Origin of the sequence: Rhizobium sp. BK098, assembly GCF_014193155.1 — a bacterium.
Classification (GTDB): domain Bacteria; phylum Pseudomonadota; class Alphaproteobacteria; order Rhizobiales; family Rhizobiaceae; genus Rhizobium.
In genome coordinates, this window is the sequence record NZ_JACHYY010000008.1 from 168,911 (window position 1) to 225,346 (window position 56,436).

Here is a 56,436-nt window from a genome sequence, read left to right on the forward strand (position 1 = left end):
GCCCGCCAGCAATACGACATCTTCCGGTGTCAAATGGAGCATTGAGCAATGACCGTTCTGAACATCGCCGGTCATCGTGTCACGGTAGACGATAGCTTTCAGCAGCTCTCGCCGGACCAGCAGAACGCGACTGTTGCGGAAATCGCGAAGACGCTCGGCAATCAGCCAACGCCCCAGCCGAACATTAGCGCCGCCGTGCCTAAGACCGACGCTGGCACCAGCCAGCCGGCCGATCCTCGTGACAGCATAGCTGGCCGCGTCGACGCTTTCGGACGTGGCGCTGCAGATACGCTCTCTTTCGGGCTCGCCGACGAAATTGCCGCTCAGGCAAAGAGCGGACCGTTGTCCGTTCAGCGGCCCCCGGATGAGTATTACAACAGCGGTATCTATGCTGGGGAATACAATCCGCTCGGTGCCGCCGCTCGGTTTCTGAACGCACCCTTCGCATCCGATACCAAGGACGCGGATTACAATCGTGCGCTTGCCGAAGAGCGCGCTACGAATGCTTCTGACGAGCAGAACCGCAGCGGCTATCGTCTTGCGGGCCAGCTTACCGGCGGTGTTGCCGGCGGCGCGGGCTTGGCAAAGAGCGGTCTCTCACTGACCGCAAACGCCGTCAATCGCGGTGCCAGTCTTGCACGCGTGGCGGCGGCTGGGGCAGGCGAGGGCGCGCTTCTCGGAGGAGCGCAAGGCTTTGGTAGCGGTGAAGGTGGATTTTTGAATCGCCTTCAAAGTGGCGTCGCGGGTGGCGCAGTCGGTCTAGCTGCTGGCGCCGTCGCTCCATATGTCACCGCTGGTGCTGGCTCTTTCCTCCGTTCGCTCCTGGCGCCGGTCACATCCCGCCTCAATCCAACGCCGGCCGCAAACCGCGCGCTTGGGACAGCAATGCAACGTGCCGGTGTCACGGCCGACGATGTTGCGAATTCGATCCAGTCGGCGATTGACGACGGACAGCAGGGTTATGCTGTGGCCGACGCTATCGGCAATGCTGGCCAACGAATGCTCTCGTCTGTCGCAAGGACTCCGAACGATGCCAGACAGGAAGTGGTCAACCAGCTTTTGACGCGTCAGGCAGGGCAGGGAGAGCGTCTTTCGAACGCCATTGCTGAGGGCTTCGCAGCTCCAGACACGGCTGCGCAGAGGGCTGCTACCCTGACTGGCGCCCGCGATGCTGGGGCTAACCAGCTTTATGGTGCGGCCCGTCGTGATGCAGGCGCGGTTAACGTCTCGCCTGTCCTCGATACGATAGATCAGACGCTTTCGCCCGGCGTCAATCAGGTCGTGAACCCTCGCGATAACATCGGCTACGACACCATTGAAGGTGCGCTCGCTCGGGTCAGGAACATGCTGTCGGACGGTAATTCACAGGTTACGGACTTCAATACCCTATTTCGTGCGAAGATGGACGTCGACGACATGATTCAGCGTGCCACGAACCAGGGCGCAAATTGGCGGGCAAATGCCCTCGGACAGGTTCAACGTCAAATCAACAATGCGCTTGCCGCTGCGTCTCCATCGTATCGCCAAGCCGCGGCAAACTATGCCGAGAGAAGCGGTGTAATCGATGCGGTCGATGCCGGCACTGCTGCGGCCTCAGGCCGCACGCGCGCCGGCGACAACATCGCAGGCTTCAATGCGATGACACCGGATCAGCAGCAGGCATTCCGCGCCGGCTATGCCGACCCTCTGATCACCCGCGTTGAAGCCGCTGCATCGTCCCCGACGACGAACAAGGCCCGCATGCTGATGACGCCGAAATACGCGAGCGAATTCCGGGAGTTTGCCGCGCCGGGGATGGGCGATCAGCTCGGCAATCGTGTAGTGCGAGAGCAGCGCATGTTCGAAACAATGAATCAGGCGATCGGCGGATCGCGCACTGCGGACAACATCGCCGATATGTCGGACATCGCCAATTTCGACCCGGCCGTGCTGTCAAACCTCTTCAGCGGAAACCTGAAGACGGCAGCTGTTCAGGCCGCAGTACGCGTTCTGAATGAAGGGAAGGGCATGCCGCCGCGCGTCATTGAGCGCATCGGCCGTGGATTGATGGAGACCGATCCAAAGGCTGCCCAAAATCTCCTCACTGTTGCGTCGAGCAAGGTTACATCGGATACCGCAAAACGCGGGCTAGCAACGGCTATCCTGAACAATCTGGCTTCTACCGCGCCGGGGAGGATCGCGGCTTCTAACTAGATGCCATCAGTAGGCTATTTCGTTTTCCATGACTCTGGAACCTTGTTGCCGGTGACTTCGATCGCCCATCCAGCAAGGGTGCAACCGAATCCGAGACCCAAGCACAGCGATATCCAATCGATCTGCCGCGTCAGCAGGTTCGCCAAGAATAAAACGGCGATGATCGGAAACACCCAGCGCCACGGGCCTGGCGTCCGGTCAATCTTCGGCTCATGCGGGTCGTGGTCGATGATCGGGCTTTTGTGCATCAATAAGACCTAAAAGTAGTTTAGTGAGCAAGTAGTACTGTAAAATTACCAGAAAAGACTCGCTATCAGACGCTTTCTGATCTTCTAATCTCATAGTGAGTAAGAGGGGAAAGAAGATGAACGTCAAGATTGGTATGAATGCAAGTCTATTTCTTATGCTTACCTCGTGTGCGGCGCTATCGCCACCGCCGCACGAGACTGAAATTACGCTTAAGGATGCCCTTGTCGATACCGTTGATAGCTTGGGAACGATGAAGGCGAGGCTAGCCCAAAAGCATCAGAAGTTGGACACATATGTCGATGAGATTCAAGCTGAATTCTATGTGAAGGGATCGCGAGACGCCACAGCGAAAATTGCAGGTGAGGTCGATCTGGCTCCCCCTGGTTTCGCAAAAACCCTAAGCATTAGCCCTAGCTACCAAAACGAAACAACCGGCGAGCGCCAAAGTAAGATCACCATCACCTTCAAGAGCATCTATGGCTTGAAGGGAGATGCGCTCAAGCGAGCGAAAGATTGTCAAGGCAATCCTAGCTGTTTGGGGACGCAGCGCAAATCCGATACTCTTAGCTGAAAACTATTGGCATCAAAATCATGAGAAGGCGGCTCCGGGAGCCGCCTTTTTCTATGGAGAATCGTATGGCCGGTTTTTGGAACCAATCTAACACCCAGATCCACGATGCGAACGGAAAACCGTTTATCGGGGCGCGGGCATATTTCTACAAGGGCGGTACGACGACGCCAGTCACCGTCTACAAGTCGTATTCCCTCGGCTCGATCAATGCGCATCCGAACCCGGTGCAGACGGACGGAAATGGGTATTTCCCGCCAGTTTTCTTCGATGAAGCTGACGGTTTCTACCGTGAACGCCTGACGAGCGCACAAGGCGTCATCATCTATGACGTGGATGGCCTACCGATCATTGGCCCTTCGACAGGCGGTGGTGGGGGCGGCGATACGCCAGTTGATCCGAGCTCGGTACTGATCACCGGCGACATGATCATGGGCTACGGCGCCGGGGCACGAACTGGTTTCGTGCGTGCCAATGCTAGGACAATCGGCAATGCCATCTCGGGAGCGTCGGAGCGCGCAAATTCTGATGCGCAAGCCCTGTTCTCTTGGCTCTGGAACGCAGATCCCAATCTAACTGTCGTCGGTGGCCGTGGCGCGAATGCGCTCGCGGACTGGAACGCGAACAAGCAAATGACGCTTCCAGATTGGAGAGGTCGCGCGATTGTCGGTACCGATGTTATGGGCAACATCGCAGCCAACATTATTCCAGGTGCCGGCTTGGGCTGGGCCGGAGGCGAGGCCGCGCATACCCTGTCCGTCGGTGAAATGCCGAACCATGCGCATCCACTCAGCGATCCGGGGCACGTCCATAACTGGGGAAATCGAGCACAGGGGTTCCAGCTTAGCTCTGGCAATGTGGGTGCTTTCGCCCAAGGCGGCCCAGATCCAAGCGCCCTGAATACCGCAAACTCCTATACCGGCATCACTATGAGCCCCGTTGGCGGCGGCCAAGCTCACAACAATATCCAGCCATCTCGGGCACTCACGATCTACATAAGGCTTTGACGATGTACGAAGCAAATTTTGCTCCGGTGTCGAACCGTGCGGATTGGTTCGGCACGATCGAGCTTGTCTATGACGATACCGGTGAAACCCTGACCGACTTGACCGATCTATCGGTTCTTTTGGAAATCAGAAGCCGCAACCCGCCCTGCCGCGTGCTGTCGGCTTCAACTGACGACGGCCATATCGAGCTGACTGCCACTGGCATCATCCAATGGCATTTCACAGCCGAAGAGATGCGCCGTCTTGCCCCAGGCGCCTACGAAATCGGCATCACCATCACGCGCGAAGACTTCACCGAACAGGAGCTTGTCGGCTCCGTTCCGGTCATTGACGGGATTGTCAGAACATGAGCCAAACATCTTTGCGTCTCCGCGTCGTTCCACGCTACCCGGCGAAAGTCACCGCAACCGATGGCCTCAAGGCTGTCCGGACTGGTGTCGATCTCGTTGTGAAGTCGGACTATAGCAACCTTGTTCAGGTTCCCAGCGTCAGCAACCCTGATCGGACGTTCATGCTCGCATGGGATGCTGACATCGACAATTATCAGTCGATGTCTTTCACGAACATCATCAACAACATCCAGGATGCTGTGATCGGCCCCCCGCTGGCTGCGATCGACGCCACCAACCCCGGCGCCAATCAGGTCGTATATTTCACTGATGTCGGTGTGGCGTCCACTTATACAGCGTCAGATTTTGTTCGAGGCATCTCGAACTCTGCCGACGGAGCGTCATTTTCTGCGGCAATTGGCGCTCTAAATTCATCGGATATCGGCAACACTGTTCCTGTCATTCAATCTCAATATGCGTACGTGTACGACAAAGATATTCTCCTTCAGAACATCCCCAATATCGATCTTTCCGGCGCGACAGACAGCTCAACTGCATTGCTGGCATTGCAAAACGCTCACGCGAGCACCGGTTTCAAGTTTCGTGTGCCTCGCGACGGGAAGATTCGCCTTGATCAGAGCTTCGTGGTCAACCAGGGCCAAATCCTGCGCGGTGACCTGACCCCGAATGACGCCAGCGGAATAGCTGGTTACGACTACTCGATGCTGCCATATGCCTTTGTTTTGGGAAGCGGTGCGCAATTCCGGCTCGACAATGGCGGAATTATCGAAAATCTGCTGATTTATCGGCGAGGCCTCGTTTTCAACGCGGATCAGGGAAATTTTTCAAGCTGGACCGGAAACGGTATCGTTCTTGGCTATGGCAACGATCAGAACGTCCGCAATACCATGGTCTTGGGCTTCCAGTACGGCGTTCGCTCCCTGAATGATCGAGGTCTGAACGGATCAGGCCGTGTTGTTCTCGACAAAGTCTATGTCGATTGCGTCAACGGCTTCTATCTTAACGGTTCATACGACACAGCCTATTTCGACAGGCTGAAAGCTTTTGGCTTTGTTACGCAAGGGTATGCGGGAACTCCGGCGCCAGGAGAAGGATACGACCCGAGAAAGGATCGCAGACCCGGTGTTGGTTTCCAGATGCTTGATCGATCTGATGGTACGACGCTCGCATCGCTGCATGTCTTCGGCTACAAGACAGGCTTTAGAGCAAATACTGCAAGTTGGCTCGCTGCAAACGTCTCGATCGATTATCCAACGACGCCCACTTATACCAGTGCGGGGTTGGGAGTTCTCGGCGTTGAACTTCTCGCGGATACCGATCCGACTGGGCCGCGCTTTACTGACTATGATCCCTCTCAGATCGCAAACTTACAGATTTGGTCAGTCGAAAATGGTCTAAAGATAACCGGATCCGCGGGCCGCATCACACAAATTGGCACGCTGGCGATCGTCAACCCCTACGGAGATGGCATCCAGATCAATGGGGGTGGACTCATCTGCCAAAACGTCAGGATGGCGAATGTTTCAGGTGCTCCGGTCAGGTTCCTTAAGGCTCCTGACACGCGCTCACTGATCCGGGGGTATGCATCTAACTTTGGTGCAGGGCGGAACAGCAGCGGTGTGCCGGTCGTGAAGGTTCCTGCCAATAGCAACGTCAATCTGGTCGACGTGCGACTGGATTCCGATCAATCGGTTGGAGCAAGCTATTTCGACAACCATCCGAAGGCTCAACAGGTCGCCTCTGCAGACCCCCTCTTGCTCCCTGCGTATCGAGGCGGGGACATGGAAGAATATCTTGTGACCGGTACTACAGGTTTCTCAGGGATGTACGGACTTCGACCTGCCCGCGTCCTCCTACGGTTTCAGTCGGCTTTGACGATCTTTGCTGGGCCTTTTACAGGTGGATTCACGTTGCCCGATGGGGTGTCGAATATGACTTTCGCTGCTGGTTCTTCTGTTATGCTGGAGTACGACGCTGACGTAGATAGATGGCGTCCTGTCTCTAGGGGCAATTCTGGCCTTCAGGCGCAAGATACTGCCGCAAACATTGCATCCGCTACCGCCACGATCAACATTGCTGGCAAATATCCCGGCAAAGTCGTTTGGGACACCACGAATGCCCGTGCTATGCGCGCTCGAGGATCGGCGGCGACAAGCCCATGGGATCTGGTAAGCGGCGGCACTACGGTAACGCCGGCCTAAATCGCAATTCTCTCAGGATATTTTATGAAACCGAAACTCGTCCCGAATGCGGGCCGGGTGCTTCGCCGTGCGTGGAGCATCCGCCTCATCATCGTGGCCGGCATGCTATCCGGCTGCGAAGTCGCCCTCCCGATCGTCGACAAATTCGTCTCCATCCCCCGCGGCACCTTTGCCGCTCTCACGGGCCTCGTCACCTGTGGTGCGCTGATCTCCCGCCTCGTCGCTCAAGAAAACCTGAAAGGACATGAAGATGGTGAGTAAACGCGCCAAAGCTGGGGTCGCCGCTGGCATTGCAATGGCCGTCACCACCTTAGCAGCGCCGGCCGAGGGCTATTACGGGTACGTCTATAAAGACCCGATCGGCGTCCTGACCTATTGCTACGGCGAAACTGAGAACGCCAAGGACATGAAGGGCAAGACCTTCAGCCAGCAGGAATGCCTCGATCTGCTCAGGAAGCGGATGGCGCACTACCAGCAGGGCAACGCGGCCTGCGTCAAGGGCTATGACGACCTCTCCCCCTACGTCCAGATGGCATTCAACGACTTCAGCTATAATCTGGGCAATGGGGCTTTCTGCGCATCTTCGGCGGCTGCCTACCTCCGCGCCGGGAACGTTCGTGCCGCCTGCGGCCGTATCACGCTCTACAACAAGGCCCTCAAGAATGGCGTGCTCGTCGAGCTTCCCCGCCTGACGAAGCGACGCGCTCTCGAGCAGATGTATTGCTTGAAGGGGGCGTAATGTTCGGCCTCCTCGATTACCTCAAGCTCGCCGCCGGCGCGGTCGTCGGCGGTTTCCTCGTCTATGTCTTCATGAGCTTGATCAGCATCCCGGCCGCCGAGCATCGAGCTCGTGTCGGATATGTCGAGCTCGCCGAGAAGGCGACTGCAGAAGCAAAGGCGGCCGAACTGGAACGCCAGCGCAATGCCTCTGCACAGGCCTTGGATGAGGCCCGAAAGCGCCAGGCGGCCGATGATGCCGCCCAACGCGTCAAAGATGCTCAAACCGATATCGAGATCGCCGACTATGAAAAGAATCTCGCTGCTGCAAGTCGCCAGTGTCTTACCGATCCTGCTGACGTTCAGTTCCTGCAGTCTCACTGATCGGCTGGAAAAGGCATCGGCGACAAAGGGCGTCATCGCCGCAGGCACCAATCTTCCGCCGCTGCCTGACGACTGCCGGAAGAAAGAGCCGCATGCCGCCGTCAGGGTGGGCGACGAGCTGAGATCTGTCGTTGTTCGGGAGCGTGGCGCACTGGATCGAGCAAACGCGCGTGGCGAGCGCTGTGCGGCCTTCTACGATGACACCAGGGCGAACTTTGAGAGGCATCCATAATGCCGGCGCGCGTGAGCCTCATTCTCTTCCTTCTCTCCGCCGGCGCTTTCCTCTGCGTGATCGCCGCCGGCCTGCTCTCCATTCCCCTTCCGCATTGAAAGAACTGAAATGTCCCCAACAGACAGCGATCCACGCCTTCATCAGCAGATGGGGGAAGTCTTGGCCGAAGTTCGAAATTTGCGGGATGCCTTTCGGCAGTCCGAAATAAAATCGGATAACAGCAGAGCGTCGATGCATCAACGCATGGATCAACTGGTCGATCGCGTCGGTAAGGTCGAGGGCAATCTGGCCGCGGTTCAAGAAGACGTTTCGGAAATGCGGCCGGTGACTGACGATGTGAAGAGATGGAAGCTCATGGGGCTTGGTGCGCTGGGCATGATCGGGATTGCCGGCATGGCGCTCGGGGTGTCGTTTGCCGATGCGCTGAAGCGGATAGCAATCGTGATTCTTGGAAAATAAGCGATCGCAAAAAAAGCCCGACGTTAAGTCGGGCTAAGCTTGGTGGGAAAGTATCAAGCTGCGACGCCCTATCGGGGGCTCTACCAGTCTGAATGAATGCCCTGCCCGGTGGGGCCAGGCAGGGCGGCTACGTAGCACTGTCGCGCGAGTCGGGGCCGAACTGGAGTTCAGTAACTTGCGCAGTATAAAAGTATCACTCGATATTGATCTTGTGAATAGGCTGAATAATCTCAGCATAAGCGCAGTATCGCTCACATGATTGTCACATTGAGCCGAATATGTCCGCCTATTAATAGGGGTATCCTTTGCCCGGCGCTCAGATCTGCGATTTCGCTGTGCCTCGCCAGCAGGAGCAATACCATGATGGGACCTGTTTTCTGATCTCACGCGATTTTGGAAATCGAAACCTTCAAGCCGTGGAGCGCTTCCTTCAGCAAGATTGGGATTGCAATCGAGACGACCAAACCGAACAGAATATAGAGGGGAACAGTCTCATCTTGCTGAAAGCGGTAGTAGGGGTCGGAAATATCCGAAAGGCTGATGCGGCCGAGCGCAACAAAAAGTAGGTTCAGCAGGAAGAACCCGAACATATGGTTGAGCAATATCGCATAGGAGTTTTGCCCAATGAAGGAGAGTATCCTGGCGGCCCGACTCCTGGTGAGTGCCTCTGAGATCGCGTAGAAGATGATGATCCCGAATATGCTTGTGATCATGGGCGTCACAAAATTGGGGAACGACATGATCTGCATCGAGAAAAAGACGTTGTAGTTCCTGAAAATGAAGCCCTCGATCACGAAGCAGATCGCTGCTACGGCCAACGGGAGCGCGGGGGATGAAGGCAAGCGATCCTGAAATCTCCCGAAAAGCGAACCGAGATAGTAGAAGCCGCATCCCAAGAGGAAGCGTAGCAAGACGATCTCGACTTTATGGCCGGCGACAATGATATGCCGATCTTGATCCTGGACGTCGCCATAGAGCAACGTAGCGACATAAATGCTTGCCGCCGCAGCGCCTACATAAAGCACGCCACATACCGATCTCGTAATTGCGGGGCCGATCAGCCGGCTTGCGATGCTGTGCGTCCACACGTGGATGATGTGGAAATAGAGGTAGATGAGGATATAGGCGCCGATGAACCAATACGCAGCCGTCAGATATCCGCCAAACAGAAAGGTCCTTAAGATTGCTGACGGGTTTGGAGCGCCGCCGCCAAACGGCAGTCCTAATTGATGAAATACGGACAGCGTCACGAAGTCGTAAAAAATAGCGGCCGCCAGAGCTGGAAAAATCATCCTTGAGAACAGTTTTGCCGTGATTTGAAAGATGCTTTCGATCTTGTCATCGCGGTAAAAGATGCCCGAGATAAAGAAAAACAAAGGCATATGGTAGGAATAGACTGGCAAAATTTTGATGCCGATATCGGTTCCCACATGTCCGGCCACCACTGCGATGATGCCCAGTCCCCTTAGAATGTCTATTGCTTCATCACGCTGCACTTCAAACCCGTAAAGCTATTCTGGCTCCTTTTATTCGATCTAGGGTAATGTCGCGCGCCGGCAAGAAACTAATAGAGACCCGCCTGAGATTGATTTTCTCAGCGGTAAAGATTTCCGAACGGTCATCCGGCCAACTTTCCTAGGATTTCCATGAAACCGAAACTCGTCCCGAATGCCGCGTGTTTACCCGAAGTCGATGGCTACGCGGCCGCCTGCACAGTCCCCCTACTAATTTTCAAGCGCCGGTTATTCTCGATATACCGATAGCTTAGATGCGCCGCGAAAAGTGCCGCGGCCAATGTCGCAGGGAATGCTATTGCGAAAGCCACAGACGACGGCAAGCTTACGGATTGCCTTCCTAAAAGTCGAAATGACACTTCGCGAGCTACGATGATGATTGGGAGATGGCAGAGATACAAAGAATAGGATCTGTTTCCGACCCATTGAAGAAGCGATCCAGCTCGTCCTTTGGAGATTCCTCCGTCAGGCAACGAAATGGAGACCGCTACGGCTGATGCAGCCGCCAATAGCGGGATTGACCAGTTGAGGTCCAACATTGTGGGGAGCGCGCAAATTAGCGCGATCGCCAGCACGCAAACCAAGATTCTTGTCCGATAGGAAAGCTGAGCGACGAGGGTGGCCACTCGGTCGTGGTGGATTGCCAGCAGTACTCCGACGATCAAGCCTTGGGGGCGTAGCACCCAAGGCAAAGAAAATGCTCCATTAATAAGAAAATAGTTGGCTACGACCGAGATAATAAGAATTGCCAGAAATGCCTTCGCGAGGCGCGAATATGTGAAGATAAAGGCAAGGATGGCGAATAGAAGATAAAACTGCTCTTCCAGAGATAAGCTCCAAAAGACGCCGTTGAAATCTGGATTCATGCAACTGATGCCGATCCTGTGCGTAACGACACAATGCGACCAATAAAAGTTGGATGTCGCCGTGAGGGCGGTTGCTGCGCTCATTAACGCTGTCCCGAGTGTGCCGGGATAGGAGACGCTTATCGTGCACAGTGACAGCACGGTCGAAAATGCAATCCAGAACCACGCGGCCGGCGCAAGCCTGTTAAAGCGCCGTATCCAAAAGTCCTTAAGCGCCGATCCACTTAACTTGTGGCCGATTCCCCAGTCGCCTCTACTGATGAGCGATCGAGCAATCACAAAGCCGGATATGACGAAAAACAAATCAACGCCGGACCAGAAGCCGGCATAATTAAAGATGCCGTGGTACCACTCGGGAGTCGGAAGTCGGCTTCGATAGTGCTGTAAAAATACCATCAGCACTGCAATGCCGCGCAGCGCTTGAATGTCCCTGTTCTTTTCCATCAGTCGGCTCCAGATCTTGATCGTTGAATACTCGATCATCTGATGGATGGGCAACCGATCAGCCGTCATCGGTTGCAATCTCGACTCCGACTGCTCGAAGCCGCTGGCGTTTCGGTCTGGATCGATTTCGAGCCCGCGATCGCGCATAACAAGATCATCGTGATCGACGGACGCCTGACGATAGGCGGGTCCTACAATTACACAGCCGCGGCGCAGAAGCGGAATGCGGAGAACGTGACCTTCACGGAGAGCCGAGAGCTCGCCCACGAATATCTGGGGAATTGGGATAGCCGGCTGAAGGTGTCGAGAGCTTTCGAAGGGCATGGCCTGGACAACTGAGCTCATGTAAAAAGCCGGAAGGCTCAGCCGAAAAGGTCAGGCAATGCAGGCGGCAATTGGGTTTATCAATCGCATTATCGCGTTTACGTTGGCTTTCGCGATTATGGCACTTCTAATCCTGATCGCGGCCTCCTTTTTGGCGCTGATTGTTGCCGCGCAGGTTGTTTGCCCTTTTGCTCAATGCACTGGCGAGCCACAGGATCTCTGGGGATATGCGGTGCTTTTCAGTATCGCTGGTATTCCGACAATTTTGCTTTTGGCCTTGATGTTTTACTTCTATCGCCGGCGTTGACAGAGCGCCTGCTGCCTTCGCGGCCCGGATGATGCGTTCGATATCGGTGCCGCGATTCCAATAATCACATTGTTGTCTCCGGCATTCCGCTATTGTGACATCTCATTCTCATGGTCAGGACGCTTCGCAATGCGCCAAAGCGCTTGAAGGACAGCCAAAACCGGTGCCGCAAAAGCCATCATCCCGAAGTATGCTGCGTAGTAGATGTTTGCAAAGGGCCCATGGACTCCCATTAAGACTTCACCATCCATGCACCTATGAACGTCTGTCGCTATGGTGAGATCCTCGCACCCCGTCCGGAGAAAAATAAGCGTTAAACCATTCCATAAAACCAGAGCCGGCAGAGCGTGCCGCAGCCACTGGCGGGCCGCTTCCAGGTTAAAGGTCAAAGGACGAATTTCCATGTGGCGTAGCGGATCCGTGCCAATTTGAAGCCTCCGTAAGATAAAAGCCAGCACGATGAAGATGATTGTCGCTACGACCTGCGAGACCAACAGCGTGAGAAAAAATGCTATCGGGGGCGCCAGCAAATATACCGCACCGGCAACGATGAAGGCCGCGAGAGCCATGCAACTGCCCGTAGATCCAAAGGTTAGCCCTTTGCGAGTAATCAACGACCAAAGGAAAGAGATCACGGCCACAATTGTCACAAGCCAAGCAATTGGACCGACTACCCAGGGAAAGTGAGCCCAAGGTCTAGGGATAAGGAATTCTATAGTCACGGGAATGGCAATGGCCGCGACGAAGTAGATCCACGGGGGTGGTGTTGGGCGAGAAGCGTTAGTTTTACGAGGCTTTCTTCGCGTCTTTATCGCCGGCCGCCGCGGCTTCGCCATTGTCAGCTCTCCATGCTTAATATCATTTGTAGGGGATTCGGCGGGAATGTCGATGGCGATAACTCGCCTTATGATTACAGATGCTCAACCCGCCGGGGCATTACCCTTCCAAGTTCTCCGACCCATCTGGCGCCAGCCGAGTCGCTCGTTCGACGCCGAGCCTTTCGGAATTTGGATCGATCGTCACGACCAGCATCCCCAGATCGAGCTGCACCACGGCGCCAGTAGCCTTCGCGGTCCGGATGACGCGGTCTATGTCGGCTTCGGAATCCGCTTTCGTCTCGTTTTTGGCATTGTCTTTGAAGGCGGTTTCTTTGGCTCGGGTCGCTTGGTAGCGGCTTGAATCGATCTTAGGATCGATTGATGCAGCTCTTCTGCTTTTTGGTCGGCAACATCATCCCAGAACTTTGTCGCATCCTGCCATTCTTCCCATAGTTTCAAAGGTGGGCCAGTTGGGTCGATTTCTCGCACGATGAGTGCCCAGCCAGAGAACCAAGCGCTTTCTCCAACAAAATATCGGCGTTGGATGGAATAGAAACTCGGTTTTCCAAGCATACCGTCCACGATAGTGTCGCCGACGTTGGGACAAGATCCGTAGTAGGAGAGAGGATAGCAGGACAGCTCCTCAAGTTTTCCTTCAGCATTAATTTTCAGAAGCCGGACTTCGACGCGAGGGCGTTCCCCAACCTCTGATTTCAGCAAAGAGCCTAAATCCGTATCGGCAATTATGTCAGGGCTTGCGCCTTGCTTCTTCTTTGGCGTCATTGCCGGCATTCCTGTTAAATCACAGCGTGACGTACTTTCGCCAATGAGCTTCCAAAGACTTCCAATCCGCCAAGCCTTTCGCCGTTAGGCTGATCTCATCATCTTTGAATTTTTCACCCGATTGATGGGAAACCTCTATGTAGCCCCGCTCCGACAGCTTCTTTTGCGTTAGCGGCCCGAACGAGCGCAACGTGCAGGAATAAACTTTAGAACCGACACCGGCCTCGATTAAGCGTCTCATTGCAAATTCCTCTCGATGATCCAGTGGCGGCTGGATTGGCTCGGGCGGCGTGCTCAATACGGTATCCCATGGATTCTCTTCGAGTGGCGCTTCTAAACCAGGCTGAGGCACGACCCGGACGATGATCCCATCAAACTCCTGTTCGATGGTAACGCCAAACTTTTTCGCGACTTTCGCCATACGATTGAGTTCAGCCTCTTTGATCAAAGCCTTGCGTGTCATATGTCCTACCTGCTGCCATCGAGGCAATTGAATGGATCTGGCGCCATCAAGCCGTCATTGTCCAGTCCTCGTCATCGATCGCAGTTTGATCGCCGTCCTGGGGCCATTCAAGCATTGCCACCTCGATCTCGCTCACAATCCAGATCTTGCGCGTGTGCCATTTGCGTGGAGGCGGCAGTGCCCCTTCCTCGACCATTTTGTCGACGGTGTTGACACTTACGCCGATCGATAGCGCGAGCTCGGCCCGGTTGAGACCAAGGCGAGGCACTGAGCGAAGATCGGATGTCATGACTGCACTGATGAAGGCTTTGTGCTTTTTGGTCGTCCACGCGGCTTTTTAGCGGCAAGCCGCTCTCTCAGCCTGTCTGTGTCAGCCTCGCTCCACTGTGAAACGCTCGGTGCTCCGTTGACGGAAATCTTTGCTTTCGGCTTGGCTCCCTCGATGATCGCGTCGATATCTTCCGGCATCAGGAACATAGCCTTTCCGATGATTCGGCACGCGCCGAGCTTGCGCGCTTTCTCACGAAGCGTTCGCTCAGAGACCGCTATCCCTTTTGATTGCAGTATAGCCACCGCGGCGTGAGGCGTCAGGGCCTCAGACAGCTTTAATCTGTTCTCCGCGTCGGCAGCCATTGGTTTCTCGTCAGGCTCTATCACAGGAGGCGGCGACACGCGCTGGCGCTTCTGTCTTTCCTCAGCAGCATCTAGGCGAGCTTGTCTGCGAGCAAGAGCACGAACAAAATTTAACAAGGCTTCCTGTGTTTTGTCCGGCAACTCAGAAACTTCCATAATTGTCCTCAGTTATCCCGTGCAAAAGATCGGCCTTGAGGTGCATAGGTTTGTCGAACCTATGGAGCACTATGCAAAAAGGGCTTCCGGTTTCCCGAAAGCCCTTACTGTACAACGAATTAGGATGGTGGGCGTGACAGGGATTGAACCTGTGACCCCTACGATGTCAACGTAGTGCTCTCCCGCTGAGCTACACGCCCATCCGATGGCGGCGCATAGATCACAAAACCTTGGTGGCCGTCAATAGGCTTTTTTTCGGTTTTGTGACGTTGCCGCCGAAAGCCCTACGCGGCAAGGAGTTTGTTGACTTCATCGACGAGTTCGCGGAGGTGGAAAGGCTTGGAAAGGACCTTGGCATCCTTCGGCGCCTTCGAATCGGGGTTCAGCGCGACGGCGGCAAAGCCGGTGATGAACATCACCTTCAGGTCCGGATCGAGTTCGGTGGCGCGCCGCGCTAGCTCGATACCGTCCATCTCAGGCATGACGATGTCAGTCAAAAGCAGCGAGAACGGCTCTTCGCGCAGCCGGTCGTAAGCGCTGGCTCCATTGTCAAAGGACAAGACCTTGTAGCCGGCTTTTTCGAGTGCCTTCACGAGAAAGCGACGCATGTCGTTGTCGTCTTCGGCAAGAAGTATCTTCTGGGTCATCATCTCTATCGCTAATCAACTTTGTCTTGTTGGACTCGTCCAGCGTTTAGGGTACCGCGGCGCCGTAAACAAGCCGTGAATGGTCAGCCAAAACGCGCCGTTCCAGCATTTGTTCGAAGCATAGGTGCATTCCACGAAAACGTCCTGCGTTTTCGCTGACCGGGCATCCGAGAATCCGAATACGGTGTTTTGGATTAAGGCCATTTCGCTCAAGTTACTATGGACTTGCGGTCATGCAACTGGCAACATGATTACTGCGACAAGTTGTTGACATGGTAAAGACGTTGATGTCCGCGGAAATGCGTAGTTTCGAGATTTTCGAGGTATTGGAACCCGCTTCCCAGACGATACCGTTTGTCTACAGTTCACCTCACAGCGGTCGCATCTACCCTCCCGATTTCATCGCCCAGTCCCGCCTGCAGGGCATCGCTATCCGCCGCTCGGAAGATCACTATGTTGACGAGCTCTTCTGTGCGGCGAGCGCGCTTGGGGCGCCGTTGCTGCTCGCCAATTTCCCGCGCGCCTATATCGACGTGAATCGCGAGCCCTATGAGCTCGATCCGCGCATGTTCGATGGCGCGTTACCCTCCTATGCCAACATCAATTCGCTGCGGGTCGCCGGCGGCCTTGGCACGATTCCGCGAATCGTCGCCGAAAACATGGAGATCTATGCGCGCCGCGTGCCGGTCGAGGACGCGCTGAAGCGCATCGACACCATCTACAAGCCCTATCATGCCACGTTGCGGCGGCTGATCGCACGCACCCATGTCAAATTCGGCTTCGGCGTACTGGTCGATTGTCATTCGATGCCGGGCAATATCCGTATTGCTGGCAGTAACATGCGGCCGGATTTCATCCTCGGCGATCGCTACGGCACCAGCGCCTCGGCGGAGCTTTCGCGCGCCGCCATGCAGATCCTCGAGGAGATGGGCTTCAACGCGGTGCGCAACAAGCCCTATGCCGGCGGTTTCATCACCGAGCATTATGGCCGCCCGTCGCGCGGGCTGCATGCCCTGCAGATCGAGGTCAATCGCTCTCTCTATGTCGACGAGACGACGCTCGAGAAGCGCCCGGATTTCGACAAGGTCGCCGCCGCCATCACGCTCTTCATGAAGCGCATGGCCGAACATGTGGAATCCTACACGGGCGATCCGGCGCTGGCTGCCGAATAGCGATCACCATTCTCTCTAGCAAGCGTGGAAGGCCGTGGTTCTGCGCTGGCTGTTTCGCCGCGCCTTAACTCCAGACCCAGCAAAAAAGAACCGCGCTCGTGGCGCGGCTAAGTCTAGGGAGGAAACACCCAAGGAGGGTATTTACAGTCAGAAGACTGTAGCTGGATATTGATCTCGCACTGCACAAATGTCAAGCATTTTATTGCGGTGCAAAATATTTAGGCAAGTTTGAAAACTCTGCCTGATCGGCAGGCACTGCGCACATTGCGTCATCATCCGGTTTGCTTCATCGGCTATATGCGCTATGGATCGCTCATCCCATCACCTAATCGGATTGACCATGCTCCCCGATCGCTCGTTCTTCTATCGTCTGGCTGAAGCGGCCAAGGCCGAAACCCTGCCGCGTTTTCGTGCCGGCATCGACGTGGTCAACAAGGAAGCCACGGGCTTTGATCCCGTGACGGAAGGGGACCGTGCCGCTGAAGAGGCGATTCGCGCGCTGATCGAGGCCGAATTCCCCGAACATGGCATTCTTGGCGAGGAGCATGGCAATGTCGGGCTCGATCGCGAGCATGTCTGGGTCATCGATCCGATCGACGGCACGCGCGCCTTCATCTCGGGTGTCCCGGTCTGGGGAACGCTGATCGGCCTGCAGAAGAACGGCCGCGCCGTCATGGGGATGATCGATCAGCCCTTTACGGGCGAGCGCTATTTTGCCGATGGCAATGGCGCTACCTATTCCGGTCCGGACGGCGAGAGGCGGTTGCGGGTCCGCGATTGCGGTAGCCTCTCCAATGCGATCCTTTTTACCACCTCGCCGCATCTCTTCGCCGGCGACGAGCTTGCCAAATATCGCGAGATCGAAAGTCAGGTGCGCCTCTTCCGCTACGGGTGCGATTGCTATGCCTATGCGCTGCTGGCGGCCGGTCATATCGATCTCGTCATCGAGAATTCGCTGAAACCCTATGATGTCGGCGGCATCATTCCGGTCATCGAGCAGGCAGGCGGCATCATGACCACCTGGGATGGCGGCCGTCCGGAAATGGGCGGAACCATCATCGCAGCCGGCAGCCGCGCCGTTTACGAGCAGGCTCTGGCAGTTCTATCCCGCTAAGTCCTTCAGGCTTCGGCCTCAATCTCATAGGCATTGCTTTCGGCATCGCTGCCGGGGATGAAGGCGTGGATCGCGGCAAGTGCCTGATTGCGATAGACATCCCGTTCCTGCAGGATTTCATGCTTGGCGCCGTGAATCGGTACCAGCTGTGCGGCGCGGAAATAGCGCGACAACCGCTCCTGATCGGCATAAGGCACGACGCCATCGCGCGTCGGCGCAATCAAGACGGTAGGGACCTGAATTGAAAACAGGTGTTCGGGCCTGTTGACCCGTTCGATCGCCCGCAAGGCCTGCGACAGCCAGCGTGCGGTCGGCGGTCCCAGGGAAAGCTGCGGATAGGCGGTGCCGATGCCGATGTTGCGCCGGTAGCGCTGCTCGTCCGTGGTCAATGGGTTTTCGGCAAACGGTCTTTCCTTGAACTTCTTGCTGAACTGCATGCGGCCCAGGCCGATGCCGCTGACCGCACCGGAGAGGAAGCGGATAAAGCCGGGGGAGGCGCCGTGGCCGGTCAGGCCGATGAAGGGGGCGGACAGCACCATGCGCTCAATTCGGCTTGTAAGCCTTGGCGCGGCAGACAGGGCAATCAGTCCGCCCGTCGAATGGGCAAGCAGAAAGAAGGGCAGGCGTGTATCCGGCAGGACAATCTTGTCGAGGAAGGCGGTCAAATCCCGCTCATAATCGGAAAAATGGCGGATATGGCCGCGCAGCGGGTCTTTCAGCAGCCGCTCGGATCCGCCCTGGCCACGCAGATCGAAGGTCGCGACCCACAGGCCCTTGGCTGTGAGGTCGCGGATCGTCTCGAAATATTTCTCGATGAATTCGTTACGGCCCTGCAGCAGCACAACGGTTCCCTTGGCAACCGGCTGCTCGCAACGGAAGACGGCATAGCGCAGCTTGCGGCCGTCGAAACTTTCGAAGAATCCTTCGGTGCGGTTTTCCGGCACCGGATTGTCTGCTGTGGAATAGAGGACCGAATCCATGACGGTGTCGCGCCTCGCTGACCAATGTCTCACCTCAAGGGGATAGCGCAGCCCCATGGAATTGCAACAGGTTTGTTGGCGGTTCCGGCAATCGAATCCGGTGTGCCCAAAGACGATAATCCTGCATCGGAGATGCCGATGGTGCCATCGGTTTTCTCCGTTTCATCTTCTTGAGCAGCTTTGCGAATGTTCGGGCGTGGTCATCACCTGCTGGAATCAAAAGACATGCCAATCACTGAAATTGCGAATTCGAGAATTCTTATTGTCGGCGGCAGCTCCGGAATGGGACTGGCGCTGGCGCACCGCGCGCTTGCCGCTGGAGCCGAGGTCATCATTGCTGGGCGCGATCCGGATAGGCTGAAGCGCGCTTGCGCAGAACTCCAAAGCCCATCGGTTTCAGTTGAAACAGTCGATATCACGCAAGAATGCCAAGTCGCCGGTCTGTTTGAGCGCATCGGCCGGCTCGACCATATCGTAAGCACCGCCGCCGATATTGAGGGCGCTTACGAGCTACTGCCTTCGCTGGACCTCAGGGCTGCGCAGAGGGTCGTGGAAAGTAAATTCTACGGTCCGCTGCTGCTTGCGAAATATGGGTCGCCCTTACTCTCTGCCACGGGCTCCATCACGTTCACGTCAGGCATTGCCGCTTATCGTCCGGCGGCAAGAGGGTCGGTGGTTGCTGCCGTCAATGCCGGTCTGGAAGGGCTGGTTCGCGCACTCGCCGTCGAGTTGGCGCCCATTCGTGTAAACGCCGTTTCACCTGGCTGGGTCGATACGCCCATCTGGACGTTCGTTGCCGGTGATCGGAAAGAAGAAACACTGGGCGCGATGGCAAAACGGCTGTTGGTCGGACGAGTGGGACAACCGGAGGACATCGCCGATGCTATCAGCTTCCTGATGTGTAACGCCTTCACAACGGGAACGATACTGCATGTCGAGGGCGGACATCGGCTGATTTAGCGGATGCAAAGCCGGTGCTTGCGAACGCCAGTACAAGCTTCAAAGCTGGTGGTTGAACACGCCTGCGCCGCCAGATCATTACAAGCGAGGCTGTCCGCATCGGCCCCGGCCAGGGCATTTCACCGATTTCGCCACGATGGAGTGCGTCCGCAACGGCAAACCGCGGAACCAAGCTCGAGCCCGTACCGGCTGCCACGAGCCGCGCAATGGTGCCGATGCTGCCGACTTCGGCGGCGAGCTTCGGTGCCGCCGTTCCTGCCGCTTGGAATGCCTTGTCGAAGAGGTGCCGATAGACGCAGCCGACCTCGGTTGCCACGAAGTTCATCGAAGCAAGTGCTGCCAGATCGCTTGTCTTCGATGATGGCTTCTGTGCAGGAGGGGTAATGAGGATCAGGGGCTCCGTCGATATCGCTCGCTTTGCGAGGCGTTCATCGACCTCGCCCCTGTCAAAGCAGAAGGCGACATCGATCTCACCGGTTTCGAGCTTGCGCAATAGATCGCCACTGCCGGCAATCTTCACCCGCAGATCGATATCGGGATGATCACGCTGAAAGGCCGGCAACCATTGCGGAAGCTTGATGGAAGCAATAGTCTCGAGCGCGCCGATCGTCACAGTGCCCGCCGCAGCCGCCGAAACTGCTTCAACGGCAGCGCGCGCCTCGTTGGCGATTGCCAGTAATTCCTCGGCATAGGGTCTCAATGCCTCGCCAGCTGCCGTCAGCTCCAGGCCCGATCGCGACCGGATAAAAAGCGCCGTGCCCAATTCGGCTTCGAGCGACTGGATCTGATCACTCACGCTCGATTGCGCGAGATGGACCTCTTCGGCTGCGCGGGTGAAGTTCCGGTTCCGCGCGACCGCCAGGAATGTCTTGAGTAATCGGGGGTGCATCGAGCCGTGCCGTGCCGAACGAGTGTGACAAGCGTCATCTAATGCGAGACGACGCCAATACGACTCAGGCTGCCACATCCCTTGTATCGACGTCAATTCGCTATGGGATGGCCAGCGGTATGCGCAATTTTATTGTGCCCTCGGAGGCGCCTGCTGCGTGATTTCGATCGCGTCAAGCCTTCGGTGCCGCACCGCGCCGCTCCAGTGCGGTCTGGCGAATGATCTCGGCGATCTCGGGGCTGCTGCTCGAGAGCATCTGGAAATCCGATGAATAGAGCGATAGCAGCGAGACCTCGGTCGCAGCGCTGACGGTTGCCGAGCGGGGCTCGCCGGTGATCAACGCCATCTCGCCGAAGAAGCTGCCGGAGCCAAGTTCCACCGGGTTCGGTGTGGCGACGCTGACGCGGCCCTCGACGATGAAATACATCTGATCGCCGGCCTCGCCCTTGCGGCAGATGATGCCGCCGGCCGGCACGACGCGAGGTCTCAGCGCCCGTACGATCTCGATGAGGGCGCCTGAACCGAGCTTCTGGAACAACGGCACTCCCGCCACCAGCTGCCAGTTGCGCACGAAGTCCTGGCGGCGAACCTCTTCGTAGAAACCGGTGGCGAGAATGCCGGCCCATAAGGCAAAGATGCCGATACCGCACATCATGACCAGCCCGGCAAGGGTGCGGCCGGCGAGACTTTGCGGGATCTCGTCGCCATAGCCCGTGGTCGACAGCGTCGTCACGGCCCACCACATTGCGAGGGGAATGCTGCCGAACTTGTCAGGCTGGACGTCGCGTTCGATGATGTAAGCGGCAAGCGCTGCGGCGAACAGAACGATGCCGAAAATCGAGGTGACGCCGATCAGGTTGCGTGCCTCCTTGGTCAGGACCCTGCCCAGCAGCCGGAAGAAGGTCGAACCGCGCAGCGGCTTCAAAAGCCAGATGGTGCAATAGAGGCTTTGATCGCGCCCGCGAATGAGAAGGAAAGCGGCCAAAGGGACCAGAACGGCAAGCATATCGACGGCGATTTCCGGTATCCTGCCGCGAACGTCCCTTGCGCGGTGCATGACCAGCGTCTCGATCAATTGCAGGACATAGACGGCCCAGATGCCGGCAAGCACGAGTTCCAGAATGAGCCTCGTTTGTCCGACGATATCAGGCGTCGTAAGCACCGCCACCGTCAACAGACCGATTGCAGCCAGAAGCGTATTCAGCGATGAGGAAATCTTCGAGAAAGAGAGCGCCGACATTTTATACCCCGGGCAATACCCTAGGGTGGGCAGCCACTTGCCCGAGAATAGGATGGCTTCGATCCAAACGTAAAGAGGCACATGGGCGCGCTATTTCCTCCATAGCGCACCTGGCATCCGTGCCTTGCGCTGCTATCGCTGGCCGACCCCAAGCGGAAAGCCCTTGAAAGGCTTGATTTCCTTCAGCACGAAGGTGGTCTCCATCTCCTTGATGCGTGGCAGGCGACGCACCACAGACATGGCGAAATCGGCATAGCTGTCGAGATCGGCGGCCACCACCTGCAGCAGGAAATCCGCGTCGCCGGCGATGCTGTAGCAGGCCACGACCTCGTTGAGTTTCAGCACGTCATGGGAGAACTCCTCGGCTTCCGCCTCACTGTGGCTGTCGATCTTGACCCTGATGAAGGCAAGGACGCCGAGGCCGATCTGGCGCCTGTCGAGCGCGGCCGTATAACCCTGGATAACGCCAGTTTCTTCCAGCTGGCGCACGCGTCGCCAGCACGGAGATGTCGAGAGCCCGACTTCGGATGAAAGCGCTTGGTTCGTCAGGCGCCCATCCTTCTGAAGGGCGCCGAGAATCTTCAAATCGATGGGCTCAAGAGCGTCAGGCATATCTAACCTTTTATCTGCAGATATTAGGTAGATCCTACCATATTATTCAAATGCGCGGCAATGAAAGGCAAGATTATCCCCGGTGCGCGAGATATCCTGCGATCCCATTTGTCAACAGCAGCAGGTCTCCATGCTTCCCGATATCCGTATTGCCATCGTCATCAATCCGGCACTGCCGCTTGGGCTGATCGCCAATACCGTCGGCGCTATCTCTATCGGGTTGGGCGCAAAGTTTCCCTCGCTCGCGGCAAGGCAATTGACCGACAGGGAGGCTCGTACCATCGACATCAGTTCGAACATGCCCGTCCCGATACTGCAGGCGGATGCGGAAACCATACGATCTCTGTTGCTGAAGACCTTGCCGGTAGAAAACGACCGCGCGATCGTTCCCTTTCCTGCCTTTGCCCGCTCGCTGCACGATTACAGGGAGTATGAGGTGACGTTTCCAAATCGCGATCTTGCTGATGAGGCGATCGACGGTCTCGGGTTGGCGGGGCCTTCGAAATGGGTGAAGTCGCTTACTGGGTCGCTGAAGTTGCTGCGGTAGTGTCCGCAAAGAAAAAAGGCCGGCTGGCGGAGATAGAGAGATCCGCTTCGCCGGCCGAGCAAGGACTGAAGAAGAAGGGACGATACACTTCAGTCATCGGACGATGGTCTTCCGATGGTTTGGAGATTAGGCCAGCCAGCCTGAACGGGTTCCGAACTATCCGTTCATCTGCGGTTCACGCGGTGATTTTCTGCAAAATGAGGGTTGCGGCACTCGGGGCTTGAACTCCGGAAAAGTGATCCCCATCTCTTTTTTGCGGGTGCCAAACGGGCTCGCAGAACCGTCCCGAGGCCGCCCCGAGTGGGGTCATGGGACAAGAATTGAAATCGCAATTGTCGCTCACAGGAGGACTTCCATGCGTCACGTAGACTTCTCTCCCCTTTACCGTTCCACCGTCGGTTTCGACCGTCTGTTCACCATGCTCGACAGCCTTGGCCAGCCGGATCAGGCCCAGACCTATCCGCCCTACAATATCGAGCGCACGGGTGAAAACACCTATCGCATCACCATGGCCGTTGCCGGTTTCGATGAAAAGGAACTGAGCATCGAGGCCCACGCCCATGTCCTTCAGGTCAAGGGCGAAAAGAGCGAAGAGCCGGCTGAAACCAGCGAATATCTCTATCGCGGTATCGCCAAGCGTGCCTTCGAGCGTCGTTTCCAGCTTGCCGACCATGTCGAGGTTCAGGCCGCTTCACTGAAGAACGGTCTGTTGCACATCGATCTGCTGCGCAACATTCCCGAAGCCATGAAGCCCCGCCGGATCTCCATCGCGGCCGAGCCCGTTGAAACCCCGAAGGCCATCGAGGCTCACATCAACTAAGTGCGGCTGACGGTCTTGGACCGTCATGCTGGGCTGGCGGTCTCTGGCCGCCCAGCTCCTGATCCTCCCAAGATCAAAGAAGCGGCGCTCCATCTCGGGGCGCCGCTTTCGTTTGCGTGGTGTCAGAGGGCTCAGGCCGCGTTGGTGGCTTCGCCGGATTTTGCGCCAGCCTTTGCAGCCTCGCGCCGCTTGGCGGCGTCGGCATATTTCTGGGCGAGCACCGCGCACGTCATCAGCTGGATCTGATGGAACAGCATGAGTGGCAGCACGATGGCGCCGATACTTTGGCCGGCGAAGATAACGTTGGCCATAGGCACGCCGCTTGCCAGCGACTTCTTCGAGCCGCAGAAGGTGATGGTGATCTCATCGGATTTTTCAAAACCCAGGGCACGGCTGCCGAACATGGTGATACAAATCACCATCGCCAGGAGCACCGTGTTTGCGATGATGACTGTGACGATATCGAGGACGGAGAAGGTATGCCACAGTCCTTCCACCACGGCCTCGCTGAAGGCTGAATAGACGACCATGAGGATCGAGCCGCGATCGACCGGCATGAGGATCTTCTTCTTCGAACGGATCCAATCGCCGATCCATGGCTGCAGCAGCTGGCCGGCGATGAAGGGGGCGAGCAGCTGCAGCATGATCTGCCACAAAACATCCCAGGAAAAGCCCCCGCCCTGGCCGCCGACCGAAAACAGGACGCCGACGAGCAGCGGCGTCAGGAACATGCCGAAGATGTTGGAGGCCGACGCCGAGCAGATGGCTGCCGGCACATTGCCGCCGGCGATGGACGTGAAGGCAATAGAGGACTGCACGGTCGACGGCAGCACGCTCAAAAACAGCATGCCGGTATAGAGCGATACGGGCAGGATGCTGTTCGGAACGATTTGACCCATGGCCAGTACCAGCAGCGGAAAGATGCCGAAGGTCGTCAAAAGGATGACGAGATGCAGCCGCCAGTGCAGCATGCCGGCGATGACGACATCGCGCGACAGGCGCGCGCCATGCAGGAAGAACAAAAGGCCAATGGCGACGTTGGTGGCAATGCCGAAATAATGAGCGCTGGTCCCCTGCACCGGAAAGAAGGATGCCGTCAGGACGGTGAGCACCAGCAGCATGGTGAAGGTGTCTGGAAGAAAGCGGCGCATCGTGCATACCCCGATCGCATTGCAGTTTTTAGGATTACTCCTTGCAGATAGACCTATTGCGATACACGATGCAAGGAATAACAGTTATCGTAATACAGGATAAGCCATGCTTGATCTCACACAGCTACGCAGCTTCGTCGCCGTCGAGCAGATGGGCAGCTTCACGCTTGCCGCGGAGCGGTTGGGGCTCGGGCAATCGACCGTCAGCCAGCATATACAGCGGCTGGAAGCAGAGCTCGGGCGAAAGCTTTTGGCGCGCGATACGCATCGTGTCGTCCTGACTGGTGATGGCGAGGCGCTACTCGGCCATGCGCGCCAGATGCTGTCGATCGAAGCGGAGGTGCAGCAGCTTTTTGCCGGCAACAGCCTGCGCGGCAGTCTCCGGTTCGGGGTTTCCGAGGATTTCGTCACCAGCCAGCTCCCGGACGTATTGGAGGAGTTCGTGCGTTCGCATCCCTCCGTCGATCTCGAGCTGACGGTCGCGCTCAGTGGCGTGCTTTATGAAATGCAGGATAATGGCGATCTCGATCTGGTGCTCGCCAAGCGCCGGCTCGGCGATGCGAGGGGCAAGCTCGTCTACCGCGAGCCGCTGGTCTGGCTGGCGCGCGACCCGGATCGCATCCGCAAGCTTGCGGGACCGTTGCCGCTGATCGCCTTTCCCACACCGAGCGTTACGCGCGCGGTCGCGCTGGAGGCACTACGCCGGCAGCAGATGCCCTGGCGCATCGTCTGCACCTGCGGCAGCCTGAGCGGCCTGACAGCGGCGGCGCGCGCGGGCATGGGTGTTCTCGTGCAGCCGAAAAGCATGGCGCCGGCGGGATTGCTGGAGATCGCGCCGGGCTGGCTGCCCGTCCTCGAAGATGTCGAATTCGTCCTCGTGCCGCGCAAGGGCGCGGACCAACTTCTGGTTAACGCGCTCTCTGACGACATCCTCTCCAAGGTTCGGGGCCCCCGACCAAACTAACGACGAAATCGCCTATCAGCGATCATGGAAAGTCGTTTCCCATCATGCAGAAGGGATCCGGATTTATTTTGCCGGCTGATTTATTCTGCGCCCGTTTTCAGGCGGAAGTCAGCTTCCTCTGCTATCTCAGGTGGTGATGGGGGAGTTGCGGAGGAATAGTCGTCCGATGATATACGGTGCCATCTTCATTTCCGGGCTTGTCGCCTGCGTCGTGGCAATGATGATGACTATACACAACGCACCGGCATCCGATCGCGACGATCTATCGAACTTCGCAATGATCGCCCATCGGAATCAAAACTGACCCTTTCTGGCATTGTGAGCGCCGTCCGGCCGTGAAGTCGGCTCCGGCGCTCTTTTCATGCGGTCAACCCAGGCAAGCAAGGAAATTTCCCACATCGGCCTCGGTGGTGGCGAAGCTGGTCACGAGGCGGATCAGCGTTTCATCGCCGCCGACGAGATCCGGCTGCGATTCCGGGATCGGCCATTCGTAGAACTTCGCTCCCTTGTCTTCGGCCGCCTTGGCTGCGGATTTTGGGATGATCGCAAAAACCTCGTTCGAGGCAGTCGGCCACGCGAGACGGGCGCCGTGAACCTTTTCGAGGCCAGCGCGCAGCCGATCGGCCATCTCATTGGAGTGGCGGGCGATATCGAGCCAGAGGTCGTCCTGGAAATAGCCGTCGAACTGGGCGGCGATGAAGCGCGATTTGGAGAAGAGCTGGGCGGCGCGCTTGCGGATGAAATGCATCTCCTTCGCCTTCTCAGGATCGAAGATGACGATCGCCTCGGCGCACCAGCAGCCGTTTTTGGTGCCGCCGAAGGAGAGGATATCGACGCCGCGCTTCCATGTCATCTCGGCCGGCGTCGTGCCGAGCGCAACGAGGGCGTTGGCGAAACGCGCGCCATCCATATGCAGCGGCAGGCCGTTCGCCTTGGCGATGGCAGCGATGGCGTCGATCTCGGCAAGCGAATAGACCGTGCCGATTTCCGTCGCTTGCGTGATCGTCACGGCGGCGGCGCGGCCGTGATGCACGGCATCCTGCGGGAAGCGGGCAATTTTCGCAGCAAGGGCCTTTGGATCGATCTTGCCGGCCTCGCCCTTGACCGTTGCCAGACGCGCGCTGCTGAAGAAGTCCGGTGAACCGCATTCGTCCTCGGCTACATGCGCCTCGCTGTGGCAAAAGGTGATGCCACCCGGCTTCTGGACGCTGGCGAGCGACAGGGAGTTGGCGGCGGAGCCCGTGGCGACGAAGAATACGGAGACTTCGCGCTCGAAAATCTCTGAAAACTTTGCCTCGACCTTCTGATCCAGTTCGCTCAAGCCATATGCTGTCGCAAAGCCTCCCGCCTCTGCGAGAAGACGTTCAGCGATCTTGGAATGGGCGCCGGCCCAATTATCGGAGGCAAAAAACATGAAGGTACACCGATTATAAGGAGTGAATTGCGGGAGAGATAAATAGTGCGGGGCGGACATTACGCCAATGCAAAAACCTATCAAGCGCATGAGTTTGAAGAATGCATCACAGAAATTGATCTACGCAATCAACAAATAAAATGATGCGCTGCAGCGAAACTTTATTGCTTGATTTATGCAACAAAGGCAATCTTACGTCTTCGGTTGACGAAATTTTGCCGTTTTGCTCTTGCGAAGGCAGAAGCTTTCTGGCATAGAGCTGATGAATTAGGACAGGGTTGCTGTCCTATTTTGGCCGCCAAGGCCGAAGATGCGCTAAGGGTCCTGACGATGTCGGGATTTCGAGCTATAGTTACCGGGAGCATGTCCCTTTCAGCCTTTCGGGCGGTGGGCAATGCGGCGGTGGAATAGCAGGACGCGAAACGCTGACGACGGGCTCCATATAAGGAGCCGCGGTTCGCGGCCGGATCTTCACAATGCAACAGCGCAGTCGCGCGTCGGCCCCGGAAACGGACCGCGCGGGACGAAGGAGCGCCCGCGATGCGGGCCTTATCGGAGGGAAGACCATGACGAACAGGACGACGTTGACGAGTTTTGACCAGACCGCTGCAGCCAATGCTGCCGCGACGGCCAAGACGTCGAAACGCGCTGTCGGCTTCCCGCCGAAACAGGGCCTCTACGATCCGCGCAACGAGCACGACGCCTGCGGCGTCGGCTTCGTCGCGCATATGAAGGGCCAGAAGTCGCACCAGATCGTGCGCGACGGCCTGTTCATTCTCGAAAACCTGACACATCGCGGTGCCGTCGGCGCAGATCCGCTGATGGGCGATGGCGCGGGCATTCTCGTGCAGATCCCCGATCGCTTCTTCCGCGAGGAGATGGCCAAGCAGGGCGTCGTCCTGCCGAAGGCTGGCGAGTATGGCGTCGGCCATTTCTTCCTGCCGCGCGACGAGGCGCTGATCGAGCATTTCAAGACTGCGATCAAGCAGGTTGTCGCCGAGGAAGGCCAAGTGCTGCTCGGCTTCCGCGATGTGCCTGTCGATAACTCTTCGCTGTCGAAGGCGCCTGACATTGCCGCCACCGAGCCGCACCATGTGCAGGTCTTCATCGGCGCCGGCCGTGACGCCGGCACGAACGAGGAGTTCGAGCGTCGTCTCTTTACCCTGCGCAAGGTGATCTCCAACCGCATCTATGCGGAATACGAGGGCGAGGAGAGCAGTTTCTACCCCGTCTCGCTGTCGAGCTCGACCATCGTCTACAAGGGCATGTTCCTCGCCTATCAGGTGGGCGCCTATTATAAGGACCTCTCCGACCCGCGTTTCGAGACGGCGGTTGCCCTCGTGCATCAGCGTTTCTCGACGAACACCTTCCCGTCGTGGAAGCTTGCGCACCCCTACCGCATGGTTGCGCATAACGGCGAAATCAACACGCTGCGCGGCAACGTCAACTGGATGGCAGCGCGCCAGGCATCGGTGTCCTCGCCGCTGTTCGGCGACGATATCTCCAAGCTCTGGCCGATCTCCTATGAGGGACAGTCGGACACGGCCTGTTTCGACAACGCGCTCGAATTCCTCGTGCGCGGTGGATACTCCCTTGCGCATGCCATGATGATGCTCATTCCCGAGGCATGGGCCGGCAACCAGCTGATGGCGCCGGAACGCAAGGCATTCTACGAATATCATGCCGCCCTGATGGAGCCATGGGATGGCCCGGCCGCCGTCGCTTTCACCGATGGCAAGCAGATCGGCGCGACGCTCGACCGTAACGGCCTGCGTCCGGCCCGCTATCTCGTCACCAACGACGACCGCATTATCATGGCGTCCGAAGCCGGCGTTCTGCCTGTCGAGGAAGAGAAGATCATCCAGAAGTGGCGCCTGCAACCGGGCAAGATGCTGCTGATCGACATGGAAAAGGGCCGCATCATCTCCGACGACGAGGTGAAGTCGGAACTTGCCAGCAAGCATCCCTATCGCAGCTGGCTGAACCGCACGCAGCTGATCCTGGAAGACCTGAAGCCGGTGGAGCCGCGCGCGCTGCGCCGCGACGTGTCGCTGCTCGATCGCCAGCAGGCTTTCGGCTATACGACCGAGGACACCAAGCTCCTGATGTCGCCGATGGCGACGACGGGTCAGGAAGCCGTTGGCTCCATGGGCACGGATACGCCGATCTCGGCCATGTCGGACAAGCCGAAGCTGCTCTACACCTACTTCAAACAGAACTTCGCGCAGGTGACGAACCCGCCGATCGATCCGATCCGCGAGGAGCTCGTCATGAGCCTCGTGTCGTTCATCGGCCCGCGCCCGAACCTGCTCGATCATACCGGCATGGCCAACGCCAAGCGTCTGGAAGTGCGCCAGCCGATCCTGACCAACGGCGATCTCGAAAAGATCCGCTCGATCGGTCACACCGAGGATCGCTTCGACACCAAGACGCTCGACTTCACCTATGATGTCGAACGTGGCGCCGAAGGCATGCCCGAGATGCTCGACCGTCTCTGCGAGCGGGCGGAAGCGGCCGTTCGCGGCGGCTACAACATCATCGTGCTTTCCGACCGTCAGATCGGACCGGACCGCATCGCGATCCCGGCGCTGCTGGCGACGGCAGCCGTGCACCATCACCTGATCCGCAAGGGCCTGCGCACCTCGGTCGGTATCGTTGTCGAAACCGGCGAGCCGCGTGAAGTGCATCACTTCTGCCTGCTCGCCGGTTACGGCGCCGAGGCGATCAACCCGTATATGGCGTTCGACACGCTGCTTGACATGCATCAGCGCGGCGAATTCCCGAAGGAAGTGGATGCGACCGAAGTCGTCTACCGCTATATCAAGGCTGTCGGGAAGGGCATCCTCAAGGTCATGTCGAAGATGGGCATATCGACCTATCAGTCCTATTGCGGCGCGCAGATCTTCGATGCCGTGGGCTTGCAGCAGGAGCTGGTCGACAAGTACTTCTTCGGCACCGCAACCATGATCGAAGGCATCGGCCTCGAAACGATCGCCGAGGAAACCGTTGCCCGTCACAAGGCTGCTTTCGGCCGCGATCCGCTGCTCGCAAGCACGCTCGATATCGGTGGCGAATATGCCTACCGCATGCGTGGCGAAAGCCACGCCTGGACGCCCGATGCTGTGGCTGCCCTGCAGCATGCCGTGCGCGGGAATGCCGAGGATCGCTATCGCGAATTCTCCGAAATGGTCAACGAGTCGGCGCTCCGGATGAACACCATCCGTGGCCTCTTCAAGATCAAGGGTGCGGAAGCGCTCGGCCGCAAGCCGATCTCGATCGACGAGGTCGAGCCGGCTGCCGATATCGTCAAGCGCTTCTCGACAGGCGCCATGTCCTTCGGCTCCATCAGCCGCGAGGCGCATACGACGCTGGCGATTGCCATGAACCGCATCGGCGGCAAGTCGAACACCGGCGAAGGCGGCGAGGAAGCCGATCGCTACATGCCGCTCTTCGACGGCTCGCCGAACCCGGAACGTTCCGCCATCAAGCAGATCGCCTCCGGCCGTTTTGGCGTGACGACCGAATATCTGGTTAATGCTGATGTGCTGCAGATCAAGGTGGCGCAGGGCGCCAAGCCCGGCGAAGGCGGCCAGCTGCCCGGCCACAAGGTTGATGCTACGGTTGCCAAGACCCGGCACTCGACGCCGGGCGTCGGCCTGATCTCGCCGCCACCGCACCACGACATCTATTCGATCGAAGATCTGGCGCAGCTGATCTATGACCTGAAGAACGTCAACCCGACCTCGGATGTGTCGGTCAAGCTTGTTTCGGAAGTCGGCGTCGGCACGGTTGCCGCCGGCGTTGCCAAGGCGCGCGCCGATCACATCACCGTCTCGGGCTATGATGGCGGCACCGGCGCTTCGCCGCTGACCTCGCTGAAGCATGCCGGTTCGCCCTGGGAAATCGGCCTTGCCGAGACCCAGCAGACGCTGGTGCTGAACGGGCTGCGCTCGCGCATCGCCCTGCAGGTCGACGGCGGCCTGAAGACCGGTCGCGACGTCATCATCGGCGCGCTGCTCGGTGCCGACGAATTCGGCTTCGCCACCGCGCCGCTGATTGCGGCCGGCTGCATCATGATGCGCAAGTGCCACCTCAACACCTGTCCGGTTGGCGTCGCTACTCAGGACCCGGTTCTGCGCAAGCGCTTCAAGGGCGCGCCGGAGCATGTCATCAACTACTTCTTCTTCGTGGCCGAAGAAGTACGCGAGATCCTCGCCTCGCTTGGCGTTGCCAAGCTGGACGAGATCATCGGCGCCTCCGAGCTTCTGGAAAAGGACGAGATGCTCGCTCACTGGAAGGCGAGGGGCCTAGACTTCAGCCGCATCTTCCACAAGGTCGATGCGCCGAAGGAAGAGACCTACTGGACGACAGTGCAGAAGCACCCGATCGACGACATTCTCGACCGCAAGCTGATCGAGAAGGCGGAGCCGGCGCTTTCTTCGAAGACGCCTGTCGCTTTCGAAGTCGACATCAGGAATGTCGACCGTTCGGCCGGCGCCATGCTGTCGGGCGCGGTTGCCAAGCGCTATGGTCATCGTGGCCTGAAGGATGACACGATCAATGTCACCCTGAAGGGGACGGCGGGCCAATCCTTCGCGGCCTTCCTGGCACGGGGCGTCACCTTCAATCTGATCGGTGACGGCAATGACTATGTCGGCAAGGGCCTTTCGGGTGGCCGCATCATCATCCGTCCGCCGGAGAACTCGAAGATCGTCGCTGAGAACTCGATCATCGTCGGCAACACCGTGCTCTACGGTGCGACCGAGGGCGAGTGCTACTTCCGCGGTGTCGCGGGCGAGCGCTTCGCGGTCAGAAACTCGGGCGCGATCGCCGTCGTCGAAGGCGTAGGCGATCACGGCTGCGAATACATGACCGGCGGCGTCGTCGTGGTGCTCGGCGAAACCGGGCGCAACTTCGCGGCCGGCATGTCGGGCGGCGTGGCCTATGTGCTCGACGAAAAGGGCGATTTCGCGCGCCGCTGCAACATGGCGATGGTCGAGCTGGAGCCGGTTCCCGAGGAAGACGAGCTGCTGGAGAAGCTGCATCATCATGGTGGCGACATCATGCACAAGGGACGCGTCGACGTCTCAGATGACATGACGCGCCACGACGAAGAGCGTCTCTTCCAGCTGATTTCGAACCACTTCCACTATACGGGCTCGACGCGAGCCAAGGAGATCCTCGATCACTGGGCCGATTACCGCCCGAAATTCCGCAAGGTCATGCCGGTCGAATACCGCCGCGCCCTTGAGGAAATGGAGCGCAGCCGGATGAGCGTGGCGGCGGAGTAATCCGCCCCGGTTCTGAAACCAGTCGAGGGTTTCGCCTCGCATTGCGATCGCCGTCATGGCGATCGCGACTGTCGAATAGCGGAATCGGATTTGAATTAAAGTGCCGGACAGGGAAACCGAGATGACCTTCAGGCACGGGAGCCAGGAGCTCCTCTTTTAGAGTGAGGAAACGAAAGCATGGGCAAGGTAACAGGCTTCTTGGAAATCGACCGGCAGGTGGCGAAGTATCAGCCGGCGTCGGATCGCATCCGGCATTTCCGTGAATTCACGATCCCCATGTCGGACCAGGAAGTGCAGAAACAGGCAGCCCGCTGCATGGACTGTGGCATTCCCTATTGCCACGGCCCGACCGGCTGCCCGGTGCACAACCAGATCCCCGATTGGAACGACCTCGTCTACAACAACAATTGGGAACAGGCGATCCACAACCTGCATTCGACCAACAACTTCCCGGAATTCACCGGCCGCGTCTGCCCCGCACCCTGCGAGGAAGCCTGCACGCTGAACCTGGAAGATGCCCCGGTCGCGATCAAGACCGTAGAGCAGGCGATTGCCGACAAGGCCTATGAGCTCGGCTTCATCCGGCCGCAGCCGGCAACGGTTCACACCGGCAAGAAGGTCGCAATCATCGGCTCCGGCCCTGCCGGCATGGCTGCCGCTCAGCAGCTTGGCCGCGCAGGTCACGACGTCCACGTCTACGAGCGCGAAAGCAAGCCGGGCGGCCTGCTGCGCTATGGTATCCCGGATTTCAAGATGGAGAAGAACTTCATCGATCGCCGCGTCGAGCAGATGAAGGGCGAAGGCGTCACCTTCCATTGCGGCGTCAATGTTGGCGTCGATGTCAAGGTCGAACAGCTTCTGGCCGACCATGATGCCGTGCTCTATTGCGGCGGCTCGGAAACCCCGCGTGAAGCGGGCATTCCCGGCACGACGCTCGCAGGCGTCCATGACGCCATGCCCTATCTGGTGCAGCAGAACCGCCGCGTCGGCCGCGAAAACATCGACAGTGTCGGCTGGCCCGCCGATCCGATCCTGGCCGGCGGCAAGCATATCGTCGTCGTCGGTGGTGGCGACACGGCATCCGACTGCGTCGGCACGGCATTCCGCCAGGGTGCGGTGAAGGTGACCCAACTCGACATTCGTCCGCAGCCGCCGGAGAAGGAAGACAAGCTCGCCGTATGGCCCTTCTGGGCAACGAAGATGCGCACCTCTTCCTCGCAGGCCGAAGGTGCGGTTCGCGAATTCCAGGTGGCAACGCTCGAGTTCATCGGCGAAGACGGCGTGCTGACGGGCGTGAAGTGCTGCGAAGTCGACGATCGCCGCAAGCCGATTGCCGGGACAGAGTTTGTCATCCGCGCCGATCTCGCCTTCATCGCCATCGGCTTCCGCGGCCCGTTCACCGACGGCGTTCTCAAGGAAATGGACGGCAAGCTGACGTTGAATACCGACCGCCGCGGCTCGACCAACGTCGTTGCCAACGACAAGGACTATAAGACCTCGGTCGACAAGCTCTGGACGGCCGGGGACATTCGCCGCGGCCAGTCGCTGGTCGTCTGGGCGATCCGCGAGGGCCGTCAGGCCGCGCGCGCGATCGACGAGGCCTTGATGGGTTCGACGGTCCTGCCGGCCTAAGTTTCGCTGTCCTCTCGCGCAAAGTTGTTGAAGGCCGGGTTCGTTACAAACCCGGCCTTTGTCGTTACCGGCTTGCGGCGATGTTCCAGTTGTAGAGGCAGCGGTCGAGGCCGATGGCGATTTCGAGCACCGCGACGTCATGGTCTATCGCCGGCCCCTTCTTCGGGTGGCTGCGGTAGCGCTGCGGAAAGTCCGTTCGTCTCGAAATCGAGCAGACCTCCATCCATTTGTCGCCATTGTCGACCTCGATATCCATGGTGACCTCGGAATAGGCCGGAAGGCGATCGGACGGCACGATCCGTGTCGGCAGATGGATGACCGAGGCGATCATCCTGCGGACGGGTTCCAATGTTGCGGCGTGATAATCGTTGCCGCTATCGGCGGTGAAGGCGCATTGGAATTCGAGCTGCCAGAATTCCTTGAGCCTCACATGCTTGCTTGGCTGGTCCTGTTCCCGGCGGTACGATTTTCCGGCCTGCCAGACGCACAAGGGAAGCCGTGTTCTGGAATGATTTTCGAGAAGATGTTGCATGTAGGCGTAGGTTGACGGCGTCGTTTCGGGCCGGAGCACAAGTTCGGCTTCGGTGTTCGACATTCGCTCCTGCACCCATATGTCGGTGTTTGAGTAGGCGTCCGAGACGAGATTTCGCGGCATCAGGGTTGGAGCCTCGACCCTTCGTATATCCCAAGCGGGGTTTGTGGATCGCAGGAAGCTTGCCACTTCATCGGAAAAGAAGCGGACGAAATCGTCGCGCAGTTGAATGTCCCGCTCTTCCCAGTGAACGAGCGAATTGACGTTATAGATATTGAGCACGTGCCATTCTCCATGGGCAACGTTGATGTCTAGAGGTGAGGGCTTTACGTCCAGCAGCCGCCGGACGCATCAACGCCTCCGGCCTCACGACTGGACGCGGAGACCTCGGCCGGAGAAAGCGCGCAATACCGCAGCCTGCAGGCAGGTGCGGCAAGGTTCGATCTGATCTGCGCTTTTGGTGCTCATGCAGTTCTTCTATTGGCGGGACGCAGCCTTGTCAAACCGCCTCCGCGCCGCTTACCGCGCGACGGATCCGGGCAATCTGTAGTCATCCACGCGGCCGACCGGCGCCGGGTCCATAAGGCCCTTCTCGACCAGAAGATCGCGGGGTGATGAAGTCGTTGCGGCAGGGGCAGGGCTGCTGCCGAGAAGCTGCGAGCCGCCGTCAAGATCGGGATCGGAGATGCTCATCGGCTGGGTGCGGGTGATCTTTTCCGGCTCCGTGCCCGGAAGATTGGCCTGTTGCGCCGGCAGCGGATTGTTGGTGTCCAGCCGCGTGATGTCGGGGCTTGCCTGATCACCCAGGATCCGGCGTGCGGATTTCTCCAGATAGAAGGCGACCTTGCGCTTGCCGGCTGCCGTCAGATTGACGCCGTCGGCCGTTCTCAGCCGAACCTGCTGGCCGTTGATATCGGAACCGGTGACGATGAATTCGCCATTCTGGTCGGTAAAGCCGTCCCATATGTCGATGAACTCGCCGCCGACGCTGGTGGTCTGGCTTTGGTAGATCTGGTTGAGCTTGACCGCGCTGGCGGTCAGCTGATCCGAGCCGAAGGAGGGCAGCCCGACCCAGAGCAGCGGAATATGACGGCTCGTTACCAGTTTGGCGAATTGCTGTACGCGTTCTTCATAGGCGAGGAACCATGGATCGGTGCCGTATTTCTCGTTGAGCCCATCGCCGATCATCTGCTGGCGGTCATTGGCGCCGATCATGACGACGACCATGGCCGGTTTCAGCTGGTCGATCATTCCGGGTAATTGCTGCGGCCAATTGTAATAATCCTGCCGCACGAGACCGGAGGCGACGTTGCCGCGGGACTGGACGACGACGCCGGGGGAGGTAGAGAAGGCATCTTCCAGCCCGGTTGCCAGGCCGCTCGCCAGAAAATCGCCGACGACGAGGATGGTTTTGGCGTCAGAAAGCTTTTCGGCGGGCGGCGGCGTTTCCGGCTGCGCGACCGGCTGGCGCGGCGGCGGGGTCGGCCGTTTTTTCGGCTGCACCTTGCGCCGTGGCGGCGGCTGCTCCATGGGCTGGTCCGGATAATCGGGCTCGCGGGTGCCGAACAGCATGTCGAACAGGTTCCGCCGCGGCCGCTCCTGCGCTTCGGCCATGTTCGGCAAGCAGGCAAGCGTGATGACGGCGGCGAGGAATGCCGTCAGAACAATCCTTAGAGTTGCCTTGGTCGCGCGCGCAGGGTGTTTCATCATCGCTTCTTTTCCGCTGACGAGTCCGGGCCGCACAAGGACGATTTCATCGTCCGGCGATCCCGGATTCGCTCGAGGCGGCCTACTTACGCAATGCTTTCAGCAGGTTCATTGACGGCTCGCCGTCCGCATCCATGCCCATGCGCTGCTGGACGGCTGATATGGCGGCCTTCGAGCCTGAGCCGAAATTGCCGTCGACCACGCCGTCATAGTAGCCAAGTTCTTTCAGACGCGTCTGCAGCTCGAATTTCTGCTTGACGTCGAGCGTGCCGCTCGGACGGGGCCAGGATTGCTGCATGCCGCCATAGCCGGCAATCTGATCCGCGAGCAGCCCGACTGCCAAGGCGTAGCTGTCGGAGGCGTTGTAGCGCTTGATGGTGAAGAAGTTACCGGTCATCAGGAAGCCGGGGCCGTTCGGTCCGCCGGGTATCTTTAGCTGCGCGCGGTCGGAGGTGCTACGGAAACCCTTGCCGTTAGGACGCACGAAGCCGAGAGCCGCCCATTGCGCGATCGTATGTGTCTTGCCGGCCTGGGCGCTGCCGCCGGGTGGTACGACGACTTCATAACCCCAGGTCCGGCCGGTATCCCAGCCGTTCTTGGCGAGGAGGTTGGCGGTTGTCGCCAGGGCGTCCGGAATGGAATTCCAGATATCGGCATGGCCACTGCCGTCGGCATCGACTGCATAGAGCAGATAGCTCGTCGGGATGAATTGCGTATGGCCCATGGCGCCGGCCCAGGAACCGTTCAGGTCATTGCGCGAGATGTCGCCCTTCTGCAGGATTTTCAGGGCGGCGATCAGCTGCTTCTTGGCATAATTCGCACGCTTCGGATCGGCATAGGCAAGGGTCGCCAGCGCGCGGGGCACATAATGCAGCCGATCGTTCTTGGCGAGAACCTCGCCGTAATTCGACTCCATCGACCAGATGGCCAGTATGATATTGCGATCGACGCCGAAATGCTGTTCGAGCGTGCGCAGTGTAGATCCGTACTTAACCGCCATCTTGCGGCCAATATCGACCGTATAGGGATTGACACGGGAGTCGAGGTAATCCCAGATTTGGGACTTGAATTCCGGCTGGTACTGCGCCTTTTCAAGCACCGTGGGGTCCGGGTCGGTTACGCCGGCAAATGCATTGCGATACGTGGATTGCGTGATGCCGCTCTTTGCCGCGGTAGCGTAGAAGCCCGCGATCCATTTCTGGAACCCAGGGTCAGCGCTGGCGTTAACGGGAAGGAATCCCGCAAAGGCGCCGAGCGCGAGCGCCAGAGCGAGACCACGAAGGGAGTGTTTGCGGTTTACGGTCATCTACAGCCTTGTCCATCAATCGTTGGATTTCGGTGCGGCGATGCACGTAGCATCGGCCCATGCGTGACGCTAAACGAACGAAGTCAACAAATTCTTTACCATGGAAGCTTGCGTCAGTCATTATTTGCAAAACGGTAGCAAATCTAATCTACTGACCTTTAGAATGGCTTTGTGCCAACTGATTTAATGCCCAGGAGGTATGCGTGGGACAGCATAAGAAGGTTCGTAAGGCAGTATTTCCGGTCGCCGGACTAGGGACGCGGTTCTTGCCGGCGACCAAGGCGGTGCCGAAGGAAATGCTGACCGTCGTTGATAAGCCGGTGATCCAGTATGTCGTCGACGAGGCGATGGAAGCAGGCATCGAGCATTTCGTATTCGTGACCGGCCGCAGCAAGCACGTCATCGAGGATTATTTCGACATCCAGTTCGAGCTCGAGCAGACGCTGCGTCAGCGTAACAAGAATGCCGAACTGTCGCTTCTGAGCGGCCTGCTGCCGAAGGCCGGTACGGCAAGCTTCACGCGCCAGCAGGAGCCGCTCGGTCTCGGCCACGCCGTCTGGTGCGCCCGCGAGATCGTCGGCGACGAACCCTTTGCGCTGCTACTGCCCGACATGGTCATGCGCGCCGAAAAGGGCTGCATGAAGGGCATGATCGAGCTTTACGAGCAGAGCGGCGGCAATGTCATCGCCGTCGAGGAATGCGCGCCCGATCAGGCTCATAAATATGGCATCGTCGGCGTCGGCGAGACGATCGGCAGCGGCTTCCGCATCACGGAAATGGTTGAGAAGCCGGCCAAGGGCACGGCGCCTTCCAACTTCTTCATCAACGGCCGCTATATCCTGCAGCCGGAAATCTTCCGTATCCTGGAAAGCCAGGAGCGCGGTGCCGGCAACGAGATCCAGCTGACGGACGGCATGCTGAAGCTTGCCAAGACGCAGGATTTCGCCGGCTATCACTTCCGGGGGCAGACGTTCGACTGCGGTGCAAAGGATGGCTTCATCCTCGCGAACGTCGCCTTTGCCTTGGCGCGTGACGACATCCGCCCGACTATCGAGGATGAGTTCAAGGCGCTCGTTGCTGCTCTGAAATAAGTGATCGAACTTCCGAATATGTTGGGGCCCGTCGTATGCCGGGCCTCAATTCGTTTGAACGGAAGAATCATCAAAATGCGAGGGCGGTCGTCAACGCTTCGCGGTCAAACCGATGCCGGCCTGAAGCTGACGGGTGCTGTCGCCAACGTCTCTGGTCGTCAGCTGATAGCCGACATTGCCGGTGAGATCGAGGTAACGGTTGATTCCCCAGGTCAGGCCGAAGGCGGCGTCATATTCGGTTTCATCGGCGGCGCTGCCATTGGAGGGGTAGTCGCGCCAGATCGTTCCGCCCGTCAGCTTGGCGGTGAGATCGTCGCGCAGCTGATGGGCCACGGTGCTCGTCAGTTGGTAAGCGGTGTAGCCGCTGAGACCGGCCGTCGTTGAAGGCTGGACCGTCGTCGAAAGGCCGACACTGATATCGGTGCCGCGCTGTGGCGACCAGGCGAGGCTGCCGTCGATCGTCGGCGAGTCGACCGAACTCAGGCGCGAATCGTCGAACTCCGTGTGTTGGTAGCCGAAGCCGAGCTCGCCCTTGAATTTTTCACCGAGGTCGACTTCGACGCCGCCCTTGCCGCCATAGCTCTGGTTCGAGCGGGCATAACCGTTGCTGTCGCGCGTCTGGTCGTAGACGGCGCGTCCGAGATCCACTTCCACGAAGGGAATGATGGCGGGCGATAGCTCGTACCCGATGCGGCCGCGCCAGGTTCCGGCCGTCTGGTTGCGGTCGCTGAGGGTAACCGTCGTCCCATCCGAAAGCACGGCGTTGGAATAGACACTGCGTGTCAGCGCCACGGCCGTCGTGCCGCGCAGCAGGCCGAAATCGCGTTCCAGTGAGAGACCGGCCGTATATTGGTTGACGGCGGATTGTTTCGAGGCGCCGGCGATCGCATTCGGATCGCTGGTGTCCTCGCGGTAGAATTGATAGCCGGCGGTGACATGTGCCGTCGTGTCGGCGGGAAGATCCAGGCGCAGGTCGGCATTAAGATTGACTGCCGGTTTCTCTTCGCCCGTGCCGCCGACGTTCCTCTGCCAGACGCCTTCGCCGGTGATGGTCAGCGCGTGGCGATCCCAATCCGATGTCAGGGTGCTGCGCAGGTCGGTCTGCAGGAAAGTGCGGTTGTTCTTGACGTCGCCGGTGCGATCCCGCTCGATATTGACCGACTGATTGATCGAGGGGCGCAGGGTAAAGGTGCCGAGCGGTATACCCTGGGCGTCTGCGCGATCCGGATATTGGCGAGCCTTCAGACCGTCGACGGCAGATTCCCGCTGGTTCACGCGGCGCAGGTCGTTATCCAGCGTCGAGCCGGTGGTCGTGGGGTCGATACCGGTGAGGCGCAGCGGCGCGTTCAATGGCGCGTCGCTGGAGGTCGTTGTCTGGTTTGCCGGTGCGGTTGCCTGGCTGTCTGGGGTGGGTGCGGCGCTCGGATCCGTCGAGGAAGCCGATGTCGGGGCAGGCAAGGTATCGTCGAGGTTCTGATCTGGCGGCAATGATTGCGCATGGATCGGCAGTGGAAGGGCAAATGCGATACCCCAGCCGAGCAGGGCGGAACTCGCCCACGCCGTCAGCCGGAGGGCACTATGACCCGCCTTGTCCTTGCCGATGCCCATGTTGTTTATATCTGACCCTGCTGGAAATGACCTAAATTCTTACCCAAGTGTAAAGGCGCGTGGTTAACGGTTGGTTGCCAAGCGATGGCAACAAGAACGGGTTCGAGAATATTTGTCGGGAAAATGCTGCAGGCTGTCGCATCGCTATAAGTCGATCTTTGGTGGACAGATTTGCCGAAAAGCGTTAGGCCTCGCTCATGAACAAGAGAGCTGTAAGACTCATCGAGAATGGTGCGATCGAATCCGCGATGCGAACGATCGAGACCGAGAGACGGGGCATGGAGGCGCTGGAACGCGCACTGACCAACGGTCTGGCCGCGCCTTTCAGCCGCGCGGTGGAGATCATAGGCGATATTTCCGGCCGTGTGGTGATCACCGGCGTCGGCAAGAGCGGCCATATCGGCAACAAGCTCGCCGCAAGCCTGGCGTCCACGGGTACGCCGGCATTCTTCGTGCACCCGGTCGAAGCCAATCACGGCGATCTCGGCATGATCACGCAGCACGATGTCATCATCGCCATATCGTGGGGCGGCGAGAGCGCTGAGCTGCGTGGCATCATCAGCTATTCACGCCGTTTCTCGATTCCCATGATCGCGATCACTGCCGGCGAGACTTCTACGCTTGCGCGCGAATCGGATGTGGTGCTGCTGCTGCCCAAGGAGCAGGAGGCCTGCCCGCATGGGCTGGCGCCGACGACATCGACGCTGCTGCAGCTTGCCATCGGCGATGCGCTGACCGTCGCCTTGCTGGAGGCGCGCGGTTTTACTGCCGAAGATTTCCGTACCTTCCATCCGGGCGGCAAGCTCGGTGCCAGCCTCTCGCATGTGGCCGACATTATGCATAGAGGCGACAGTGTGCCGCTCGTCAAGCTTGGAACCGGCATGCCGGAAGCGGCGATGACGCTGTCGAAGATGCGGTTCGGCTGCGTGGGCGTGATCGATGATGATGGTTGCCTGTGCGGCATCGTCACCGATGGCGATATCGCCCGCAATCTCGGCACCAGCCTTGCGGAGAAGCTGGTCGACGAGGTGATGACCCCCAATCCGAAAACGGTAAAGGAAACGACGCTGGCGACGAGTGCCATGGCCGTGCTCAACCGCCACAATATCTCGGCTCTGATGGTCATCGATGAAGCGCGCCGGCCGATCGGCGTCGTGCATTTCCACGATCTGCTGCGGATCGGCGTCGCCTGATCAGACCGGTTCGACCGTGAGCTCGCGGCCGTTGCTGGCGACCACCTTGACGCGGGTGCCGACGGGCAGGTCCGGCCCGCTGACGGTCCAATAGGTATCGTTCAGGCGAATGCGCCCGCGGCCCTCGGCGATCGGCTGGTCGAGTGTTGCCGTGCGGCCGACCAGGCTCGCGCCGCGCTGGTTCAGGAACGGCTCGTCGGTCACCTGGTTGTTGTTATAGAGATAGCGGCGGCCGATGAGAGTGACGATCACCGCCGTGGCGGCGAAGACCAGCCCTTGAACCTGCCAGACCCAGAAGCTGCTTTCCCAAAACAGAAGCGACAAGGCGCCGACGACGATCGCGGCGAGTCCGATCCAGACGAGAAAGAAGCCTGGCAGGATCAGTTCGGCGGCAAGCAGCACCAAACCCACGAGCCACCAGCTCCAGGGCCCGAGTTCGACGATGAGATTGTCGAACATGTCAGCTCTCCTTCGGCGGCAGCGGATTGATCGAAGGCGTCGTGCGGGTAGGGCCGGAACGCGGGCGGGGTGGCTGCGGCGTGCCGCTGCCATCGCCATTATCACCGAAGACTTCGCGGGCGATAGCGCCGATGCCACCAAGAGAACCGATGATGGAGCTCGCCTCCATCGGCATCAGCACGATCTTGGAATTGCCCGCGGAGCCGATTGCAGTCAGGGCTTCGGTATATTTCTGGGCGATGAAGTAGTTGATTGCCTGCACATTACCTTCTGCAATCGCTTGGGACACCATGCGGGTCGCCTTGGCTTCGGCCTCGGCCAGTCGTTCGCGCGCTTCGGCATTGCGAAATGCTGCTTCGCGCTGACCTTCGGCTTGCAAAACGGCCGCCTGCTTCGCGCCCTCGGCGCGGAGAATTTGCGCGTTGCGCAGACCTTCCGCCTCCAGAACCTGAGCGCGCTTTTCGCGTTCCGCCTTCATCTGCCGGCCCATAGCGTCAACCAGGTCTTTCGGCGGTTGGATGTCCTTGATTTCGACGCGCGTTACCTTGATGCCCCAGGGCTCCACCGCCTCATCGACCACGCGCAGCAGCCGTTCGTTGATGGCATCGCGATTAGACAAGAGCTCATCGAGATCCATGGAGCCCATGACGGAGCGGATATTCGTCTTGGTGAGGTTGAGGATCGCGCTTTCGAGATTGGTGATCTGATAGGCCGCCTGCGCCGCATTCAACACCTGGAAGAATGCGACCGCATCGGCGGAAACGCTCGCATTGTCCTTCGTGATGACTTCCTGGGTCGGCACGGCCAACACCTGTTCCATCACGTTCATTCGCACCCCGATTGTTTCGATGAAGGGTACGATCAGATTGAGCCCCGGTTCCAGCGTTCGGATATAGCGTCCGAAGCGTTGAACTGTGTACCGATAGCCTTGTGGTACGGTCTTGATGCCTGCGAACAGCACCAGAATGACGAAGATCACCAAGGCGATCACAACGATGCTGAAACCACCGACTACCATCGAACTCCTCCATGGACGCACCCGCCTCAACAGGTTCGCGTCGCCTAAACCGCTGCGATTTGGCCTCCCTATGCTCGGTCGAGCTCATGAGGCGGCAGCTCAATCAGATGTGGTGGGTTAGCATGTTCTCAGCAAGTGAGGAATGGGGCTACAGCGGACGTTTTGCTGCGAGCCGATCAAGCAATCGTCCTTCGGGTCTTGCGCCCGGCGATTGATATTCATACCTTATATGTAATTTCCGGCTCCGCTGCCTCGCAGCCTTTTCGGGCCAAGCCATCGCGCATCATCAGGGTGAAGCTATGAACTTAGATAGGACCTTGCGGTCGGTTGTGGCCGTGCACGCCTCAATTCCGGAAGACGCCTTTACGGCAGCAACGCTCGGCATCCGCAGGGAAGGCAGTGGCGTTGTCATCCGCGGTAACGGCCTGGTATTGACGATCGGCTATCTGATTACCGAAGCGGAAGAGGTCTGGCTCACGACCAATAGTGGCCGTGTCGTGCCTGGCCATGCGCTCGCTTACGATCAGGAAACGGGATTCGGTCTTGTGCAAGCGCTCGGGCCTCTCGATGTGCCCGCCCTCGAATTCGGCGACGCCGACAAGGCCGAGATCGGTGATGAAGTCGTTGTTGCTGACGGGATCGGTCAGTTCGTCGAGGCGAAGATCGTCGCAAAGCAGGAATTTGCCGGCTATTGGGAATATCTGCTTGATGAGGCAATCTTCACGGCGCCCGCCCATCCCTCCTGGGGCGGCGCGGCTCTTGTTGACGAAGACGGCAAGCTTCTCGGTATCGGCTCGCTGCACTTGCAGATGGCGACGGAGAAGGGCGATAGCGCGGATATCAACATGATCGTGCCGATCAATCTGCTGATGCCGATCCTGGACGATCTGATCAAGCGCGGTCGGGTCAACAAGCCTCCGCGGCCCTGGCTCGGCGCCTTCTCAGCCGAAAGCAATGGCGAAGTCGTCGTCATGAGCGTCGCGGAGGGCGGCCCGGCGGCCAAGGCGGGCTTGCGTCGCGGCGACGTCATTTCCGAAATCCGCGATGGCGAGGTCGACGGGCTCGCCGATTTCTATCGCAAGATCTGGGAAAGCGGCCCGGCGGGTTCCGAGATCCCCATGCGTATATTGCGCGATGGCAGAGAGGCCTGGCTGCGCGTCAAATCCGCCGACCGCGGCAGCTTTCTCAAAAAGCCGCAGCTTCAGTAGACGAGTGTCGCCGGGATCAATCCCGGCGCTTCGTTCAAGCCCAGCCGAGCAGCTCCCGCCGCACCACCTTCTCCAGCACGTTCATGCCGTCTTCGCTGTCGTTGAGACAGGGGATGTGGGTGAATTTATCGCCGCCATTGTGATGGAAGGATTCGGCTGCCTGCTCGGCGATCTCTTCCAGCGTCTCCAGGCAGTCGGAGACGAAGCCTGGATTGAGGACGGCAATCCGCTTGGTGCCGTTTTTTGCAAGCTCTTCCACGGTCTTATCGGTATATGGCTGCAGCCATTCCTCAGGTCCGAAGCGGGACTGGAACGTAACCATGAACTGGTCTTCGGATAGGCCGAGCTTCTCGCGCAGCAGCCGGCCGGTCTTCTGACAGAAACAGTAATAGGGATCGCCGAGCTTGAAGTAGGACATTGGTATGCCGTGGAAGGACGCGATGATCTTTTCGGGCTGCCAGTCCAGCGTCGATAGATGGCGGGTGACCGAATTGGCGAGCGCCTCGATATAGGTCTCGTCGTCGTGATATTGCGGCACGGTGCGGATTGCCGGCTGCCAGCGCATCTTTTGGAGCTTCTCGAAGGCCTTGTCGTTGACGGTTGCCGTCGTTGCAGCCGCATATTGCGGATAGAGCGGAAAGAGCACGATGCGCTCGCAGCCATCGTCCTTCAGCGCCTGAATGCGATCGGCGATCGAAGGCTGACCATAGCGCATGGCCCAATCGACCTTGACGTTGGGCAGGTCGCGCAGGCGCTCGGCCATCAGGTCTGACTGGTTGCGCGTATAGGTGCGCAGATAGCTCTCGTTCTTCTCCTTGTTCCAGATCGTCTCATAGGCCTTGCCGACCTTCTGCGGCCGGGTGTTGAGCACGATGCCGAACAGGATCGGGTACCATTTCCAGCGCGACCACTCGATGACGCGGCGGTCGGTCAGGAATTCGCGCAGGTAGCGGCGCATCGAAGAATAATCGGTGCCGTCGGGCGTTCCGAGATTGACGAGCAGCACGCCGACCTTGCCGTATTTCACGCTGGGGTGACCGGGTGAAAGCGTGGTCAGGTCTGATCTCATCGACTGAATTCCTCTCAAGATACGAAGCACTTCACATAAGAATAAAAGCCGGTCCGGGAAAGCCCGGACCGGCTGGAGTAAGCGAGACAAATCGTCTTACTTGGCCGGAATCTTCAACTTTTCGCCGACCGACAGGTGATGCGGCTTGATGTTGCGGTTGGCCACCACGAGTTTGTGCCACTGGCTGGCGCTGCCATAATAGGTCTTGGCGAGATCCCAGAGCGTGTCGCCGGCGACGACGACGTGGGTTGTGGGTGTCTTTGGCGGTTCGTTGCCCTTTGCCTCCGGCGCAGCTGTGGCCGTGGGTGCGGGGGTCGTCGGGGTTTCCGCCGCTGGAGCTGAGGTGGCCGGTGTCGAGGCTGCCGGATCCGATTTTGCCGGAGCGGACGGTGTCGCAGTCGGGTTTGCCAGCATGGTGGTAGTTGGCGTTGTCACCGTGGGAGGTGAGGAGGCCGGAGGGGTGGTCGTGGATGAGGCGCCGCCACCCGTAGCAGCAGCTGCCGGCTTCTGCTCCGGTGCTGTCTGCGTGGTATCGGCGGGCTTTGCGGGTTCCGGCTGCGCAGCTGGCGCTGCCGCGGCTATCTGGGTTATGCGGCCGTCCGTATAGGGCTTGTAGGGATTATGCGCGCCGAGATAGTCGGCGACCACCGATTCCAGATTGGGGCCGAAGTCATAGGCGTTCTTGCCGTCCTTGGCGAAGACCGTATAGCCGTCACCTCCGGCGCGCATATAGTTGTTGCTGACGACACCATAGGTCTTCTCCGGGTCGATCGGCTTGAACTCGGTGCCTTCCTGCACCTCGACGGAGACGAGACGGCTGCCTACCGGCTTCGATTTGTCGAAGCTGTATTTGAGGCCGGCAACCTGCGGGAAGCGGCCCGCGCCGTCGTCGATCTGGCTGAGGCCGTTTTCGAGCGCCGCTTTCACGTCCGCGCCAGTCAGCTGGAAGGTTGCAACCGTGTTCTGGAAAGGCAGCACGGTCAGCACGTCGCCCATGCTGACATCGCCGGCGCCGATCGAGGCGCGCAAGCCGCCGCCGTTCTGGATGGCAATGGAGATTCCTTGCGCCTTGGTGCGGTCGAGCATCGCATCGGCGACGAGATTGCCCATCGAGCATTCCCGAACGCGGCAGACTTCACGCGCGCCTTCGATCGGCTCCTGCGAATTGCCGATGATCTTCTTGCGCAGTTCCTGGATCGGTTTCGCCATCTCCTGCACGCGTGCAAGGATCGTTGGATCGGGCTTGATGGAGGAATCGAGCAGGATCGGATCGCCCTTGGCGTCCTTGACGGCGCCATTGTCGTCGAAGGTGACGACGATGTCGCCGAGATATTTGCTGTAGGACGCGGCCTGGACGACGGGCACTTTATAGCCGGCCGGATTGTCGACCATGGTCGGGTAGGGGCCGGCTGCCTTCGGATCGGTATTCGACAGGAGCGTATGCGAGTGGCCGCCGACCACGACGCTGACGCCGGCGATCTTGGCGATCTTCTCGACATCGCGCGGATAGCCGACATGAGTGAGCGCGATGATCTTGTTGACGCCTTGCGATTTCAGGGCATCGACTTCGGCACTGATGGCGGCAGCATCGTCAGTGATCTTCACATGCGGGCCGGGAGAGGCAAGTTCCGGTGTTTCGGTCGTCACCGCACCGACGATACCGATCTTCTGGCCGCCGATATCGAGCACGATCGACTTCTTGATGCGTTCCCCCAGCTTCGACTGGTCGTCGACCACCAGATTGGCCGTCACGACGGGGAACTGCGCCTTGTCGAGGAAAGCGGCAAGCGGGCCTTCGCCATCGTCGAACTCATGATTGCCGACCGTCATGGCATCGATCTTCATGTCATTGAGGAATTCGACTTCGGCAGCGCCCTTGTAGGTCGTGTAGAATAGGGAGCCCTGGAAGTTGTCGCCGGCATCGAGGACGAGGACGTTCTGGCCGGCAAGCGCGGTGCGGCGCTGGTCGATGATGGTCTTCAGCCGGGCTGCGCCGCCGAAGCACTCGTTCTTGGCTTCTTCTTCTGCGGAGCACGTCGCGTCGAACTTGTTGATCGACTCCACGCGCGAATGGAAATCGTTGAAGTGCAGGATGTTGAGCTGATAGTCCGCGAAGGCGGCGCTGGTGCTCAGCGCCAGCAGCGTGGCGGCCAAAAGACCCACTCCGAAGGGCTGCTTCATCTGTCTCTCCTGTTGGTCATTGCAATCCGGCCCGCCAATGCCCGAGGCGGTCCCCCATGCCGATGTTTCCATCCCCGCGGAGCGAGCGCAAGTAAAAGCTGTTGGCTTCATTCGGATTTTACAAAGAAGCGAAATGGCCCGCCGGATCAGGCGCAGGCTTCGACTGAGGCTGCACCATAGGATTCGCGCAGCGCCGCAGCGGCATTCCAGCCGACGGAGCAGAAGACGAGCGCACAACAGAGGAAGGCGACAAGATGCAGGCGCCGATTCCGCCTCCGGTAAAGCAGGATAGCGCCGGCACCGTAGACGAGCAAAGCCGGTATGGCGAAGAGGAGGACGCTCGCTGGGCCGTCGCAATCAAGGGCGTCGATGCCCTGAGCCCGATAGCTGTTTACAGGGAGGACCGTCGCCATAATGGCGACGGGCAATGCCGCGACAAGTGCCAGATAGAGGATCAGCATGCCGCGCATGATGCCTTATCCGTCCATCGGGTCTCTATCAGCCCTGGCGATTGAGCGAGAAGTGCCCACCGGTTTCGGAGGTGCAATTGAGCTGGCTGGGATTGGCCAGGAAGCAATTCACCTTCGATGATGTGCGCTTGATGTTCGAATAGAGATTGATCTGGATCACGCCGGATGGATCGGTCGTATAGGTTCCCGAGGCCATCTGCTGGTTCGTGCCATCAGTGGTATGCGTTTCGAATCGGCCGCCATTGAAGGTCGAATTCAGGCCGTTCGAATCAGCCCAGCTTCCTTCCACCGAATTCATGCGCGGCTGGTAGCCACCCGGGTTCATCCCCATCGGCGGCGGTCTGGAGCCGCCGAAATCGACGCAGGCAGAGAGGGCCGCGGCGGCGGCAACGAGGGCAAGAACGGTTCTCATCTTCATAAATATCTCCCGCGAATGAAGGCGGTCTAAAGGCGTATCGGTTGCAAGGAAGATGCCGCGACCATCGGGCTAAAGCAAGACGCTCCAAGCGATCTGCTTGATTTATCTGGCTTGCGTAACAAAAATGCCCGCACGACTTGTGCGGGCATTCGGGTCTGGCATCAAGCTGACACGATACCCTCAGCGAACCAGAATGTTCCGGAACTGCCAGGGGTCTTTGGTGTCGATGTCTTCCGGGAAGAGGCCCGGACGGCCGTCGAGCGGGGTCCAGTCGGTGTAGTGACCTTCGACCGGGCCGAGATAGGGCAGCTGTACTTCGAGGCAGCGCTTGTAATCGATTTCGTCGGCTTCCACGATGCCGGCCTTCGGGTTTTCCAACGCCCAGACCATGCCGGCGAGCACGGCTGACGTCACCTGCAGACCGGTGGCGTTCTGGTAGGGAGCGATGCGGCGGGTCTCTTCGAGAGACAGGCGCGAGCCGTACCAGTAGGCATTCTTGGCATGGCCGTAAAGCAGCACGCCGAGTTCGTCGATGCCGTCTTCCAGCTCGTCCTCGTCGAGAACGTGATGGACCGGCTGCGGCGTGCCGCCATTGCCGAACATCTCATGCAGCGAGAGCACGGCGTCATTGGCCGGATGATAGGCGTAATGGCAGGTCGGGCGGAAAGTGACTTCGCCGTCCTTGTCGCGGACGGTGAAATAGTCGGCGATCGAGATCGACTCGTTATGGGTGACGAGGAAGCCGTATTGCGGGCCGGGGGTCGGGCACCACGTGCGCACACGAGTATTGGCGCCCGGCTGCTCCAGATAGATGGCAGCCTTGCAGCCCTTCTTGTGCTTCTTGGCGTTCTTCGGCATCCATTCTTCATGGGTGCCCCAGCCGAGTTCGGCCGGCTGCAGACCTTCGGAAATGAAGCCTTCTACGGACCAGGTGTTCCAGAAGACGTTGAGCGGCTTCGGATGCTTGGTGCGCTGCGTGTCGCGCTCGGCGATGTGAACGCCCTTGACGCCGACCTTCTTCATCAGCTTTGCCCAGCCTTCGCGATCATGCTGATCCGGCTCTTCGAACTTCAGGCCGATATCCTTGGCGAGATTGACGAGCGCCTGCTTGACGAACCAGGAGACCATGCCCGGATTGGCGCCGCAGGTGGAAACGGCCGTCGCGCCGCCCGGGTTCTTTTCCTTCTCCTTGCGCATGGTTTCGCGCAGCGCATAGTTGGTGCGGTCGGCGTTCTTCAGGCCCTTGTCGAAGTAGAAGCCAAGCCAGGGTTCGACGACGGTGTCGATATAGAGCACATCGAGCTTGCGGCACAGCTTGACCAGGTCGAGCGAGCCGGTATCAACCGAGAGGTTGACGCAGAAGCCCTGGCCGTCGCCTTCCGTCAGGAGGGGCTTCAGGAGGTCCTTGTAATTGTCCTTGGTGACATATTCCTGGATATGACGGACGCCATGCTTTTCCAGGATCGCCAGGTGCTCGGCATCCATCTGCGGGTCAATGACGACCATCCGGCTCTTGTCGAATTTGAAATGGCGCTCGATCAGGGGCAGGGTGCCACGGCCAATGGAGCCAAAGCCGATCATCACGATCGGACCGGTAATTTCGGCATATACCGGATAGTTGTGTTTCGTCATTCTTTTCTCCTTCGAAAGGCGGGACGCCGTTCGGTTCACGAAATTCAATTAGAGTTTACGCGAAAGCGCTGGCAGAGTTTGCGCGAAAACGCGAGGTGAGCGGCTCTAATCATAATTTGATGTCACAATAAAGAGCTGTTGAGGGTTAGCCGGGCAAAGTCAAGTGGAGGGCAACATACACGCCATATGCGACGAGTTTGTTGCCCTCAAGGTTGGTTTTCGCTGACATAAACGGAATGGGGCGGCAGGCAAGCGCCTTCCGCCGCCTAGGCCTTCAGGCCTTCCAACCCGTCGATGACGGTGGTGAAGGCGATTTCCTGGACTTCGTAAATGGCGACGCCGTGGATCGTGAAGGGGTCGGCCGCGACATAGGCTTCAAGCTCCGCCCGCTCGCCACGGGCGAAGATGACGCCGCCCGTGCGCGGTACCTTGCGGCCGGAAGCGAGGAACCAGCCCCTGGCATAGCCCTCCTGCACCCAGGCCATATGCGGCTGCATGTGCTTGTCGGCTTCGTCATTGCCCTTGAGGTAGGTGAGCGAGAGAATGAACATGCAATCAATTCCACAGGAGTTGTGCGCGGATCAGGCCGCGCAGGGAGTTTCCGACATAAAGGGGGCGATCTTTCAGGTCGTCGAGCCGGATGCGGCCGACGCGGGCCTTGCGCTGGCAGATGAGTTCTGTGCGCAGGACGCCGGCAAGCAGACCGGCTGATATGGGCGGGGTTCTGAGCAGGTCCGCGCTGTCCTCAAGGAAGACCGAGGTGATCGTTCCCTCGCACACCTCGTCCTTCGCATTCAGGAGCAGGACTTCATCTGCCTCGTCTGGCCGGCATTCCGCGCGGGCTGCTTCATAGATGCCACGTCGCGTGGTTTTAAAACGCAGCAGCTTATCGGCGGAATCGAGCCGGGTCGCAGCGATGCGCAAGCGCCAGACGGTGTCAGGCAAAAGCGGGACAAACGGCGCCGTCGTCACTTCCGTTTGCCCTTCGCGGTCCAGAGTGAGGCGAACTCTCAAAGGTGCGGCGGCGCCGGCGACCGCCTGCTCCAGCTTGCCAAGCACGTTCTGCGGCGCGGAAAAGCCAAGGCGGCGGGCGGAACGCTGCAGCCGGGCAAGATGCAGGCGCAGGCGGACGAAGCCGGTTTCCGGCTCGAAGCGCAGCGTCTCGATGAGGGAAAAATTCTCTACCGGTCGATCCATCTATCCCCCACGGCGAAGCGCGCCTTGAGGAGGCATTCCTCATATTCCGCTTCCGCCGTCGAATCGAAGACGATGCCCCCACCGACATTGAACACCGCGCGGCCGTCTTCGAAAAGCGTGATCGTGCGGATCGCCACCGAAAAACGCATGGCGCCCGTGGGCGAGATCATGCCGATCGCGCCGCAATAGGCGTCACGCGGGCCGTCTTCCAGTTCATGCAGGATTTCCATCGCCCGCATTTTGGGTGCACCGGTGATCGAGCCGCAGGGAAAAAGCGCTGCGAGAATGTCGCGGATCGATATGCCCGGACGCAGCTTCGCCTGGACATGGCTGACCATCTGATGGAGCGTCGGATAGGTCTCGATCTCGAAGAGCTTTGGCACGTCGAGTGTGCCGACCTCGGTGATGCGCGAGATATCGTTGCGCAGGAGGTCGACGATCATACGGTTTTCGGCCTGCGTCTTTTCGTCGGCAAGCATGGCGGCGATGATGCGCTCGTCCTCGACGGCATTTGCACCGCGCTTGGCCGTGCCTTTCATCGGATGCGTCTCGATCCAGCCGTTCTCGTCCGTGCGGAAGAAAAGCTCCGGCGAGCGCGACAGAATGATCGGACCGCCGAGTTCGACGAGTGCGCCGTATTTCACCGGCTGCCGTTCGATCAGCGACCAGAAGGCGGCACGGGGATCACCGTTCCATCGCGCATGGATCGGCATGGTAAGGTTTGCTTGATAGCAGTCGCCAAGGCGCAAATGCTGATGCAGCCTGTCGAAGCGCTCTTGATAGGTCTCGAAATTCCAGGCCGCTTTCGGCTCTGTCAGTAATTCCTGGTTTTCCACGCGCTTGGCCGGTTGGCAGAGCGGGTGGTCGCCCGCAGCTGGGCCGTCGAAAACGCCGAAGCAGAGCAGGGGCGTTTCCCTATTCTCCTCGGCGAAAGGGGCGAGTTTTTCCTCGAAGAGATGGCCGGCCTCATAGGCGATATAGCCGGCAAGCCATTGTCCTTGCCGCTTGGCCTCCTCCATCCGATCGAGGGCATCGAAAAATTGCGCGCGCGTATGGGCGATAATGATCTCGGCCGGTTCGGCGAAGATCATCATCTGTCCTGTGCTGTCGTCCCTGAAGAGGACGTAGGGTATGGCATCGACCATGCGCGGATTTCGATCAGGTTCTCGTTATATCGATTGTCAGGCTTTAGTTGTGCCTACCGCAACCTCGCGTATGGCCCCTCACCCCAACCCTCTCCCCGCAGGCGGGGAGAGGGGACCGATCCGACATTGCCGCGCCATTCGTGCCCAAATGATGCGAAGGCTGAGCCGCGGCTCCCTCTCCCCGCATAGGCGGGGAGAGGGTTGGGGTGAGGGGCCATGCGCGAGGTTGCGGCAATGGCAGACATGCCTGACCTGCTCCTGCGAGCAGATGGGATTTCAGTTCTTATCTAACGCTTCCAGCTCGTCGATCAGCCCTTCGATCATCGACAGGCCCTTGCTCCAGAACGACGGATCGGTCGCGTCGAGACCAAAAGGCTTCAGAAGCTCAGAGTGGTGCTTGGTGCCGCCGGCCTTCAGGAGCTCGAAATACTTATCCTGGAAGCCCTTTTCGGCGTTCTGGTAGACCGCATAGAGCGAGTTTACCAGGCAATCGCCAAAGGCATAGGCATAGACGTAGAAAGGCGAGTGGATGAAATGAGGGATATAGGCCCAATAGGTCTCATAGCCCTCGGAGATCTTGATCGCCGGGCCTAGGCTCTCTTCCTGCACGGAGAGCCACAGCTCGCCGATATTGTCCCATGTCAGTTCGCCATTCTTGCGGGCGGTATGCACCTTGCGCTCGAATTCGTAGAAGGCGATCTGGCGCACGACCGTATTGATCATGTCCTCGACCTTCTGGGCGAGCATGGCCTTGCGTTCGCGCTTGTCGGTAGTCTTGTCGAGGAGCGCGCGGAAGGTCAGCATCTCGCCGAAGACGGATGCGGTTTCCGCCAATGTCAGCGGCGTCTGGCACATCAGCGCCCCCTGGCCGCCGGCCAGCACCTGATGCACGCCGTGGCCGAGCTCATGCGCCAGCGTCATGACATCGCGCGGCTTGCCCATGTAATTGACGAGGACATAGGGATGGGCTGATGGGACGGTCGGATGCGCGAACGCACCAGGCGCCTTGCCGGGACGTACCGGCGCGTCGATCCATTCCTCATCGAAAAAGCGCTTGGCGATCGCAGCCATTTCAGGCGCGAAATTGCCGTAGGCCGAAAGAACCGTATCCTTCGCATCGGTCCAGGGGATCAGTGCATTTGGCGTTTCCGGCAGCGGCGCGTTACGATCCCAGAAATTCATCTGCTCCATGCCGAGCCATTTGGCTTTCATCTTGTAATAACGATGCGACAGGCGCGGATAGGCATCGCGCACGGCGGCTGCCAAGGCATCGACGACCTCGCGCTCGACGCGGTTGGCGAGATGCCTGCTATCGGCAATATCCTCGAAACCGCGCCAACGGTCGGAAACTTCCTTATCCTTGGCGAGCGTATTGGTGATCAGCGTGAAGGTGCGCAGGTTCGCCTTGAAGGTTTCGGCAAGCGCCATGGCCGCCTTGCGACGCACTTCGGGGTCCTGCTCCTGCAGCATGTTCAAGGCCACTTCCAGCGGCTGCTTCTCGCCGTCGATCTCGAAGCGCAGTTCCGCCATCGTCTCGTCGAACAGTCGGTTGAAGGCGGCAGCGCTCGTCATCGACTTTTCCAGGAACAACTGTTCGAGCTTGTCGTCGAGCTGATGCGGCTTGTCCTTGCGCAGATCGACGATCCACGGGCGGTAGTGACCGGCGGTGGCGTCGTTCGCCATGCAGGCATCCATGACTGCGTCGTCGATGCGGTTCAATTCCAGCGGAAAGAACAGCAGGTGCGCGGCGTAGTCCGTCAGCTTTGCCTGGACGTCGCCATAGAGCTTGCCGTTGGCCGGATCGATGGTGTTCGTGAAATAGGTGAGCCCGGCATAGGAGCCGAGGCGGCCCATGATATCGTCAAGCGCCTCATACTCCTTGATGGCGGCGCCGATGCCGGCATCCCCCGATTTGGCGGCGGCTTCGGTCAGCTTGCCTTTCCACTTTTCCTCGAAGGCAATGGCCAGCTTGCGGGCCTTTTCGATGTCTCCAAAAAATTCCGGCGAGGTCGCGGACGGATAGAGATCGCTGAGCTTCCAGGCGGGCAGCTCGCCAAGCGCCTGGCCGGCGGCCGAGCTTGCGGAGAAGTTAAGAGAGTGGCGGAGCGAGGTCGGGCTCATGGGCGAAATTTCCTCTGCTTTTATCTTTCGGATCGTCCGATCCATTCGTGTCTAGTGGGCTGGAAAGGCCACCGCAAGGCCTGATTTTCCAGCGCCGGCCGTTGATTCATAAGCGATTTTATATTCGTCATAATGATTAAAATGCGATGGTTTGGCAAAACTTCATGTTCAAGCCTTTCTGCGAATGTCCGCGTCAGGTTTCGCATGAAGTGAGGCACCAATGACCGTTTACAATAGCGCCAAGGGAGGCGCCCAGATTCTCGTTGTTGAGGATGATCCGATTCAACGCCGTCTGCTGAAGAATGCCATCGAGCGGCACGGACACGTTGCCCATTTGGCAGAAAATGGCCGTCTCGGCCTGGAGTTCCTGAAGCGTGGCCACGATCAGATTAATGTGATCGTGCTCGATCTCATGATGCCGGAAATGAACGGCATCGAGTTCCTGGGCGCTCTGAGCGATATGGGCATCGACCTGCCCGTCATCGTGCAGACCGGGCAGGGCGGCATCGATACCGTGGTGCAGGCCATGCGCGCCGGCGCCTTCGATTTCGTCGTCAAGCCTGTGTCGCCGGAGCGTATCGCTGCGTCGATCGCCAACGCCCTGAAGCTCGACCAGCGCGAGGCGAAGGCCCGCGCCGGGCGCAAGTCGCGCTCGAGCAGCATCTCCTTCGACGACATCGTCTCGGCAAGTCCGGCGATGATGCGCGTGATCGATCTCGCCCATCGGGCGGCGCAATCGAGTATCCCGGTGGTGCTGGAAGGCGAATCGGGCGTCGGCAAGGAATTGGTGGCTCGCGCCATCCAGGCCGCCAGCGATCGTGCCGGTAAGCCGTTCGTGATCGTCAATTGCGGTGCGATCCCGCATAATCTCGTCGAAAGCATCCTCTTCGGACACGAGAAGGGCGCATTCACGGGTGCGACCGAACGCCATGTCGGCAAATTCATGGAAGCCGATGGCGGCACGCTGTTCCTCGACGAAATCGGCGATCTGCCGCTGGAAGTCCAGGTGAAGCTTTTGCGCGCCGTGCAGCAGGGCGAAATCGAGACCGTCGGCGCGCGTGTCGCGCAGAAGGTCAATGTCCGGCTGATCTCGGCCACCAACAAGGATCTGATCGAAGAGGTCAAGGCAGGGCGATTCCGCGAGGATCTCTACTATCGCCTCAATGTCTTCCCGATTACGATGCCGGCCCTGCGCCGCCGCAAGGAGGACATCCCGCATCTGGCGCGCGCTTTCGCCGACCGGTTTGCACTGGAGCAGAAGCTCGATCGCCCGCTTGGTATCAGCAATGATGCTCTAGCCTTGCTGACGGCCTATGACTGGCCGGGCAATATCCGCCAGCTCGAAAACGCGATCTTCCGCGCAGTCGTTCTGTCCGAAGGACCGGAATTGCTCGATACGGATTTTCCGCAGATCGCCGCGCAGCTGCCGGGTTATTTCGCCGTCGAGCATCCGACTTTGGTTGTGGATAATTCGCATGCCTCGTCGGCTGGACTTCTGGCGGCTGAAAGAAGCGAGCGGATCCCTTACGGGGTTGCGCAGGCATCGCCTGCAACTCCTCCGCTTGCTTCCGCCGATGCCTCGGCCGGTGCTTCCGACAACGTCATCGTCAGCACGAACACCTTGGGCGACGTAAGAAAACTGGCGGATGTAGAGGAAGAATTGATCCGATTCGCCCTTAAATTCTATCGCGGGCAGATGAGTCAGGTGGCGAGGAAGCTCGGTATCGGGCGCTCAACCCTCTACCGTAAGTTGAAAGACTATGGCATCGACCCGGATGATCCGCAAAAAAGCGCGGCATGAGAAAAAGCTTAACGTTTAGGCAAGCATATTTTGTTACCCGTCGTAAAGCACTTGTTAGTGCATCGTTCACCATGTATGAAGGGGGCGACCATGTGTGGCATTTTTGCCATCGTGTCACCGCAATTGACAGCCATTTGGAACACGATGCGACATTGTCTGTCGGACGGGGATCGAATTGC

Annotated in this window: 55 protein-coding genes and 1 tRNA gene (2 of these 56 only partly in view); 25 read left to right on the forward strand and 31 right to left on the reverse strand. The window is 59.0% G+C overall.

The annotated features are described in order from the left end of the window. Nucleotides 1-52, forward strand: partial view of a hypothetical protein gene (locus tag FHT73_RS20835; RefSeq protein WP_183714461.1) — the 3' end only. Its footprint begins 1,406 nt before the window's first position; the window shows 52 of its 1,458 coding nt (coding positions 1,407-1,458); the start codon falls outside the window, past its left edge; it ends in the stop codon at nt 50-52. Further along, nucleotides 49-2,193: a hypothetical protein gene (locus FHT73_RS20840; protein WP_210290435.1), complete on the forward strand. Its 2,145-nt coding sequence runs from the start codon at nt 49-51 to the stop codon at nt 2,191-2,193. Before FHT73_RS20835 ends, FHT73_RS20840 begins: the two co-directional genes overlap by 4 nt. 14 nt (nt 2,194-2,207) lie before the next feature. Here FHT73_RS20840 and FHT73_RS20845 read toward each other — a convergent pair whose 3' ends face one another. Continuing rightward, nucleotides 2,208-2,441, reverse strand: coding sequence for a hypothetical protein (locus tag FHT73_RS20845; RefSeq protein ID WP_183714464.1), 234 nt, complete (start codon nt 2,439-2,441; stop codon nt 2,208-2,210). A 116-nt stretch (nt 2,442-2,557) separates the two neighbouring features. Here FHT73_RS20845 and FHT73_RS20850 point away from each other — a divergent pair, with 116 nt between their 5' ends. From FHT73_RS20850 to FHT73_RS20885, 8 genes are all read left to right on the forward strand, one after another. Beyond that, entirely contained in the window at nt 2,558-3,013 is a 456-nt protein-coding gene (locus FHT73_RS20850; protein ID WP_183714466.1) for a hypothetical protein, read from the forward strand. Nucleotides 3,014-3,078: 65 nt separating this feature from the next. Next, entirely contained in the window at nt 3,079-4,017 is a 939-nt protein-coding gene (locus tag FHT73_RS20855) for a hypothetical protein (protein WP_183714469.1), read from the forward strand. 2 nt (nt 4,018-4,019) lie between these two features. Next, nucleotides 4,020-4,367: a hypothetical protein gene (locus tag FHT73_RS20860; RefSeq protein WP_183714472.1), complete on the forward strand. Its 348-nt coding sequence runs from the start codon at nt 4,020-4,022 to the stop codon at nt 4,365-4,367. Beyond that, nucleotides 4,364-6,568, forward strand: a complete 2,205-nt coding sequence (locus FHT73_RS20865; RefSeq protein ID WP_183714475.1) for a hypothetical protein — start codon at nt 4,364-4,366, stop codon at nt 6,566-6,568. Before FHT73_RS20860 ends, FHT73_RS20865 begins: the two co-directional genes overlap by 4 nt. 24 nt (nt 6,569-6,592) lie before the next feature. Further along, nucleotides 6,593-6,829 (forward strand): hypothetical protein, encoded by a 237-nt coding sequence (locus FHT73_RS20870; protein ID WP_183714478.1) that lies wholly within the window; start codon nt 6,593-6,595, stop codon nt 6,827-6,829. Continuing rightward, on the forward strand, nt 6,819-7,307 hold the full coding sequence (locus tag FHT73_RS20875; RefSeq protein ID WP_183714481.1) for a glycoside hydrolase family protein: 489 nt from the start codon (nt 6,819-6,821) through the stop codon (nt 7,305-7,307). Before FHT73_RS20870 ends, FHT73_RS20875 begins: the two co-directional genes overlap by 11 nt. Next, on the forward strand, nt 7,307-7,669 hold the full coding sequence (locus FHT73_RS20880; RefSeq protein ID WP_183714484.1) for a hypothetical protein: 363 nt from the start codon (nt 7,307-7,309) through the stop codon (nt 7,667-7,669). Before FHT73_RS20875 ends, FHT73_RS20880 begins: the two co-directional genes overlap by 1 nt. A gap of 340 nt (nt 7,670-8,009) precedes the next feature. Further along, on the forward strand, nt 8,010-8,360 hold the full coding sequence (locus FHT73_RS20885; RefSeq protein WP_183714487.1) for a DUF1515 family protein: 351 nt from the start codon (nt 8,010-8,012) through the stop codon (nt 8,358-8,360). Nucleotides 8,361-8,743: 383 nt separating this feature from the next. Here FHT73_RS20885 and FHT73_RS20890 read toward each other — a convergent pair whose 3' ends face one another. Both FHT73_RS20890 and FHT73_RS20895 read right to left on the reverse strand, forming a co-directional pair. Next, nucleotides 8,744-9,856, reverse strand: a complete 1,113-nt coding sequence (locus FHT73_RS20890; RefSeq protein ID WP_183714490.1) for an acyltransferase family protein — start codon at nt 9,854-9,856, stop codon at nt 8,744-8,746. 200 nt (nt 9,857-10,056) lie between these two features. Then, a complete protein-coding gene (locus FHT73_RS20895; protein WP_246712190.1) occupies nt 10,057-11,253 on the reverse strand; it encodes an acyltransferase in 1,197 nt (398 codons plus the stop codon). Nucleotides 11,254-11,256: 3 nt separating this feature from the next. Here FHT73_RS20895 and FHT73_RS20900 point away from each other — a divergent pair, with 3 nt between their 5' ends. Both FHT73_RS20900 and FHT73_RS20905 read left to right on the forward strand, forming a co-directional pair. Then, nucleotides 11,257-11,523 carry a phospholipase D-like domain-containing protein gene (locus tag FHT73_RS20900; RefSeq protein WP_183714495.1) on the forward strand — a complete coding sequence of 89 codons (267 nt, stop codon included), beginning with the start codon at nt 11,257-11,259 and terminating at the stop codon, nt 11,521-11,523. A gap of 43 nt (nt 11,524-11,566) precedes the next feature. Next, entirely contained in the window at nt 11,567-11,815 is a 249-nt protein-coding gene (locus FHT73_RS20905; protein ID WP_183714498.1) for a hypothetical protein, read from the forward strand. A gap of 89 nt (nt 11,816-11,904) precedes the next feature. Here FHT73_RS20905 and FHT73_RS20910 read toward each other — a convergent pair whose 3' ends face one another. The 7 genes from FHT73_RS20910 to cpdR1 all read right to left on the reverse strand — a co-directional run bounded on the left by FHT73_RS20910 (nt 11,905) and on the right by cpdR1 (nt 15,315). Continuing rightward, nucleotides 11,905-12,384 (reverse strand): hypothetical protein, encoded by a 480-nt coding sequence (locus FHT73_RS20910; protein WP_183714501.1) that lies wholly within the window; start codon nt 12,382-12,384, stop codon nt 11,905-11,907. 519 nt (nt 12,385-12,903) lie between these two features. Next, complete coding sequence (locus tag FHT73_RS20915; RefSeq protein ID WP_183714504.1) at nt 12,904-13,416, reverse strand: hypothetical protein; 513 nt, start codon at nt 13,414-13,416, stop codon at nt 12,904-12,906. A 19-nt stretch (nt 13,417-13,435) separates the two neighbouring features. Then, complete coding sequence (locus FHT73_RS20920) at nt 13,436-13,879, reverse strand: hypothetical protein (RefSeq protein WP_183714507.1); 444 nt, start codon at nt 13,877-13,879, stop codon at nt 13,436-13,438. A gap of 46 nt (nt 13,880-13,925) precedes the next feature. Beyond that, the gene (locus FHT73_RS20925) at nt 13,926-14,168 is read right to left on the reverse strand and encodes a hypothetical protein (RefSeq protein WP_183714510.1); all 243 of its coding nucleotides are present in this window, start codon (nt 14,166-14,168) and stop codon (nt 13,926-13,928) included. Continuing rightward, complete coding sequence (locus FHT73_RS20930) at nt 14,165-14,668, reverse strand: hypothetical protein (RefSeq protein ID WP_183714513.1); 504 nt, start codon at nt 14,666-14,668, stop codon at nt 14,165-14,167. The genes FHT73_RS20925 and FHT73_RS20930 overlap by 4 nt, the downstream gene beginning before the upstream one ends. Nucleotides 14,669-14,793: 125 nt before the next feature. Next, nucleotides 14,794-14,868: transfer RNA gene (locus tag FHT73_RS20935), tRNA-Val, on the reverse strand. Nucleotides 14,869-14,952: 84 nt separating this feature from the next. Then, complete coding sequence (gene cpdR1, locus FHT73_RS20940) at nt 14,953-15,315, reverse strand: response regulator CpdR1 (RefSeq protein WP_004117561.1); 363 nt, start codon at nt 15,313-15,315, stop codon at nt 14,953-14,955. 272 nt (nt 15,316-15,587) lie between these two features. Here cpdR1 and FHT73_RS20945 point away from each other — a divergent pair, with 272 nt between their 5' ends. After that, entirely contained in the window at nt 15,588-16,487 is a 900-nt protein-coding gene (locus FHT73_RS20945; RefSeq protein ID WP_246712182.1) for an N-formylglutamate amidohydrolase, read from the forward strand. A 340-nt stretch (nt 16,488-16,827) separates the two neighbouring features. Continuing rightward, a complete protein-coding gene (gene hisN, locus FHT73_RS20950) occupies nt 16,828-17,601 on the forward strand; it encodes a histidinol-phosphatase (RefSeq protein ID WP_183714516.1) in 774 nt (257 codons plus the stop codon). A gap of 5 nt (nt 17,602-17,606) precedes the next feature. On the opposite strand, the gene FHT73_RS20955 is transcribed toward hisN, so the two are convergent. After that, the gene (locus FHT73_RS20955) at nt 17,607-18,581 is read right to left on the reverse strand and encodes an alpha/beta hydrolase (protein WP_183714519.1); all 975 of its coding nucleotides are present in this window, start codon (nt 18,579-18,581) and stop codon (nt 17,607-17,609) included. A 225-nt stretch (nt 18,582-18,806) separates the two neighbouring features. Between FHT73_RS20955 and FHT73_RS20960 the strand changes: the two genes are divergently transcribed. Beyond that, complete coding sequence (locus FHT73_RS20960; RefSeq protein ID WP_183714749.1) at nt 18,807-19,541, forward strand: SDR family oxidoreductase; 735 nt, start codon at nt 18,807-18,809, stop codon at nt 19,539-19,541. Here the strand turns inward: FHT73_RS20960 and FHT73_RS20965 are convergent. The 3 genes from FHT73_RS20965 to FHT73_RS20975 all read right to left on the reverse strand — a co-directional run bounded on the left by FHT73_RS20965 (nt 19,492) and on the right by FHT73_RS20975 (nt 22,282). Continuing rightward, nucleotides 19,492-20,430 carry a LysR family transcriptional regulator gene (locus FHT73_RS20965; RefSeq protein ID WP_183714522.1) on the reverse strand — a complete coding sequence of 313 codons (939 nt, stop codon included), beginning with the start codon at nt 20,428-20,430 and terminating at the stop codon, nt 19,492-19,494. The two genes, FHT73_RS20960 and FHT73_RS20965, sit on opposite strands and share 50 nt — an antisense overlap. Nucleotides 20,431-20,602: 172 nt before the next feature. Beyond that, a complete protein-coding gene (locus tag FHT73_RS20970) occupies nt 20,603-21,670 on the reverse strand; it encodes a cyclic nucleotide-gated ion channel (RefSeq protein ID WP_112335137.1) in 1,068 nt (355 codons plus the stop codon). 132 nt (nt 21,671-21,802) lie between these two features. After that, a complete protein-coding gene (locus FHT73_RS20975) occupies nt 21,803-22,282 on the reverse strand; it encodes an Lrp/AsnC family transcriptional regulator (protein WP_112602719.1) in 480 nt (159 codons plus the stop codon). Between the two features lie 130 nt (nt 22,283-22,412). On the opposite strand from FHT73_RS20975, the gene FHT73_RS20980 reads away from it, so the two are divergent. Together FHT73_RS20980 and FHT73_RS20985 are read left to right on the forward strand one after the other, a co-directional pair. Then, the gene (locus tag FHT73_RS20980) at nt 22,413-22,829 is read left to right on the forward strand and encodes a DUF2000 domain-containing protein (RefSeq protein ID WP_183714525.1); all 417 of its coding nucleotides are present in this window, start codon (nt 22,413-22,415) and stop codon (nt 22,827-22,829) included. Between the two features lie 355 nt (nt 22,830-23,184). Further along, nucleotides 23,185-23,649 (forward strand): Hsp20 family protein, encoded by a 465-nt coding sequence (locus tag FHT73_RS20985; protein WP_015341097.1) that lies wholly within the window; start codon nt 23,185-23,187, stop codon nt 23,647-23,649. Nucleotides 23,650-23,780: 131 nt separating this feature from the next. Here FHT73_RS20985 and FHT73_RS20990 read toward each other — a convergent pair whose 3' ends face one another. After that, on the reverse strand, nt 23,781-24,800 hold the full coding sequence (locus tag FHT73_RS20990; RefSeq protein ID WP_183714528.1) for a bile acid:sodium symporter family protein: 1,020 nt from the start codon (nt 24,798-24,800) through the stop codon (nt 23,781-23,783). A gap of 106 nt (nt 24,801-24,906) precedes the next feature. On the opposite strand from FHT73_RS20990, the gene FHT73_RS20995 reads away from it, so the two are divergent. Further along, nucleotides 24,907-25,764: a LysR family transcriptional regulator gene (locus FHT73_RS20995; RefSeq protein ID WP_183714531.1), complete on the forward strand. Its 858-nt coding sequence runs from the start codon at nt 24,907-24,909 to the stop codon at nt 25,762-25,764. A gap of 367 nt (nt 25,765-26,131) precedes the next feature. On the opposite strand, the gene FHT73_RS21000 is transcribed toward FHT73_RS20995, so the two are convergent. Continuing rightward, complete coding sequence (locus FHT73_RS21000; protein ID WP_183714534.1) at nt 26,132-27,178, reverse strand: low specificity L-threonine aldolase; 1,047 nt, start codon at nt 27,176-27,178, stop codon at nt 26,132-26,134. A 566-nt stretch (nt 27,179-27,744) separates the two neighbouring features. On the opposite strand from FHT73_RS21000, the gene gltB reads away from it, so the two are divergent. After that, nucleotides 27,745-32,469: a glutamate synthase large subunit gene (gene gltB, locus FHT73_RS21005; protein ID WP_183714537.1), complete on the forward strand. Its 4,725-nt coding sequence runs from the start codon at nt 27,745-27,747 to the stop codon at nt 32,467-32,469. A 177-nt stretch (nt 32,470-32,646) separates the two neighbouring features. Continuing rightward, nucleotides 32,647-34,101: a glutamate synthase subunit beta gene (locus tag FHT73_RS21010; protein ID WP_183714540.1), complete on the forward strand. Its 1,455-nt coding sequence runs from the start codon at nt 32,647-32,649 to the stop codon at nt 34,099-34,101. A 64-nt stretch (nt 34,102-34,165) separates the two neighbouring features. Here FHT73_RS21010 and FHT73_RS21015 read toward each other — a convergent pair whose 3' ends face one another. The 3 genes from FHT73_RS21015 to FHT73_RS21025 form a co-directional block, all read right to left on the reverse strand. Then, a complete protein-coding gene (locus FHT73_RS21015) occupies nt 34,166-34,915 on the reverse strand; it encodes an aminoacyl--tRNA ligase-related protein (protein WP_183714543.1) in 750 nt (249 codons plus the stop codon). Between the two features lie 237 nt (nt 34,916-35,152). After that, complete coding sequence (locus tag FHT73_RS21020) at nt 35,153-36,343, reverse strand: DUF459 domain-containing protein (protein ID WP_183714546.1); 1,191 nt, start codon at nt 36,341-36,343, stop codon at nt 35,153-35,155. A 79-nt stretch (nt 36,344-36,422) separates the two neighbouring features. Then, complete coding sequence (locus tag FHT73_RS21025) at nt 36,423-37,646, reverse strand: lytic murein transglycosylase (RefSeq protein ID WP_183714549.1); 1,224 nt, start codon at nt 37,644-37,646, stop codon at nt 36,423-36,425. Between the two features lie 203 nt (nt 37,647-37,849). On the opposite strand from FHT73_RS21025, the gene galU reads away from it, so the two are divergent. Beyond that, entirely contained in the window at nt 37,850-38,737 is an 888-nt protein-coding gene (gene galU, locus FHT73_RS21030) for a UTP--glucose-1-phosphate uridylyltransferase GalU (RefSeq protein ID WP_112609603.1), read from the forward strand. Nucleotides 38,738-38,827: 90 nt separating this feature from the next. Here galU and FHT73_RS21035 read toward each other — a convergent pair whose 3' ends face one another. Further along, nucleotides 38,828-40,345, reverse strand: a complete 1,518-nt coding sequence (locus FHT73_RS21035; protein WP_183714552.1) for an outer membrane beta-barrel protein — start codon at nt 40,343-40,345, stop codon at nt 38,828-38,830. 197 nt (nt 40,346-40,542) lie between these two features. Between FHT73_RS21035 and FHT73_RS21040 the strand changes: the two genes are divergently transcribed. After that, nucleotides 40,543-41,538 (forward strand): KpsF/GutQ family sugar-phosphate isomerase, encoded by a 996-nt coding sequence (locus FHT73_RS21040; protein ID WP_112609599.1) that lies wholly within the window; start codon nt 40,543-40,545, stop codon nt 41,536-41,538. On the opposite strand, the gene FHT73_RS21045 is transcribed toward FHT73_RS21040, so the two are convergent. Both FHT73_RS21045 and FHT73_RS21050 read right to left on the reverse strand, forming a co-directional pair. Then, nucleotides 41,539-41,997, reverse strand: coding sequence for an NfeD family protein (locus FHT73_RS21045; RefSeq protein ID WP_112609597.1), 459 nt, complete (start codon nt 41,995-41,997; stop codon nt 41,539-41,541). Nucleotide 41,998: 1 nt separating this feature from the next. Then, on the reverse strand, nt 41,999-43,015 hold the full coding sequence (locus FHT73_RS21050) for an SPFH domain-containing protein (protein ID WP_183714555.1): 1,017 nt from the start codon (nt 43,013-43,015) through the stop codon (nt 41,999-42,001). Nucleotides 43,016-43,314: 299 nt separating this feature from the next. Between FHT73_RS21050 and FHT73_RS21055 the strand changes: the two genes are divergently transcribed. Beyond that, nucleotides 43,315-44,223 (forward strand): S1C family serine protease, encoded by a 909-nt coding sequence (locus FHT73_RS21055; RefSeq protein ID WP_183714558.1) that lies wholly within the window; start codon nt 43,315-43,317, stop codon nt 44,221-44,223. A 34-nt stretch (nt 44,224-44,257) separates the two neighbouring features. On the opposite strand, the gene hemH is transcribed toward FHT73_RS21055, so the two are convergent. From hemH to FHT73_RS21100, 9 genes are all read right to left on the reverse strand, one after another. After that, on the reverse strand, nt 44,258-45,292 hold the full coding sequence (gene hemH, locus FHT73_RS21060; protein ID WP_183714561.1) for a ferrochelatase: 1,035 nt from the start codon (nt 45,290-45,292) through the stop codon (nt 44,258-44,260). A gap of 96 nt (nt 45,293-45,388) precedes the next feature. After that, nucleotides 45,389-47,473, reverse strand: a complete 2,085-nt coding sequence (locus FHT73_RS21065; protein ID WP_183714564.1) for a 5'-nucleotidase C-terminal domain-containing protein — start codon at nt 47,471-47,473, stop codon at nt 45,389-45,391. A 146-nt stretch (nt 47,474-47,619) separates the two neighbouring features. After that, complete coding sequence (locus FHT73_RS21070) at nt 47,620-47,943, reverse strand: hypothetical protein (protein ID WP_183714566.1); 324 nt, start codon at nt 47,941-47,943, stop codon at nt 47,620-47,622. A gap of 28 nt (nt 47,944-47,971) precedes the next feature. Further along, complete coding sequence (locus FHT73_RS21075) at nt 47,972-48,361, reverse strand: hypothetical protein (RefSeq protein WP_183714569.1); 390 nt, start codon at nt 48,359-48,361, stop codon at nt 47,972-47,974. Between the two features lie 180 nt (nt 48,362-48,541). Next, nucleotides 48,542-49,993 (reverse strand): homospermidine synthase, encoded by a 1,452-nt coding sequence (locus FHT73_RS21080; protein ID WP_112609583.1) that lies wholly within the window; start codon nt 49,991-49,993, stop codon nt 48,542-48,544. A gap of 266 nt (nt 49,994-50,259) precedes the next feature. Then, a complete protein-coding gene (locus FHT73_RS21085; protein WP_183714572.1) occupies nt 50,260-50,544 on the reverse strand; it encodes a YciI family protein in 285 nt (94 codons plus the stop codon). 4 nt (nt 50,545-50,548) lie between these two features. Continuing rightward, nucleotides 50,549-51,190 (reverse strand): aminotransferase class IV family protein, encoded by a 642-nt coding sequence (locus FHT73_RS21090; protein ID WP_183714575.1) that lies wholly within the window; start codon nt 51,188-51,190, stop codon nt 50,549-50,551. Continuing rightward, entirely contained in the window at nt 51,175-52,335 is a 1,161-nt protein-coding gene (locus FHT73_RS21095; protein ID WP_183714578.1) for an aminodeoxychorismate synthase component I, read from the reverse strand. The genes FHT73_RS21090 and FHT73_RS21095 overlap by 16 nt, the downstream gene beginning before the upstream one ends. A gap of 276 nt (nt 52,336-52,611) precedes the next feature. Then, nucleotides 52,612-54,456 carry a M3 family oligoendopeptidase gene (locus FHT73_RS21100; RefSeq protein WP_183714581.1) on the reverse strand — a complete coding sequence of 615 codons (1,845 nt, stop codon included), beginning with the start codon at nt 54,454-54,456 and terminating at the stop codon, nt 52,612-52,614. Nucleotides 54,457-54,676: 220 nt separating this feature from the next. Here FHT73_RS21100 and FHT73_RS21105 point away from each other — a divergent pair, with 220 nt between their 5' ends. After that, nucleotides 54,677-56,257, forward strand: coding sequence for a sigma-54 dependent transcriptional regulator (locus FHT73_RS21105; protein ID WP_183714584.1), 1,581 nt, complete (start codon nt 54,677-54,679; stop codon nt 56,255-56,257). 175 nt (nt 56,258-56,432) lie between these two features. Further along, nucleotides 56,433-56,436: the 5' portion of a DUF882 domain-containing protein gene (locus FHT73_RS21110; RefSeq protein ID WP_183714587.1), read on the forward strand. The gene runs 1,949 nt beyond the window's last position; the window shows 4 of its 1,953 coding nt (coding positions 1-4); it begins with the start codon at nt 56,433-56,435; its stop codon lies off the right edge, out of view.

Bases quoted from the DNA above. Each gene is read 5' to 3' on its own strand.
- FHT73_RS21070 (WP_183714566.1), bottom strand. From the start codon at position 47,943: ATGCGCGGCATGCTGATCCTCTATCTGGCACTTGTCGCGGCATTGCCC.
- hemH (WP_183714561.1), bottom strand. From the start codon at position 45,292: ATGAGATCAGACCTGACCACGCTTTCACCCGGTCACCCCAGCGTGAAA.
- FHT73_RS20850 (WP_183714466.1), top strand. From the start codon at position 2,558: ATGAACGTCAAGATTGGTATGAATGCAAGTCTATTTCTTATGCTTACC.
- FHT73_RS21055 (WP_183714558.1), top strand. From the start codon at position 43,315: ATGAACTTAGATAGGACCTTGCGGTCGGTTGTGGCCGTGCACGCCTCA.
- FHT73_RS20915 (WP_183714504.1), bottom strand. From the start codon at position 13,416: ATGACGCCAAAGAAGAAGCAAGGCGCAAGCCCTGACATAATTGCCGAT.
- FHT73_RS21085 (WP_183714572.1), bottom strand. From the start codon at position 50,544: ATGTTCATTCTCTCGCTCACCTACCTCAAGGGCAATGACGAAGCCGAC.
- FHT73_RS21065 (WP_183714564.1), bottom strand. From the start codon at position 47,473: ATGAAGCAGCCCTTCGGAGTGGGTCTTTTGGCCGCCACGCTGCTGGCG.
- FHT73_RS20990 (WP_183714528.1), bottom strand. From the start codon at position 24,800: ATGCGCCGCTTTCTTCCAGACACCTTCACCATGCTGCTGGTGCTCACC.
- gltB (WP_183714537.1), top strand. From the start codon at position 27,745: ATGACGAACAGGACGACGTTGACGAGTTTTGACCAGACCGCTGCAGCC.
- FHT73_RS20870 (WP_183714478.1), top strand. From the start codon at position 6,593: ATGAAACCGAAACTCGTCCCGAATGCGGGCCGGGTGCTTCGCCGTGCG.
- FHT73_RS20930 (WP_183714513.1), bottom strand. From the start codon at position 14,668: ATGGAAGTTTCTGAGTTGCCGGACAAAACACAGGAAGCCTTGTTAAAT.
- FHT73_RS20970 (WP_112335137.1), bottom strand. From the start codon at position 21,670: ATGTCGGCGCTCTCTTTCTCGAAGATTTCCTCATCGCTGAATACGCTT.
- FHT73_RS20845 (WP_183714464.1), bottom strand. From the start codon at position 2,441: ATGCACAAAAGCCCGATCATCGACCACGACCCGCATGAGCCGAAGATT.
- FHT73_RS20965 (WP_183714522.1), bottom strand. From the start codon at position 20,430: ATGCACCCCCGATTACTCAAGACATTCCTGGCGGTCGCGCGGAACCGG.
- FHT73_RS20885 (WP_183714487.1), top strand. From the start codon at position 8,010: ATGTCCCCAACAGACAGCGATCCACGCCTTCATCAGCAGATGGGGGAA.
- FHT73_RS20985 (WP_015341097.1), top strand. From the start codon at position 23,185: ATGCGTCACGTAGACTTCTCTCCCCTTTACCGTTCCACCGTCGGTTTC.
- FHT73_RS21000 (WP_183714534.1), bottom strand. From the start codon at position 27,178: ATGTTTTTTGCCTCCGATAATTGGGCCGGCGCCCATTCCAAGATCGCT.
- FHT73_RS20855 (WP_183714469.1), top strand. From the start codon at position 3,079: ATGGCCGGTTTTTGGAACCAATCTAACACCCAGATCCACGATGCGAAC.
- FHT73_RS20960 (WP_183714749.1), top strand. From the start codon at position 18,807: ATGCCAATCACTGAAATTGCGAATTCGAGAATTCTTATTGTCGGCGGC.
- FHT73_RS20840 (WP_210290435.1), top strand. From the start codon at position 49: ATGACCGTTCTGAACATCGCCGGTCATCGTGTCACGGTAGACGATAGC.
- FHT73_RS20945 (WP_246712182.1), top strand. From the start codon at position 15,588: ATGGTAAAGACGTTGATGTCCGCGGAAATGCGTAGTTTCGAGATTTTC.
- FHT73_RS21025 (WP_183714549.1), bottom strand. From the start codon at position 37,646: ATGACCGTAAACCGCAAACACTCCCTTCGTGGTCTCGCTCTGGCGCTC.
- FHT73_RS21035 (WP_183714552.1), bottom strand. From the start codon at position 40,345: ATGGGCATCGGCAAGGACAAGGCGGGTCATAGTGCCCTCCGGCTGACG.
- FHT73_RS20865 (WP_183714475.1), top strand. From the start codon at position 4,364: ATGAGCCAAACATCTTTGCGTCTCCGCGTCGTTCCACGCTACCCGGCG.
- FHT73_RS20895 (WP_246712190.1), bottom strand. From the start codon at position 11,253: ATGACGGCTGATCGGTTGCCCATCCATCAGATGATCGAGTATTCAACG.
- FHT73_RS21075 (WP_183714569.1), bottom strand. From the start codon at position 48,361: ATGAAGATGAGAACCGTTCTTGCCCTCGTTGCCGCCGCCGCGGCCCTC.
- FHT73_RS20980 (WP_183714525.1), top strand. From the start codon at position 22,413: ATGCTTCCCGATATCCGTATTGCCATCGTCATCAATCCGGCACTGCCG.
- FHT73_RS20955 (WP_183714519.1), bottom strand. From the start codon at position 18,581: ATGGATTCGGTCCTCTATTCCACAGCAGACAATCCGGTGCCGGAAAAC.
- FHT73_RS21045 (WP_112609597.1), bottom strand. From the start codon at position 41,997: ATGTTCGACAATCTCATCGTCGAACTCGGGCCCTGGAGCTGGTGGCTC.
- FHT73_RS21080 (WP_112609583.1), bottom strand. From the start codon at position 49,993: ATGACGAAACACAACTATCCGGTATATGCCGAAATTACCGGTCCGATC.
- FHT73_RS20860 (WP_183714472.1), top strand. From the start codon at position 4,020: ATGTACGAAGCAAATTTTGCTCCGGTGTCGAACCGTGCGGATTGGTTC.
- FHT73_RS20875 (WP_183714481.1), top strand. From the start codon at position 6,819: ATGGTGAGTAAACGCGCCAAAGCTGGGGTCGCCGCTGGCATTGCAATG.
- FHT73_RS21100 (WP_183714581.1), bottom strand. From the start codon at position 54,456: ATGAGCCCGACCTCGCTCCGCCACTCTCTTAACTTCTCCGCAAGCTCG.
- FHT73_RS20880 (WP_183714484.1), top strand. From the start codon at position 7,307: ATGTTCGGCCTCCTCGATTACCTCAAGCTCGCCGCCGGCGCGGTCGTC.
- FHT73_RS20925 (WP_183714510.1), bottom strand. From the start codon at position 14,168: ATGACATCCGATCTTCGCTCAGTGCCTCGCCTTGGTCTCAACCGGGCC.
- FHT73_RS20910 (WP_183714501.1), bottom strand. From the start codon at position 12,384: ATGGCTCTCGCGGCCTTCATCGTTGCCGGTGCGGTATATTTGCTGGCG.
- hisN (WP_183714516.1), top strand. From the start codon at position 16,828: ATGCTCCCCGATCGCTCGTTCTTCTATCGTCTGGCTGAAGCGGCCAAG.
- FHT73_RS21090 (WP_183714575.1), bottom strand. From the start codon at position 51,190: ATGGATCGACCGGTAGAGAATTTTTCCCTCATCGAGACGCTGCGCTTC.
- FHT73_RS20995 (WP_183714531.1), top strand. From the start codon at position 24,907: ATGCTTGATCTCACACAGCTACGCAGCTTCGTCGCCGTCGAGCAGATG.
- FHT73_RS21095 (WP_183714578.1), bottom strand. From the start codon at position 52,335: ATGGTCGATGCCATACCCTACGTCCTCTTCAGGGACGACAGCACAGGA.
- FHT73_RS20975 (WP_112602719.1), bottom strand. From the start codon at position 22,282: ATGCCTGACGCTCTTGAGCCCATCGATTTGAAGATTCTCGGCGCCCTT.
- FHT73_RS20905 (WP_183714498.1), top strand. From the start codon at position 11,567: ATGCAGGCGGCAATTGGGTTTATCAATCGCATTATCGCGTTTACGTTG.
- FHT73_RS20920 (WP_183714507.1), bottom strand. From the start codon at position 13,879: ATGACACGCAAGGCTTTGATCAAAGAGGCTGAACTCAATCGTATGGCG.
- FHT73_RS21040 (WP_112609599.1), top strand. From the start codon at position 40,543: ATGAACAAGAGAGCTGTAAGACTCATCGAGAATGGTGCGATCGAATCC.
- FHT73_RS21050 (WP_183714555.1), bottom strand. From the start codon at position 43,015: ATGGTAGTCGGTGGTTTCAGCATCGTTGTGATCGCCTTGGTGATCTTC.
- cpdR1 (WP_004117561.1), bottom strand. From the start codon at position 15,315: ATGACCCAGAAGATACTTCTTGCCGAAGACGACAACGACATGCGTCGC.
- FHT73_RS21020 (WP_183714546.1), bottom strand. From the start codon at position 36,343: ATGATGAAACACCCTGCGCGCGCGACCAAGGCAACTCTAAGGATTGTT.
- FHT73_RS21010 (WP_183714540.1), top strand. From the start codon at position 32,647: ATGGGCAAGGTAACAGGCTTCTTGGAAATCGACCGGCAGGTGGCGAAG.
- FHT73_RS21105 (WP_183714584.1), top strand. From the start codon at position 54,677: ATGACCGTTTACAATAGCGCCAAGGGAGGCGCCCAGATTCTCGTTGTT.